Annotated in this window: 41 protein-coding genes and 1 tRNA gene (1 of these 42 only partly in view); 20 read left to right on the top strand and 22 right to left on the bottom strand. The window is 72.7% G+C overall.

The window, feature by feature from the left end; genetic code table 11:
• The 6 genes from BCL65_RS16545 to BCL65_RS16520 all read right to left on the bottom strand — a co-directional run.
• Window positions 1–1,584, bottom strand: a 1,584-nt coding sequence (locus BCL65_RS16545) for a choice-of-anchor G family protein (protein ID WP_165800051.1), incomplete at its 3' end; no start/stop codon positions are given.
• A 255-nt stretch (window positions 1,585–1,839) separates the two neighbouring features.
• Window positions 1,840–3,090, bottom strand: coding sequence for a beta-ketoacyl-[acyl-carrier-protein] synthase family protein (locus BCL65_RS16540; protein ID WP_106269617.1), 1,251 nt, complete (start codon window positions 3,088–3,090; stop codon window positions 1,840–1,842).
• Between the two features lie 109 nt (window positions 3,091–3,199).
• A complete protein-coding gene (locus tag BCL65_RS16535; RefSeq protein WP_106269616.1) occupies window positions 3,200–3,448 on the bottom strand; it encodes an acyl carrier protein in 249 nt (82 codons plus the stop codon).
• A 104-nt stretch (window positions 3,449–3,552) separates the two neighbouring features.
• Window positions 3,553–4,563: a beta-ketoacyl-ACP synthase III gene (locus BCL65_RS16530; RefSeq protein WP_106269615.1), complete on the bottom strand. Its 1,011-nt coding sequence runs from the start codon at window positions 4,561–4,563 to the stop codon at window positions 3,553–3,555.
• The gene (locus tag BCL65_RS16525; protein WP_106269625.1) at window positions 4,560–5,531 is read right to left on the bottom strand and encodes an ACP S-malonyltransferase; all 972 of its coding nucleotides are present in this window, start codon (window positions 5,529–5,531) and stop codon (window positions 4,560–4,562) included. The genes BCL65_RS16530 and BCL65_RS16525 overlap by 4 nt, the downstream gene beginning before the upstream one ends.
• 99 nt (window positions 5,532–5,630) lie before the next feature.
• Entirely contained in the window at window positions 5,631–6,794 is a 1,164-nt protein-coding gene (locus BCL65_RS16520; protein WP_106269614.1) for a PucR family transcriptional regulator, read from the bottom strand.
• Between the two features lie 108 nt (window positions 6,795–6,902).
• On the opposite strand from BCL65_RS16520, the gene BCL65_RS16515 reads away from it, so the two are divergent.
• Entirely contained in the window at window positions 6,903–7,601 is a 699-nt protein-coding gene (locus BCL65_RS16515) for a hypothetical protein (protein ID WP_106269613.1), read from the top strand.
• A gap of 111 nt (window positions 7,602–7,712) precedes the next feature.
• Here the strand turns inward: BCL65_RS16515 and aceE are convergent, their stop codons facing one another.
• Window positions 7,713–10,460 (bottom strand): pyruvate dehydrogenase (acetyl-transferring), homodimeric type, encoded by a 2,748-nt coding sequence (aceE, locus tag BCL65_RS16510; protein ID WP_106269612.1) that lies wholly within the window; start codon window positions 10,458–10,460, stop codon window positions 7,713–7,715.
• A 330-nt stretch (window positions 10,461–10,790) separates the two neighbouring features.
• Here aceE and BCL65_RS16505 point away from each other — a divergent pair, with 330 nt between their 5' ends.
• The 7 genes from BCL65_RS16505 (at window position 10,791) to BCL65_RS16475 (ending at window position 14,746) form a co-directional block, all read left to right on the top strand.
• A complete protein-coding gene (locus BCL65_RS16505) occupies window positions 10,791–11,195 on the top strand; it encodes a DUF3052 domain-containing protein (RefSeq protein WP_106269611.1) in 405 nt (134 codons plus the stop codon).
• Window positions 11,196–11,202: 7 nt separating this feature from the next.
• Window positions 11,203–11,667 carry a peroxiredoxin gene (locus BCL65_RS16500; protein ID WP_106269610.1) on the top strand — a complete coding sequence of 155 codons (465 nt, stop codon included), beginning with the start codon at window positions 11,203–11,205 and terminating at the stop codon, window positions 11,665–11,667.
• 105 nt (window positions 11,668–11,772) lie between these two features.
• Window positions 11,773–11,849 (top strand) — tRNA-Val (locus BCL65_RS16495).
• A 421-nt stretch (window positions 11,850–12,270) separates the two neighbouring features.
• Complete coding sequence (locus BCL65_RS16490) at window positions 12,271–12,552, top strand: dsRBD fold-containing protein (protein WP_106269609.1); 282 nt, start codon at window positions 12,271–12,273, stop codon at window positions 12,550–12,552.
• Between the two features lie 93 nt (window positions 12,553–12,645).
• Window positions 12,646–13,260, top strand: a complete 615-nt coding sequence (locus tag BCL65_RS16485; protein WP_106269608.1) for a hypothetical protein — start codon at window positions 12,646–12,648, stop codon at window positions 13,258–13,260.
• 205 nt (window positions 13,261–13,465) lie between these two features.
• A complete protein-coding gene (locus tag BCL65_RS16480) occupies window positions 13,466–13,945 on the top strand; it encodes a hypothetical protein (protein WP_243401121.1) in 480 nt (159 codons plus the stop codon).
• A gap of 192 nt (window positions 13,946–14,137) precedes the next feature.
• Window positions 14,138–14,746: a CBS domain-containing protein gene (locus BCL65_RS16475; RefSeq protein WP_106269606.1), complete on the top strand. Its 609-nt coding sequence runs from the start codon at window positions 14,138–14,140 to the stop codon at window positions 14,744–14,746.
• Here the strand turns inward: BCL65_RS16475 and BCL65_RS16470 are convergent.
• Entirely contained in the window at window positions 14,736–15,665 is a 930-nt protein-coding gene (locus BCL65_RS16470) for a universal stress protein (protein ID WP_243401122.1), read from the bottom strand. The genes BCL65_RS16475 and BCL65_RS16470 overlap by 11 nt on opposite strands.
• Window positions 15,662–16,060: a GyrI-like domain-containing protein gene (locus BCL65_RS16465; protein ID WP_106269605.1), complete on the bottom strand. Its 399-nt coding sequence runs from the start codon at window positions 16,058–16,060 to the stop codon at window positions 15,662–15,664. The genes BCL65_RS16470 and BCL65_RS16465 overlap by 4 nt, the downstream gene beginning before the upstream one ends.
• Before the next feature lie 285 nt (window positions 16,061–16,345).
• Here BCL65_RS16465 and BCL65_RS16460 point away from each other — a divergent pair, with 285 nt between their 5' ends.
• A complete protein-coding gene (locus tag BCL65_RS16460) occupies window positions 16,346–17,002 on the top strand; it encodes a response regulator (protein WP_106269604.1) in 657 nt (218 codons plus the stop codon).
• 2 nt (window positions 17,003–17,004) lie between these two features.
• Here the strand turns inward: BCL65_RS16460 and BCL65_RS16455 are convergent, their stop codons facing one another.
• A complete protein-coding gene (locus tag BCL65_RS16455; protein WP_165800052.1) occupies window positions 17,005–18,624 on the bottom strand; it encodes a GAF domain-containing sensor histidine kinase in 1,620 nt (539 codons plus the stop codon).
• An 83-nt stretch (window positions 18,625–18,707) separates the two neighbouring features.
• Window positions 18,708–19,613 carry a universal stress protein gene (locus tag BCL65_RS16450; RefSeq protein WP_165800053.1) on the bottom strand — a complete coding sequence of 302 codons (906 nt, stop codon included), beginning with the start codon at window positions 19,611–19,613 and terminating at the stop codon, window positions 18,708–18,710.
• A 247-nt stretch (window positions 19,614–19,860) separates the two neighbouring features.
• On the opposite strand from BCL65_RS16450, the gene BCL65_RS16445 reads away from it, so the two are divergent.
• Window positions 19,861–20,904, top strand: a complete 1,044-nt coding sequence (locus tag BCL65_RS16445; RefSeq protein ID WP_106269601.1) for an alcohol dehydrogenase catalytic domain-containing protein — start codon at window positions 19,861–19,863, stop codon at window positions 20,902–20,904.
• 25 nt (window positions 20,905–20,929) lie between these two features.
• Here the strand turns inward: BCL65_RS16445 and BCL65_RS16440 are convergent, their stop codons facing one another.
• Window positions 20,930–21,886, bottom strand: coding sequence for an Acg family FMN-binding oxidoreductase (locus BCL65_RS16440; RefSeq protein WP_125206570.1), 957 nt, complete (start codon window positions 21,884–21,886; stop codon window positions 20,930–20,932).
• 326 nt (window positions 21,887–22,212) lie between these two features.
• Between BCL65_RS16440 and BCL65_RS16435 the strand changes: the two genes are divergently transcribed.
• Window positions 22,213–23,202, top strand: a complete 990-nt coding sequence (locus tag BCL65_RS16435) for a zinc-dependent alcohol dehydrogenase family protein (protein WP_106269600.1) — start codon at window positions 22,213–22,215, stop codon at window positions 23,200–23,202.
• A gap of 32 nt (window positions 23,203–23,234) precedes the next feature.
• Here the strand turns inward: BCL65_RS16435 and BCL65_RS18480 are convergent, their stop codons facing one another.
• Window positions 23,235–23,333, bottom strand: coding sequence for an SHOCT domain-containing protein (locus BCL65_RS18480; RefSeq protein ID WP_308701020.1), 99 nt, complete (start codon window positions 23,331–23,333; stop codon window positions 23,235–23,237).
• A gap of 212 nt (window positions 23,334–23,545) precedes the next feature.
• On the bottom strand, window positions 23,546–23,989 hold the full coding sequence (locus tag BCL65_RS16425; protein WP_106269598.1) for a DUF6325 family protein: 444 nt from the start codon (window positions 23,987–23,989) through the stop codon (window positions 23,546–23,548).
• Window positions 23,990–24,149: 160 nt separating this feature from the next.
• Between BCL65_RS16425 and BCL65_RS16420 the strand changes: the two genes are divergently transcribed.
• Window positions 24,150–24,941, top strand: a complete 792-nt coding sequence (locus BCL65_RS16420) for an adenylate cyclase (protein ID WP_106269597.1) — start codon at window positions 24,150–24,152, stop codon at window positions 24,939–24,941.
• 14 nt (window positions 24,942–24,955) lie between these two features.
• Here BCL65_RS16420 and BCL65_RS16415 read toward each other — a convergent pair whose 3' ends face one another.
• Complete coding sequence (locus tag BCL65_RS16415; RefSeq protein ID WP_106269596.1) at window positions 24,956–26,578, bottom strand: MFS transporter; 1,623 nt, start codon at window positions 26,576–26,578, stop codon at window positions 24,956–24,958.
• Window positions 26,579–26,749: 171 nt separating this feature from the next.
• Here BCL65_RS16415 and BCL65_RS16410 point away from each other — a divergent pair, with 171 nt between their 5' ends.
• Window positions 26,750–27,379: a hypothetical protein gene (locus tag BCL65_RS16410; RefSeq protein ID WP_106269595.1), complete on the top strand. Its 630-nt coding sequence runs from the start codon at window positions 26,750–26,752 to the stop codon at window positions 27,377–27,379.
• On the opposite strand, the gene BCL65_RS16405 is transcribed toward BCL65_RS16410, so the two are convergent.
• Window positions 27,352–30,018, bottom strand: coding sequence for a LuxR C-terminal-related transcriptional regulator (locus BCL65_RS16405; protein WP_106269594.1), 2,667 nt, complete (start codon window positions 30,016–30,018; stop codon window positions 27,352–27,354). The two genes, BCL65_RS16410 and BCL65_RS16405, sit on opposite strands and share 28 nt — an antisense overlap.
• Window positions 30,019–30,212: 194 nt before the next feature.
• Between BCL65_RS16405 and BCL65_RS16400 the strand changes: the two genes are divergently transcribed.
• Window positions 30,213–31,580 carry a hypothetical protein gene (locus BCL65_RS16400; protein ID WP_106269593.1) on the top strand — a complete coding sequence of 456 codons (1,368 nt, stop codon included), beginning with the start codon at window positions 30,213–30,215 and terminating at the stop codon, window positions 31,578–31,580.
• On the opposite strand, the gene BCL65_RS16395 is transcribed toward BCL65_RS16400, so the two are convergent.
• Window positions 31,558–31,938 carry an SHOCT domain-containing protein gene (locus BCL65_RS16395; RefSeq protein ID WP_243401123.1) on the bottom strand — a complete coding sequence of 127 codons (381 nt, stop codon included), beginning with the start codon at window positions 31,936–31,938 and terminating at the stop codon, window positions 31,558–31,560. The two genes, BCL65_RS16400 and BCL65_RS16395, sit on opposite strands and share 23 nt — an antisense overlap.
• A 208-nt stretch (window positions 31,939–32,146) precedes the next feature.
• Between BCL65_RS16395 and BCL65_RS16390 the strand changes: the two genes are divergently transcribed.
• Complete coding sequence (locus BCL65_RS16390) at window positions 32,147–32,476, top strand: carboxymuconolactone decarboxylase family protein (protein ID WP_243401130.1); 330 nt, start codon at window positions 32,147–32,149, stop codon at window positions 32,474–32,476.
• A 4-nt stretch (window positions 32,477–32,480) separates the two neighbouring features.
• Here BCL65_RS16390 and BCL65_RS16385 read toward each other — a convergent pair whose 3' ends face one another.
• Window positions 32,481–34,727 carry a helix-turn-helix transcriptional regulator gene (locus BCL65_RS16385; RefSeq protein ID WP_243401124.1) on the bottom strand — a complete coding sequence of 749 codons (2,247 nt, stop codon included), beginning with the start codon at window positions 34,725–34,727 and terminating at the stop codon, window positions 32,481–32,483.
• A 265-nt stretch (window positions 34,728–34,992) separates the two neighbouring features.
• On the opposite strand from BCL65_RS16385, the gene BCL65_RS16380 reads away from it, so the two are divergent.
• Complete coding sequence (locus BCL65_RS16380; protein WP_106269589.1) at window positions 34,993–35,517, top strand: flavodoxin family protein; 525 nt, start codon at window positions 34,993–34,995, stop codon at window positions 35,515–35,517.
• A gap of 9 nt (window positions 35,518–35,526) precedes the next feature.
• Here BCL65_RS16380 and BCL65_RS16375 read toward each other — a convergent pair whose 3' ends face one another.
• The 4 genes from BCL65_RS16375 to BCL65_RS16360 all read right to left on the bottom strand — a co-directional run bounded on the left by BCL65_RS16375 (window position 35,527) and on the right by BCL65_RS16360 (window position 40,356).
• Entirely contained in the window at window positions 35,527–36,402 is an 876-nt protein-coding gene (locus BCL65_RS16375; RefSeq protein ID WP_106269588.1) for a universal stress protein, read from the bottom strand.
• Between the two features lie 129 nt (window positions 36,403–36,531).
• Window positions 36,532–38,289 (bottom strand): protein kinase domain-containing protein, encoded by a 1,758-nt coding sequence (locus BCL65_RS16370; protein WP_165800054.1) that lies wholly within the window; start codon window positions 38,287–38,289, stop codon window positions 36,532–36,534.
• A gap of 127 nt (window positions 38,290–38,416) precedes the next feature.
• Window positions 38,417–39,640, bottom strand: a complete 1,224-nt coding sequence (locus BCL65_RS16365; protein WP_106269586.1) for a DUF418 domain-containing protein — start codon at window positions 39,638–39,640, stop codon at window positions 38,417–38,419.
• Window positions 39,637–40,356: an NAD(P)-dependent oxidoreductase gene (locus BCL65_RS16360; RefSeq protein WP_106269585.1), complete on the bottom strand. Its 720-nt coding sequence runs from the start codon at window positions 40,354–40,356 to the stop codon at window positions 39,637–39,639. Before BCL65_RS16360 ends, BCL65_RS16365 begins: the two co-directional genes overlap by 4 nt.
• A gap of 85 nt (window positions 40,357–40,441) precedes the next feature.
• Between BCL65_RS16360 and BCL65_RS16355 the strand changes: the two genes are divergently transcribed.
• From BCL65_RS16355 to BCL65_RS16340, 4 genes are all read left to right on the top strand, one after another.
• Window positions 40,442–41,125 (top strand): TetR/AcrR family transcriptional regulator, encoded by a 684-nt coding sequence (locus BCL65_RS16355; RefSeq protein ID WP_181340745.1) that lies wholly within the window; start codon window positions 40,442–40,444, stop codon window positions 41,123–41,125.
• Between the two features lie 85 nt (window positions 41,126–41,210).
• Window positions 41,211–42,047 carry an ABC transporter ATP-binding protein gene (locus BCL65_RS16350; RefSeq protein WP_207767754.1) on the top strand — a complete coding sequence of 279 codons (837 nt, stop codon included), beginning with the start codon at window positions 41,211–41,213 and terminating at the stop codon, window positions 42,045–42,047.
• Window positions 42,048–42,073: 26 nt separating this feature from the next.
• Entirely contained in the window at window positions 42,074–43,078 is a 1,005-nt protein-coding gene (locus BCL65_RS16345) for an ABC transporter substrate-binding protein (RefSeq protein ID WP_106269583.1), read from the top strand.
• Window positions 43,079–43,081: 3 nt separating this feature from the next.
• Window positions 43,082–44,817 carry the 5' portion of an iron ABC transporter permease gene (locus tag BCL65_RS16340; protein ID WP_106269582.1) on the top strand. The gene runs 385 nt beyond the window's last position, so only the first 1,736 of its 2,121 coding nucleotides appear in the window; the start codon lies at window positions 43,082–43,084; the stop codon falls past the right edge of the window.

The raw sequence follows: 44,817 nt of genomic DNA, 5'->3' as shown, positions 1-44,817 counted from the left end.
GCCGTCGGTGTCGCGGATCTCGACCGTGGCGGTCGAGTCCGGGGTGTAGCCGGTGCCGTCGACGGTGACGGTGTCACCGGGTGCGGCGGTGTCCGGGGTGACCGTCACGGCCAGGTCGAGCACCTCGACGGCGCGCACCGTGGAGGAGGCGAGGTCGACCTGGGCGAGCGGCGTGCCGCCCGGCAGCAGGGTGAGTGTCAACGCCCGCTGCGTGAACGACTCGGTACCCGTGGGGTCGTGCGCCGGGAGCTCGCCAGGCTGCTCCTGGACGTTCGCCACGAGGCTCACGACCGTGTTGAGCGACTCGAGCGCCGGCGACAGGGCCGCCAGTGTCGGGCCGACCACGGCAGTGTTGATGGTGCCGGCCAGCGTGCTGACCAGCCCGGTGTCCTCGTCGAAGAGCACGTCGTTCAGTGGCCCGGCGAGGGCATTGGTGAGGTCTCCGAGCGGGAGGGTCACCGGGAGCCCGGCCAGCGAGATCGTCAGCGACGCGTCGCCAGAGTCCACCGTGCCGTTGACGACGTCCCCGACGGTGCTGTCCAGGCTGATGTCCAGTGCAGTGAGACCGCCGAGGATGCTTCCCTCCGCGGTGAAGGTCAGCGATGCCGACTGCAGCGCGGTCTCGACCGCGTCCACCAGGGCGAGCGTCAGATCGTCGAGCGCGGCGCTGAGACCGGCCGTGATCGCAGCCAGTGCGTCCGCGGACAGCACCTCGGTGTTCGGGTCGAAGTCGTTCAGCGACCCCTCACCACCCAGGATGGTGTCCAGGTCGACGTCGATGGTGCCGGCCCCGACGTTGATGACCACGCCTTCGTCGCCGAAGTCCTCGTCGAGCACGGGCGCCAGGGCCGCCTCGGTGTCCAGGGTGATCGCCGAGTCGACGGTCAGGTTGGAACCGAGCGCTGCCAGCACCGGGTCGAGGACGCCGATCGTCCCGAGCGCGTCCGACAGCAGCCCGTCCGGCCCGACCAGCTCGTCGACCGAACCGTCCACGGCCGGAACGATCTCGTCGTCGACGAGGGTCGCGATGTCGGAGACGGCCGGGCTGTCGATCGCCAGCGTCGCGCCGGCGATCTGGTAGTCACCGACAGGGTCTCCACCACCGGGCCACTCGGCTTGCGAGGACAGCGCGCCGAGCTGGAGGTCGAGCTCGGACAGCACCCCGTCGAGCCCGGCATCCGCGAGCAGCGGCGTGAGTGACACGCTCGCGTCGGACGGGAAGGCGGCGGAGCCCCCTGCCTCGATGGCGCCCTGGTCGCTGACCGCACCGGACGCGGCAGCTGCGCCGTCCACGTCGGCGGCGGCGTACTGGTTGACGGCGCCGAGCTCGATGAGACCGTTCTCCCCGAGCAGCGACAGCCCGCCGCCCAGGTCGACGGCGACGGCGTTGAGCACGTCGGCCGCCAGCGGGTTGGTCTCGAGCTCGCTGCCGGACGGGTACTCGGCGAGGGCACCTTGGACCTCGGCGATGTCGTCCAGGTTGATCCCCGCGGCCTCGCCGCCGAGGAAGGTGCCGAGAGCCTCGCTCTCGTCGGTCGGTACTGCCTGGGCGGGGATGCCGGTCAGCGCCGCAGCGCCGACCACCCCCGCCGCGACGGCGAAGGCCGTCGCTCCCCGGGCATGCCTCGATCGTCTTCTGTGACGTGGAGGTGGTGAGTTCGCCGGTCGTGAACTGGCGTGCTCGTGCTGCTGACGCTGTGCGGCCATGAAGTGCCCCCCTAGGCAATTGCCATCCGCTAGTCGCTTGCGGCAACGACGCTACGTGACGCATCTCACGGCTGCGACCGGGGGAAAACTTCACCCAGGAATTTCACCCGCTCAGGGCGTGACCCGCAGTAATCAGGCGTTGGTGACCGCCAGGGCCACGTTGTGCCCGCCGAACCCGAACGAGTTGTTGATGGCCACGACGTCTCCGTCGGGCAGCGCGGAGGGCGTGTCCCGGACGAGCGGCACCTGGAGCTCCGGGTCGGGATTGGCGACGTTGATCGTCGGCGGGGCGAGCCGCTCGTGGACGGCCTTCACGGTGAACAAGGTCTCGAGCGCACCGGCGCCGCCGAGGAGGTGACCCGTCATGGACTTCGTCGCGGAGAGCTGGACGTGGTCGGCGTCCGAGCCCAGGAGAGTGCGGATCGACCGGGTCTCCGTCAGGTCCCCGACCTTGGTGGAGGTGGCGTGCGCGTTGACGTGGACGACGTCCGGGCCGGTCACGTCGGCGTCGGCGAGCGCCCGGCGCATGGCCGCGACCTGCCCCTTGCCGTCGGGGTCGGGGGAGGTGATGTGGTAGGCGTCGGCCGAGAGGCCCACGCCGGCGAGTCGCGCGTAGACCCGGGCACCGCGAGCAGCCGCGTGCTCGGCGCTCTCCAGCACGACGACGGCCGCGCCCTCGCCGATGACGAACCCGTCGCGGTCGACGTCGTACGGGCGCGACGCGCCGGCCGGGTCGTCGTTGCGCAGGGAGAGGGTGCGGGAGGCGGCGAAGGCCGCGATCGGCATGGGGTGGATGGTGGCCTCGGTGCCACCGCAGACGACGACGTCGGCACGGCCGTTGCGGATCATGTCCATGCCGTAGCCGATGGCCTCGGCACCGGAGGCGCAGGCGGAGACCAGGGCGTGCGCTCCGGCCTGCGCGCCCAGCTCGAGCGAGACGTAGGCGGCCGGCGAGTTCGGCATGAGCATCGGCACCGTCATCGGCAGCACGCGGCGGGCACCGCGCTCCCGGAGCGTGTCCCAGCCGTCCAGGGTGGTCCAGATGCCACCGATGCCGGAGGACACGACGGCGCCGAGCCGTTCGCCGTCGACCTCGGGAGCCCCGGCGTCCTGCCACGCCTCGCGAGCCGCGATCATCGCGTACTGCGTGGACGGGTCCATGCGCTTGATCTCGGGGCGGGGGAGGACCTCGTCCGGCTTGACCTTGATGGTCGCGGCGAACGTGACGGGGATGCCGTACTTCTCCGACCAGTCGTTCTCCATGGTCCGCGCGCCGGACTCGCCGGCCAGGGCGGCCGACCAGGTCGTGGGCACGTCGCCACCGAGCGGGGTGGTGGCGCCGAGGCCGGTGACGACGACCTCGCGCGAGGCAGCTGCGGTCATGGTGAAGCTCCTGAGGTTTCAGTGCGTGTGGTGTGCGGGGACCGCGCGGGCGGGCAGTGGTGCCCGCCCGCGCGGCGACGGCGTGGACCGCCGCTCAGGACTGAGCGGATCAGGCCTGCGCGCCCTCGATGTACTTCACGGCGTCGCCGACGGTCGCGAGGTTCTTGACCTCGTCGTCCGGGATGCGGACGCCGAACTTGTCCTCGGCGTGGGTGACGATCGTCATCATCGACAGCGAGTCGATGTCGAGGTCGTCGGTGAAGGACTTCTCGGCGACGACGGCGTCGGTCGGCAGACCGGTCTCCTCGGCGACGATCTCGGCGAGGCCTTCGAGGATCTCGGAAGCGGTGTGAGCCATGGGGTGCGTATCTCCTTGAACGGGGTACCGGCCGTCCGGCACCGGGTCGGGGTGTGGCGGTGCGATTCTCGCGCACCGCCGGGTTCGGACTCTACGGGGCGTTGCTACGGGAGCACGACCACCTGGGCGGCGTAGACGAGCCCGGCGCCGAACCCGATCTGCAGCGCCAGGTCGCCGGGGCGTGCGCTGCCCTCGGAGAGCAGCCGCTCGGTGGCGAGCGGGATGGACGCCGCCGAGGTGTTGCCGGAGTCGGCGATGTCGCGGGCGACGACCACCGACTCGGGGAGCTTGAGCTGCTTGACCATCTGGTCGATGATCCGCATGTTCGCCTGGTGCGGCACGAACACCTGGATGTCGTCCGGCTCGACGCCCGCCTCCGCCATCGCCTTGGCGGCGATCGGTGCCATCTGGAAGCTGGCCCACTTGAAGACGGTCTGGCCGTCCTGGCGGAGCGTCGGCATGCCGAGCGTGCCGTCGGCCGCGAGCTCCTGCAGCGAGTGGGTCTGGCGGATCGCCTGCGACTTGGAGCCGTCCGAGCCCCAGACGGTCGGGCCGATCCCCGGGGCGTCCGAGGGACCGACGACGGCGGCGCCGGCCCCGTCGCCCAGCAGGAACGAGATCGACCTGTCGGTGGGGTCGATGATGTCGCTGAGCTTCTCCGCCCCGATCACCAGGACGTTGCGGGCGGCACCGGAGCGCACGAGGGCGTCCGCCTGCCCGATGCCGTACGCGTACCCGGCGCAGGCCGCGGAGATGTCGTAGGCCGCGGCCGGCGTCGCGCCGAGCCGGTCGGCCAGCACCGCGGCTGCGGACGGCGTCTGGTGGAAGTAGGTGATCGTCGACAGGATCACCGCGTCGATGTCGGCACCGACCAGGCCGGCGGCGTCCAGCGCCTTGCGGGACGCGGCCTCGGCGAGGTCGAGCACGTCGACGTCGGCCGTGGCGCGCCGTCGCGTGACGATGCCGGTGCGCTGCCGGATCCACTCGTCGGAGGAGTCGATCGGGCCGGCGACGTCGTCGTTGGTGACGGTCTCGGTGCCGCGCTCGGCGGCGACGGCGAGGAGGCGCGAGTACCGGACCGGCTCCGCCTGGCGCAGCGTCTTGCGCGCGTTCATGCCGCCGCGCCGACGGCGGAGTGGCGGGCGATGAGGTCGCGAGCGGCCTCGACGTCGTCGGGCGACTTCACGGCCACCGACTCGACTCCCTTGAGCGCTCGCTTCGCCAGTCCGGTCAGGACTCCGCCGGGTGCCAGCTCGAGGATGCCGGTGACACCGCGCTCCGCCAGCGTCTCCTGGCACCGGTCCCAGCGCACGGGCGCCGTGACCTGTGCCGTGAGCCGGGCGAGGACGTCGGTCGACCGACCATGACCGTGCGCCCCCTCGCCGAGCCCGGAGTAGTCGGCGCCGTCGGCGTTGCTGAGCAGGGCCAGGCGGGGGTCGGTGGCGAGCCAGGTCGTGGCGACCTTCTCGAACGAGGTGCGTGCGGCGTCCATGAACGGCGTGTGGAACGCGCCGGCCACCGGCAGGGGGATCACGCGGGTCCGCGCGGGCGGGTTCTCGGCGAGCGTCGCGAGCCGTTCGTTGTCCCCGGCCGCGACGACCTGCCCGCCGCCGTTGACGTTGGCGGGGAAGAGCCCTGCGGCCTCGATGGCCGCCAGCACCTCGTCCGGGTCGCCCCCGACGACGGCGCTCATCCCGGACGGTGTCGAGGCCGCGGCGTCGGCCATCGCCCGGCCGCGGTGCGACACGAGGCCGACGGCGCCGGCGTCGTCCAGCACGCCGGCGACGGCGGCCGCGGCGAGCTCCCCGACCGAGTGTCCTGCGGTGACGTCGACGACGTCGGTCGTCGGGCGGCCGTCGAGGATCGCTCGCAGGGCGAGCAGCGAGGCCGAGACGATGAGCGGCTGGGCGACGGCGGTGTCACGGATGGTCTCCGCGTCCGAGGTCGTGCCGTGCAGCGTCAGGTCGCAGCCGGCGGCCGCGGAGAACGAGTCGAGCAGGTCGGTGGTTCCGGGCAGCTCCAGCCAGGGGCTGAGCATCCCGGGGGTCTGAGAGCCCTGTCCAGGGCAGACGACGGCGAGCACGTGACCCACGGTGCCACCTGCGACCCGCGCCGGAGCGTGGCGACCCGCACCAACCTCAGGGAAGGCGATTGTGGGAATCCTCAACCGCCGTCGGTCGCGTCAGTCCTCGGGGCCGAGCTGGCCCAGCGCCAGCGCCACCTGCAGGACGAACGACTCGCGGGCGTCGAGGGGGTCCCACCCGGTGATCTCGGAGACCTTCCGGAGCCGGTACCGGACCGTGTTGGGGTGCACGTAGAGCCGGCGGGCCGCCGCCTCGAGGGAGCGACCCGTGCCCAGGTAGGCGGACAGGGTCTCCAGGACCGACCCGGTGGCCTCCTGCAGGGGGCGGTACGCCTGCGCGACCAGGATGCGACGCGCGGTGCGGTCACCGGTGAGCACGCGCTCCGGCAGCAGGTCGTCGGCCAGGACCGGCCGGGGTGCCTGCGGCCAGGCCGGTGCCGCGGCCAGACCCGCCAGGGCGGACCGGGCCGACGACGGCGCCTCGGTGATGTTCGCCACCACCGGCCCGAACACGACCGGTCCGGGCCCGAACCGGCCGATCAGGGAGCTCGCCGCCGTGACCAGGTCACCCTCGCCGCCGAGGACGAGGACGAGCCGGTCGCCGTGGATCCCCACGAGGGTGTCTCCGGCCGCACGCCGGGCGGCGCGCCGCAGGTCCGCCGTGCCGACGTCGTCCAGGCCGGACGTGGCCTCGCCGACGACGACCAGCGCGTGCCCCCGCCCGGTCCAGCCGAGCGCCGAGACGCGCGAGCGCAGGGCGTCGTCCGTGTCGCCGCGCACGATGGCGTCGACCACCAGGGCCTCCAGGCGGGCGTCCCAAGCGCCGCGGACCTCGGCGGCCCGGGCGTACACCTCCGCCGCGGAGAAGGCGACCTCGCGCGAGTAGCGCAGCACCGCCTCGCGCAGCTCGCGCTCGTAGCCGGGGGAGGCGATCTGGTCCGAGTGCGACTCCACGACGTCGACCATCAGGCGCACGAGCTGCAGCGTGTGCTGCAGGGAGATCGAGCGGGTCAGCTCCGGCGGCGCCGCCGCGAACATCTCGCCCACGCCGTGCGGGGTCTGCTTCGGGTCCGCGAACCACGTGACGAACGCGTTGATGCCGGTCTGCGCCACGAGGGCCACGTACGAGCGGTCCTCGGCCGGCAGCTGGCGGTACCAGGCGACCTCCTCGTCGAGGCGGCGCATGGCCGCTGCGGTGAGCAGGCCGAGGCCTTCGCGGACGCGCTGGACGTTCTCGTCGCGCGAGACGGTCGAGGTCGGCATGCCTCGAGGATAGGGCCATCGTTGTGGGGAGTACACAAACTCGTACTGACGGTCGTTCGACGGGTGGCTGGTCCGGCCTCGAGAGCGCTTAGCCGATATGGTCGAGACATGGCTCTCATGCCCCGACTCCGACAGCTCCTCCGCCGACAGCGCTCGACGTCGCGCGTGGGGACGCGGCGGCCGACGGAGACCCGCCGCTTCGGGGACACGGTCCACGAGGACGCGCTGCGGGCGATGCTGCACGACGACCCCAACGACGCCCGCGCGTTCGACGCGCTGGCCGACCTCGTCCGCCGGCGGGCGGTCGAACCCAGCACCGAGGACCCGCTGACCGCGCCGGAGGAGGAGGTCCACCGTCAGGAGGCGGCGGACCTGGCCGTGTGGTCGCTCGCGGAAGAGCTCGCCGGCCATCCCAAGGCCTGGCGTCCGCTCCTGGAGCTGGGTCGGCTCTCTGTGGTCGAGGACCCGGAGGGCGCCTCCCGCCGGTTCGCCACGGCCACCGAGCGTGACCGCACCGGGGGTGCTCTCGCGGAGAGCCTGCAGATCCTGCGAGACGCCGGGATGCCGGTCGAGGCGCTCGGGCTCGGGATCGGCCACTGGCGGGTGCGCGAGCAGACGATCGAGGTGGGCCGCCAGCTCGTGCTCGCCGCGATCGAGGCCGACCGCGTCTTCGAGGCCCGCCAGCACCTGGCCACCCTTGAGGAGCACCCGGACGCGGACTCCGTGGCCTCGGTGCGGCCGGAGCTGACCGCGGCGATCGAGGCTGCGGAGGGCGCGGACGTCACCACCCCCGGATCGCCGGGGTAGCGCGCCTCCCGCCGAGGTAGTGGCTCACGTGCCGAGGTAGTACACCCGGGGACGACGACGGCCCCCGCTCCGAGAGATCGGTGCGGGGGCCGTCGTGGTGCGGCAGGACGGTCAGCTGTCGCCGCCGACCGAGCCGGACGTGCCGGCCGTGACGTCGGTGAGCCGGTACTTCTCGACCGCCTGGGCGACGACCTCCCGAGGCACCTCGCCGCGACGGGCGAGCTGCTGCAGCGTCTTGACGACCATCGACGGACCGTCGATGAGGAAGTAGCGACGGGCCGCGGCGCGGGTGTCCGAGAAGCCGAAGCCGTCGGCACCGAGCACCGCGTAGTCGCCCGGGACCCAGGCCCGGATCTGGTCGGGGACCAGGTGGTCGTAGTCGCTCGACGCCACGAACGGACCGGAGGCGCCGGAGAGCTTCTGCGTCACGTACGGGACGCGCGGCTCGGACGCCGGGTCGATCAGGGCGTCCTTCTCCGCGGCGAGCGCGTCGCGGCGCAGCTCGTTCCAGCTGGTCACCGACCACACGTCGGCCGAGACGCCCCAGTCGTCACGCAGCAGCTGCTGCGCCTCGAGCGCCCACGGCACACCGACGCCGGACGCGAGGAGCTGAGCCTTGGGGCCCTCGCCACCCTCGACCGAGACACGGTGGATGCCGCGCAGGATGCCCTCGACGTCGACGTCGTCCGGCTCGGCGGGCTGGACCATCGGCTCGTTGTACACCGTGAGGTAGTACATGACGTTCTGGTCCCGGCCGTCGGTGCCGTCGCCGTACATCCGCTCGATGCCGTCCCGCACGATGTGCCGGATCTCGTAGCCGTACGCCGGGTCGTACTGCACCATCGCGGTGTTCGTCCCCGCCAGCAGCGGCGAGTGGCCGTCCGCGTGCTGCAGGCCCTCACCGGTCAGGGTGGTGCGTCCCGCCGTCGCGCCGATGATGAACCCGCGCGTCAGCTGGTCGCCGGCAGCCCAGAACTGGTCGCCGGTGCGCTGGAAGCCGAACATCGAGTAGAAGATGTAGAACGGCACCATGTGCTCGCCGTGCGTGGCGTACGAGGTGCCGACCGCCTGGAAGGCGGCCGCGGAACCGGCCTCGTTGATGCCGGTGTGCATGATCTGCCCGGACTCGGACTCCTTGTAGCTCAGCATGAGCTCGCGGTCCACGGCGAGGTAGTTCTGGCCGACGGTGTTGAAGATCTTCGCGCTGGGGAAGATCGCGTCGAGCCCGAACGTGCGTGCCTCGTCGGGGATGATCGGCACGATGCGCGGGCCGAGCTCCTTGTCCTTGATGAGGTCCTTGAGCAGGCGCACGAACGCCATGGTCGAGGCGACCTCCTGCGTGCCCGAGCCCTTCTTCAGCAGCTCGTAGGTCTTCGCCTCGGGCAGCGTGACCGGCTTGGCCTTCGCGCGACGCTCGGGGACGAAACCGCCGAGCTGACGGCGGCGCTCCAGCATGTACTGCACCGCGTCGTCGTCCATGCCCGGGTGGTAGTACGGCGGCAGGTTCGGCTCGGCGTCGATCTGCTCGTCCGACAGGGGGATGTGCAGCGAGTCGCGCAGCACCTTGAGGTCGGTGTTCTTGACCTTCTTCATCTGGTGCGTGGCGTTGCGGCCGGCGAACCCGGAACCCAGCGCGTAGCCCTTGACGGTCTGCGCGAGGATGACGGTCGGCTGGCCGGTGTGCGCCCGCGCCGCGGCGTAGGCGGCGTAGATCTTGCGGTAGTCGTGACCGCCGCGCTTCATGTTCCAGATGTCGTCGTCGGTCATGTTCTCGACGAGAGCCTTGGTCCGCGGGTCGCGGCCGAAGAAGTGCTCGCGGATGAACGCGCCCGACTCGGCCCGGTAGGTCTGGAAGTCGCCGTCCGGCGTGGAGTTCATGAGGTTGACCAGGGCGCGGTCCTTGTCCGCGTTGAGCAGTGCGTCCCACTCGCGGCCCCAGACGACCTTGATGACGTTCCAGCCGGCGCCGCGGAACTGCGCCTCCAGCTCCTGCATGATCTTGCCGTTGCCACGCACCGGGCCGTCGAGGCGCTGCAGGTTGCAGTTGACCACGAACGTCAGGTTGTCGAGGCCCTGGTGCGCAGCGTGCTGGATCAGCCCGCGCGACTCCGGCTCGTCCATCTCGCCGTCGCCGAGGAACGCCCAGACGTCCTGCTGGCTCGTGTCCTTGATCCCGCGGTTGTGCAGGTACTTGTTGGTCCACGCCTGGTAGATGGCCGAGGCCGGGCCGAGGCCCATGGAGACCGTCGGGAACTCCCAGAAGTCCTGCATGAGGCGCGGGTGGGGGTACGAGGGCAGGCCGCCGCCGGGGTGCGACTTCTCCTGGCGGAACCCGTCGAGCTGGTCGGCGCTGAGGCGGCCCTCGAGGAAGGCGCGGGCGTACATGCCGGGCGAGGAGTGGCCCTGGAAGTAGACCTGGTCGCCGCCGCCGGCGTGGTCCTTGCCGCGGAAGAAGTGGTTGAGGCCGACCTCGGTGAGGGTCGCGACGGAGGCGTAGGAGGAGATGTGACCACCGACGGACAGTCCGGGACGCTGTGCGCGGGTCACCATGACCGCGGCGTTCCAACGGTTCCAGGAGCGGTACTTGCGCTCCATGACCTCGTCGCCCGGGAAGTACGGCTCCTCGTGCACGCCGATGGTGTTGACGTACGGGGTCGCCACCGAGGTAGGGATCTGCACGCTGCGCTCACGAGCGCGACGCATCAGGTTGAGCATCACGTAGCGCGCCCGCGGGCCGCCCTTGTCGTCGATCAGCCCGTCCAGGGACTCCACCCACTCCGACGTCTCGGACGGGTCGATGTCCGGTACAGCGCTGAGCAGACCGTCGATCAGCGGTCCGGTCTCGTCGTACGAAGCCACCAGCAACCTCTCTCTTCTGCGGGCTGCCGCCATGGTCCGGCGACCGCTCGTGTCAGGCGTCCCGTACAGGATCGGCCGCGTCGCCGGGGTCGCGACGGCGCGGTCCACCCACGGGTGGTCACTACTCATTGTGTCCTGACTTTCTGCGCCCGGACACCAGGTGGCGGTCAAGAATCCGTGATCTACGTCATGGTGATGTGTCCGGACTCGGTCGAGGACGCCGGCAGGGGCGGTGGACCGGCGCGCATGAGGGCGCCGCGTGCACTACCTTGACGCTCACAGGCGCACCGCCGGGTGCGCCTGACGACGACGGAAGGAACGTAGGTCCACGTGGGACAGCAGGCGGAAAGCCCGGCCGAGCGATTCGGGTTCACCACCGGTCAGGTCGTGCAGGAGTTCGGGTGGGACGACGACGTCGACGAGCCTCTGCGCCAAGCGCTCGAGGGCATGGCCGGCGGCGAGCTCGTGGACGAGGACTACGGGGACGTCATCGACGGGGTCATCGTCTGGTGGCGCAAGGAGGACGGCGACCTGACCGACATGCTCGTCGACGTCCAGACCGCGCTCGACGACGGCGGGCAGGTCTGGCTCCTGACGCGCAAGCCGCGGCGAGAGGGCCACGTGGCTCACGAGGAGATCATGGAGGCCGCGACCACCGCCGGCCTCCACGCGACCAGCACGTTCGCCGCGGGCGACGACTGGTCCGCGACGCGACTGGCGCCGCGCGGTCGGTAGCCTCGGCATGAGCGGATCCGTCCCGCGCGCCGGCGATCCGGCACCGGACTTCACGCTGCCGGACACGCACGGCACGCCGACCCAGCTGGCAGACCTCCGGGGCCAGAGCGTCCTCCTGGTCTTCTTCCCCTTCGCCTTCTCCGGCACGTGCACCGCCGAGCTGAGCGAGCTGCGGGACACCGTCGAGGACTTCGAGGCGGCCGGGGTGCGCCTGCTGGCCGTCTCCACCGATCCGGTCTTCACCCTCAAGGCGTGGCAGGAGATCGAGGGCTTCGGTTTCGACCTGCTCAGCGACTTCTGGCCCCACGGGGCGGCAGCGAGCGCGTTCGGAGTCTTCGACGAGGAGTCCGGGCACGCGTTGCGAGGATCGTTCCTGGTCGACGCCGACGGGATCGTCCGCTGGTCCCTGGTCCGCCCGCGGGGCGCGCGTCGCGAGCTCGACGAGTACCGGGCAGCCCTCGCAGAGATCTGATCGGCTGCCCGTTGCGGGCACGCCTGCCCGCTTCGTCCCGCAGGCCCGCCGCGGGCCGGTATCCTTTCCTGCGCTGCCTGGGCCGCGTTCGCACGCGGCACGCCAGGGCCTGTAGCTCAGTTGGTCAGAGCGCCACGTTTACACCGTGGATGTCGGGGGTTCGAGTCCCTCCGGGCCCACCACCCTGATCTTGCGGCCCGATGACCTGCGCCAGACGTGGATCGCGACGCCATGCAGCGCCACAGCACCTGGCAAGTTGCCGCCTTGGTGCCCCTGCCCCTGCCCCTGCCCGTGCTCGTTCAGGGGACGGACGAAGGAGGGCGCTGAAGAGACGACGTCGGCCCGACTCTGGTGCATGACCGTTCGAGGACGATCGGGACATGCTTCGGCCCCTGCCATCGAGACGGCCTCGACGATGCGATGCGACGCCCTCTGCCGCAGCCTTCGACGGCGGGCGACAGGGCCGTTGGTCACCCACAGGCAGGACGCGCTCCTCCCTGCAGTACGGGCGGACGGCACTGTGCCCGTGCTGCCGCGAGCCGGACGATGGGGGCAAGGAGCCGACGCGCAGGGTCGTCGGCCCGCGCCACGAAGGAGACCGCCATGACGCACACCTGGAAGGCTGAGATCCAGCTCTTCGACGCTGACGACCCGGGGGCGGACGGTGTCGTCACGGCGGCGCACGCCTTCCTGACGACGTCGGCAGGCACGTCGGTCGAGGGACGCGGGTATGCCCGCCGCAGCCCGCGGGACGTCGGCGTGACCGAGATCGGCGAGGAGCTCGCCGTGAGCCGTGCCTTGCGTGACCTGGCCGACCGCCTCCTGAGCGCCACCGAGGACGACATCGCGGAGATCGAGCACCGCGACGTCCAGCTGCGGCGATAGCGCCTCGGAGCGGAGAGGGACGTGAGGCCACGCAGAAGGCAGCGACGTCGGCTCACCACGCTCCTCGTGGCGGTCGGAGCGGTTGGCCTCGGCATGCGCCTCCTGCACGCCCACCGGCACTGGGGTGCCGCCGTCGACGAGATCGCGCGACGCCTGCCTGGCGACGAGTTCGTCCCCGAACCGGCCGACTCCACGACGCTGGGAACCACGGTCGCGGCACCCGCGGCGACGGTCTGGTCGTGGCTCGTCCAGATCGGGCAGGACCGCGGGGGGATGTACAGCTACGACTGGGCCGAGAATCTGGTCGGTCTTGACATCCACAGCACGAACGAGGTGCGACCGCAGTGGCAGCACCTGTCGCCCGGTGACCGGATCGTCGTCGTGCCGGCGGGGTACACCGCCATGCCGGCCGGCTACGCGTTCCGCGTCGCACGGGTCGACCCGCCCCGCACGCTCGTGCTCCGGCAGAGCCCTCCGGAGCACCCTTGGAACGGTGTGTGGTCGTTCCACGTCCATCCTCGACCCGACGGGACCTGTCGGCTCCTGTCCCGCTCCCGTACCGAGGCACCGGACAGCCGCGTGCTGCGCCTCGCCACACGTCTCGGAGAGCCGGTGACCCTGGTGATGACCCGACGCATGCTCCGGGGGATTCGGGTGCGCGCCGAGCGGGCGAGCGCAGGAGACAGAGTTCTGGCTGCAGGCGGCTGACGGAGCCCGACGGAGAGTCTCGTGGTGAACCGCTCGTTCACCTCATCTGCGTGACGCGCGGTGCGTCGTCGTTTTCTAGCATCGACCGTGTGCTCGCCCGAGCACGACAGGCGGAGGTCCCGGATGCGACTCGACGAGTACGCGCGCACGATGCTGCCCGTCTCGCACCGGCCTGCCGACGCGATGGCGCGGCGGTAGGTGCGGCGTGCCGACGGGCGACCCGTACCAGCTCCAGCCCTCCTACCTTTACGGGCTGGTCGTCACCGGTTCCGTCCTCGCCGCAGTCCCCGACGACCTCGGGTTGCTGCGGGTCGCCGCTCTCGTGGTCGGGACTCTCCTCGTCTACTGGTCCGCGGAGACGTACGTCCACGTGATCGCCGCACGGACGCGGCTGCGGCGATCGCTGACCGCGCACGAGCGCCGGGAGATCGCCGTCGCCGGGCTACCGTTGGTGGCGGGGTGCGGGATTCCGGCGCTCGTTCTCCTGTCTGAGTCCGTGCTGCAGGTGGAGACGACGCTCGCGGTGGACGTCGCTCTCGTCGTCAACCTGGGGCTCCTGGTCGGGGTCGGCTGGCGCATGAGCACCGCGAGCGGTCTGACCGGTGCGCGGCGAATGGTCTCGACGTTGCTGGCAGGACTCCTGGGCGTGGCGATGATCGCCCTCAAGCTCTCGCTGCACCACTAGGTGCGATGCTCCGGCAGTGCTGCCGGCCGGTGCCGTCCCCGCCGGAGGTCCCGATGACGGCGCGCGGCGTCGCGCGGGTCCAAGGTCCCGCCCTCGCGGTGCCGGTGGACCCTGTCGCGACCCGGACCGCGCGAGCACGCTGGCCTCAGGACGAGCCCGCCCGGTCGTCCAGGAAGCCACAGGAGGATCGCCGTGCTGGCCGCCGACATCATGACCACCACCGTCGCCACCATCCGGCCGACGGCACGGGTCGAGGACGCGCTGCACGAGCTGGGCGAGCGGGGGATCACCGCGCTCCCCGTCGTCGACGACGACGGACGCCTGGTGGGGATCGTCAGCGAGGAGGACCTGCTGGCGGACGACATCGTCCCGGACCCACGATCGACGCTCCGGCGGGACCGGGAGGCTGCTACCGACGGGCCGGCAGCCGCCCGACGGGTCGCCGACGTCATGACGCGCCTGGTGATCACGGCGAGGCCGAACCAGGACGTCGCGAGGCTCGTCGGCACGATGCTCGCGCGCGGGATCCATTCCGTCCCGATCGTCATGGGCACGCGCGTGGTGGGGATGCTCAGCCGCAGCGACGTGGTCGACGCTCTGGCGCGCAGCGACGAGCGGATCGCGGCCGACGTCACGGGCCTGCTGCGCGGCGCCGGCCTCGAGCAGTGCAGGTGCGTGGTCCTCGGCGGTTCCGTGCGTCTTGCCGGTGGCTCCGCCGCCGACCTCCGGCTGGCGTTGGCGCTCGCACGGACCGTCGCGGGCGTGCGCTCGGTCATGGTGCACCCTGCGGTCAGCTCTTGAGGACCTCGCCGAACCGTTCGAGCACGAGCGGGGCGTGCTGCGGGACGCCGGTCATCGGGACGACCTCGACGGGAGTGCCCCGGTGCCCGAGAACCGCCCGGATCGTGGGGCCGAGGCGCCCCAGGTGCTCGACGTCGCGCCGGTGGCGGGCGAGCAGCAGGACGTCCGCGCGGACCGCGGCGTCGACGAGCGCCTGCGCTGCTCGTCCGGGTACCACCGAGATCTCGACCTCGACGTCGGGAAAGCTGTCACGCCAGTCGGCGACCGTCGACTCGAGCAGGCGCGTGGCATCCAAGACCCACTCACCGGCCAGAGCCCGCTCCTCGTCCACGGCCGCGTAGGCGTCGGGGACTCTCCACACGTGCATGACCTGCAGCAGCGCGTGGCGAGCGGCAGCCAGGGGGAACGCGTAGGACAGCACCTCTCCGGCGGCAGGCTCGAGGCCCACGAGGACGCGATCGCGTGCCGTGGGCTCCCAGTCCTCGTCGACGACGGCCACCGGCACCGAGGCCCGTGCGGCGACGCCGGCCGTGGTCGAACCGCCGAGCACGCGCTCGGTGCCGTGTCGGGTCTCGCGGCCGAGCACGACCAGGCTGCCCCGCGCCCCGGCAGCCGGTATCTCCACGACGCGCCGCCCCTCCCGCAGCACACCGTCCACGGCGAGGTCCGGTGCGAGCGAGCGGGTCTGGTCGACCACCTCGTCGAGAATCCTTCCTGCCACCTCGACGAGTGCGTCGGTCGGGATGCCCATGGACGGCATCGAACCGCCGACGGGCAGTGCTCGGGGCGCGACGTGCACGACCTGCAGGTCGGTCCCGCGACGCCGTGCCTCGTGGATCGCATACTTGATGGCGCCGGTGCTGCGCTGCGTCCCGTCCACGGCGACGACGACGGGTGCTGCGCGGGCTGCGGCGTTCACGGCGCCGCCCCTCCCAGGCCACTCGGCGGTCGAGCAGGCTCGATCTCTGGCCCGGTGACGGCGACGACGACGCGGGTGCGCCAGGTGGCGGGGCGAGGGTCCGAATCAGGCCCCGACTCGTAGAGCTCCCACGACTGTCCCAGCGGATGGAGGCGGACGTCGACGGCACCGTCGACAGGAAATCCGACCTCGACGTCGAAGCTGTCGCCCGGGCGGTCCCGGTATCGACCGTAGGGCGGTCCTGCCGGTTGGACGCCGAGCCGGTCCAGCAGCCCGGCGACACGGGGGATGAGGGTCGCGAACACCTCCGAGAGGTCTTCCGGGCGGGCGATCCGGCGGACACCGACGGTCGCCTGCCCGGGCTGGTCGATCAGCCTGATCTCACTGTCGTCCACCGTCGTGTCCTCTCCGCGTCGACGCTCGCGTCCATCGGGCGGGATCGTCCTGCCGTCGGCGTCCCGATCGGACCGAGACCTCCACCGTGGCAGGCGCAGCAGCCGGACGACAGGGTCGTTGGTCACGTCTGGACGGGACGCAGTTCCCGATGTGGTCCGGTCCGACGCCCCTGCGCCGGGCTCGCCGCTGCGGCGGACGACCGACCCACCGGAGCCGACGAGGTTCGGCCGAGCGGTGACGTCGCACCGATGGTGACCCGGCCGCCACCGGGGTAGAAACGACCCATGGAGCACGTGCGGGTCTACCTCCTCGACGACCACGAGCTGGTGCGCCGTGGCCTGCAGGGACTCTTCGACGCCGAGGAGGGCTTCGAGGTCGTCGGGGGATCGGGCTCGGCGGTCGAGGCGATCCGGGACATCCCGCGGTGCCGGCCGGACGTGGCGCTCCTCGACGTGCGTCTCCAGGACGGCTCCGGCATCGCGGTCTGCCGCGAGCTGCAGGGCTCGATGCCCGAGCTGCGCACGTTGATGCTCACGTCCTACGACGACGACGAGGCGTTGTTCTCGGCGATCATGGCCGGTGCGTCCGGCTACCTGCTCAAGGTGATCACCGGTTCGGACGTGGTCGACGCGGTGCGCCGGGTCGCAGCGGGACAGTCGCTGATCGACCCGGTCCTGACGTCCCGGGTGCTCGAGCGGCTGCGCGCGGGACCTGCGGAGGCGCCCGCCCTGGCCTCGTTGAGCGAGCAGGAGCACAAGGTCCTGGTGCTCATCGCCGAAGGCCTGACGAACCGCCAGATCGGTGGCCAGATGTTCCTGTCGGAGAAGACCGTGAAGAACTACGTCTCGAACGTCCTCACCAAGCTCGGCCTGGAGTCGAGGACGCAGGCCGCGGTCCTGGCGACGAGGCTCCTCGGAACCTCCGACCACGACCGTGGCTGACGCTAGTCCGCGGCGTCTGTGGTTTCCGGGGGACCGGTCGCCATCGGTACCCGCCAGGTCAGCACGCTACCGTGCGGGTCGCGCCGGGTGATCTCGAGCGACCCGCCGCGTTCCGCGGCGCGTTCGGCGAGGTTGACGAGACCGCTGCGAGCGGCGCTGGGGTCGAAGCCGACGCCGTCGTCGGTGACGGTGCAGGTCAGGTCGCCGGGAGCGGCGCAGATCCTCACCTGGACGGAGTGTGCGGCCGCATGCCGTGCGATGTTGGACAGTCCCTCTCGCAGGACCGCGATGACGTGATGGTGCAACGCCTGGTCGACCAGGGTGTCGACCGGGCCGTCGATCTGCAGCACCGGGGTGTGCTCCAGGACGTGGGCATACTCGGAGACGAGGGCCCGGACCTTCGCCCGCAGGGAGTGCTGGCTCCGGTCGGGTGGCTGGAGGTCGATGACCGACTGCCGAACCTCCCGGATCGTCGCGTCGAGGTCGTCGGAGACGGCCTTCAGCAGGTCCTGGACCACGGGTGGCGACTGTCGGGCTGCCGCGGTGAGCTGCAGGCCGAGGGCGAACAGCCGCTGCGTCACGCCGTCGTGCAGGTCGCGTGCGATGCGGTTGCGTTCCGCGAGGACCGCGATCTCCTCCTGCACCGCGCGCGTGTGGCGTCGTTCGAGGACGAGCGACGCATGGCTGGCGAAGCTGGTGACGAACTCCGACTCCTCGCTGAGATTCTGTGCGAACTCGCGCCGCGGGAGCACGATGACGAGCGCTCCGCGGGCGACCATGTCGATCGACAGCCGGGTCATGACGGCCATGCCGTCATCAGGGAGCTCGGCCCACCGTGTCTCGCTGCTCGCCATCGCGAGCATGAGTGCCGGGCGGAGCTCGGCCAGCGTGCGCCGGGGGTCGTGATCCAGGTCGCCGACCGCCGCGCGGACGGCGAACCCACCCGACGTGCCGGGCGTCGCGTCGGGCGCGATCGCGAGCGAGGTCCGCCCGCCCGAGGCCTGCAGCGCGGCCCGGAGAACGACGTCGAGCGCCTCGTCCGTCCCGCCGGCGCGCAGCACGGCCGAGGGCGTGGCCGCCGTCGCCTCGAACCAGCGTGCCCGGCGCTCCGCGATCATCAGGAGCCGTGCGTGGTCGATGGCCAGCCCGGCCAGCCCGGCGAGCGCGCTGACATTGTTCTCGTCGTCCCGGGTGAACACCGGCCCGGTCTTCTTGTCGGTGAGGTACAGGTTGCCGAAGACGCGGCCCCGCACCCTGACCGGTACACCGAGGAACGTCGTCATCGGCGGGTGCCCGGGAGGGAACCCCGCGGACGAGGGGTGGTTCGTCAGGTCGCCGAGGCGCAGCGCCTCCTCATGGGCGATCAGGTGACCGAGCAGGCCTCGGCCGGTGGGCAGGTGATCGATCCCGGTCCGCACCTCGTCGCTGATTCCTTCGGTGACGAACTCGACGAGATGGCGGCGGGAGCGACCGATCACGCCGAGCGCCCCGTAGCGCGCCCCGGACAGGTCGCAGGCTGCGCGCACGACGCCGTGCAGGAGGTCGCGTAGGTCGAACTCGGAGGAGACGCCGCTCACGGCGTGCAGGATGGCGTCCTGCACCTCGGCCGACGCCTTCTCCATCATGCGAGCGTAGGTCGGGCCCGGTCGCCAGGCATGTTCTGGTCCCGCCGAGACGCTCGAGCCGAGGGGACCGCCGCTCGACCTCAGGATGCCCGGTGCCGGCGCGCAGGGACGACCTCGACCGGGCACGGTGCGTGCTGCAGGACGGCCCGGGTGACGGCGCCGAGCACAGCCGCGACCATGCGGGCACCCGGGCCGCCGTGCCCGTGCCTGCCCAGGACCATGAGGTCTGCACCCGCGGAGCGGCGCACCAGGGTGTCGGCCACCTCCGCGTACTCCAGGTGGGTCTCGACGGTCAGCCCGGGGTGCGCTCGGGCGGCCTCCTCGACCAGGCCGTCGATGATGGCGTGCGTCTGCTTCCCCCACTCCTCCTGCACCGACCACTCGTCGACGAGGTAGCTGTAGAACGGGTTCAGACGCCAGCAGTGCAGGACTTCCAGGGTCGCCGAACGCTGGGCGGCGGCGGAGGACGCCTGTGCCAGGACGTGTGCGGAGCCGGGCGATCCGTCGATCGCGGCGACGACCCGGTGCCGTGGCGTCTCCAGGTCGGTCTCGAGCGGCACGCTGACCACCGGGCAGTCCGCGCGGGCGGCGACGCCGAAGGTGGTGCTGCCGGTGAACACCCGCTCGACGAGCGAGAGTGAGCGGTGGCCCAGCACCACCAGCCGGGCTTGGTCGCTCGCGGCGGCGAGCAGATCCACCGCGGGGCCGAGCGCCACCTCGAGCCGTACGCCGACCGCCCCGTCCGAGGCCTCTTCGACGAGGTCGCGGGCATCGACCAGGAGCTGGCGGCCGACGTCGAGCAGCGAGTCTCCCGCGATGAGGGGCAGCATCGGGCCGATCGGCACGACCTCGTGGATCGCGCAGACGAGCGACAGCGAGCAGTGGTCGCGGCGAGCCTGCTGCACCGCGAACTCGAGGGCGCGAGCGGCCTCCGGCGATCCGTCGACGCCGACGACGATCGGCAGGTCCGAGCTGATGTCGGTCATGTGCAGCCCCTGGCATGGTCGTGGTCGGTCTGCTCCCATGATTCTCCTGGTCGGGCGGACGCGGCAGAGCCATGCGCCGCGTCGGGTCCGGGCCGTTGGTCCCCAGCGCCCGCCCACCGGCGTGGCCGGGCGCCCGGTTCCGTGTGACCAAGGGCCCGCCGTACCGGGGCCTTGTGGTCCTGTCGGGCTGCGCGGCGCACGTGCTGGAGTGGGCTTCCGGTGCGTGACGCAGACACAGGAGGCGGTCATGAAGGCGTTGGTCTTCGAAGGTCCAGGGCGACGGACCTGGCGCGAGGTGCCCGACCCGGTCGTGGAAGCCCCGCAGGACGCCGTCGTCCGGATCGACACGGTCACGATCTGCGGCACCGACCTCCACATCCTCAAGGGCGACGTGCCGACCGTCGACCCGGGGCGTGTCCTGGGGCACGAGGCGGTCGGGACGGTGACCGAGGTGGGCTCGGGGCTGAGCACCCTGAAGGTCGGGGACCGCGTGCTCGTGTCGTGCATCACGTCGTGCGGTCGCTGCCAGTACTGCCGCACGGGCCGGTACGGCCAGTGCCTGGGCGGCGGGGGATGGATCCTCGGGCACCGCATCGACGGCACCCAGGCGCAGCTGTGCCGGGTGCCGTTCGCCGAGACGTCGACCCACCTGCTGGACGACGCCGTCTCGGACGAGCAGGCGCTGATGCTCGCCGACATCCTGCCCACCGCGTACGAGGTCGGGGTGCTCGCAGGGAACGTCCGTCCGGGCAACAGCGTCGTCGTCGTGGGCGCCGGCCCGATCGGTCTCGCCGCAGTGCTCACCGCCCGGCTGTTCAGTCCGGCCGTGCTGGCGGTCGTGGATCTCTCGACCGATCGGCAGGCCGTCGCTCTGCGGGCCGGGGCCACCCACGCGCTGGACCCCGGTCGCAGCCTGCTCGACCAGGTCCGGGAGCTCACCGGCGGCCTCGGCGCCGACGTCGCCATCGAGGCCGTCGGTACGCCGGGCACGTTCGAGACCTGCGTCGAGATCGTCCGCCCCGGCGGGCACGTCGCCAACGTCGGCGTGCACGGTGCACCCGCGACCCTGCACCTCGAACGTGACTGGATCCGCGACCTGACCATCACCACCGGCCTCGTGGACACGGCCACCACGCCCGCGCTGCTGAACATGGTCGCCAGCGGTCAGCTCGACGTCGCCACGCTCGTCACCCATCGCTTCGACCTCGGGGCCATCGAGGAGGCGTACGAGGTCTTCTCGGACGCCGGCAGGACCGGTGCCATGAAGGTCGCCCTGTCCGCCGGCGCGTGATCGACGGAACCACGCTCCCGGGCCGTCAGCCGCGGGGAGCCACGGACCCGTCGACGCTCCGACGAAGCGTGTGCCTTGGCGACCTGCCGTAACCGAGACGCATGAGCATCTGCGGATGTGCATCCAGCGAGAGGACCTGCCGCAGATCGTGACGAGTGGTGGGGTTCTCCAGCACGGTCGTCGCGAACGACGCCCGGACGAAGTAGGTGGTGGCCACCAGCAGCAGCCGTTCGAGAGCCTGGCCCGAGGCGATCCAGTCGCGTGGGGAGTCACCTGCGCTCAGGAGCACCGCCATCGTCGACCGTTGCTCGAACCGCGCGTTGCCCGCGCTGGCGAGGAACCGGCGCACCAGTGCACGGTCGTCGAACGTCCAGGGCCCGAGCATCTCCTGCGGGATGCCGTCGGGACGCCCCGGTGCCACCGCCGTCCATGCTTTCTCCTCGGTGCGGGCCACGGCGTCCTCCGCGGCCAGGGCCTCGGCGCGGCGTACCAGGGACATCACCCGCCCGCGCACCGGTTCGGAGGGCTGGATCAGCCGGAGCACCGCTCCTTCCTGGTGCGCGGCGCGCTGGATGACCTCGAGGACGTCGGCGTCCAGCGGCTGGTCGTCGAACGGGCTGCGCGTCGTGACGCGGCGAGTGATCGCCACCGCCAGCTCGAGCTCGTCCACCTCGGGCTCCAGGCCCGGGTGGAGCTCGATCCGGGCGACGGCCCACCGGTCGTCGGGATCGGGGAGCACGGTGACGGCAGGCTCCAGCGACTCGCGCCGGGAGGCCGTCCGGGCGTTGAGCAGGAACGCGCCACAGCTGATGAACAGCTCACGGCCCAGCGGGTCCGAGTGGCGCAGCTGCCGCGACGGGTCGCCGCGCAGCGTGATGCAGTTGCCCCGCACGCTCACCTGCCACGGCTGGGTGTTGTGCACGCTGGGCGCACGCCCGGCCGCCCGGAGGATCCGCTCGATCCGTGCGTCGAGGATCTCCATGGCGGTGTCTCCGTCCGTGCAGCGGACCGTGGGCGGGAAGCAGCTGGTGTGGCGCCACCAGGAGCGGTGGCGCCACCACCACAGGAGACCAGCGGTCGGCCTGGGTGCGATAGGGCAGGACGGCCCCCGCCGACCGGGTCCATCGGCCCCCGGGCTGCCGGGCATGACAAGGGCCGCCCCGTGGGCTCTCCACCCACGGGATCTCGCAGTCGCCACCGTGGGACCTTCGCCTCTGGTCGTCGGCAGGGCACACCGCGAGGGTGACATGGGGGGCACCCACGGTGGCACGGGGCGACGGTCGTGACGGGCACGGGAGGCAGGCGCGGATGAAGGCGTGGACGACGGGCGACGCATCAGGCGCTCTCGTGCGCCGCGACGTCGAGAAGCCGTGGCCTGGACCGGACGAGGTTCTCGTCCGCGTCGAGGCGTGCGGTGCATGCCGCACCGACCTGCACGTCGTGGACCGCGACCTGCCGGTCCACCGCCCGCGCGTCGTCCCGGGCCATCAGGTCGTGGGAACGGTCGAGGTGGCGGGCCCGGCCGTGCGTCGCCTCGTCCCCGGCGACCGCGTCGGCGTCGCCTGGCTGCGAGCCACCTGTGGGGCGTGCCGGTGGTGCCGGGAGGGGCGCGAGAACCTGTGCCCCGACTCCGAGTACACGGGATGGGACGCCGACGGCGGGTTCGCCGAGTACACCACCGTGCCGGAGGCCTACGCGTACCGGCTGCCGCGGAGCCTCGAGCCGGTCACCACCGCGCCGCTGCTGTGCGCCGGCATCATCGGCTTCCGGGCGCTGGCCCGCGCGAACCTGCCACCCGGCGGCCTGCTGGGCATCTACGGGTTCGGCTCGAGCGGGCACGTCACGGCGCAGATCGCCGTGGCCCAGGGTGCGCGCCTGTGGGTGATGACCCGCGGCGAGGGCAACCGAGACCTCGCTCGTCGCACGGGTGCGGAGTTCGTCGGCGGCGGTGCGGACCGCCCACCGGGAAAGGTCGACGCGGCGATCGTCTTCGCGCCGGCCGGTGAGCTGGTGCCCTACGCGCTCCAGGCGACCACGCGTGGTGGCACGGTGGTGCTGGCCGGGATCCACATGAGCGACGTGCCCACGATGGCGTACGAGGAGAACCTGTTCTACGAACGCGACCTCCGCACCGTGACGGCGAACACCCGTGCGGACGGGGCGGCTCTCCTGCGGCTCGCGACCACCCTGGGGATCACCCCGACCGTGACGACCTACACGTTCGAGCACGCCGACCGCGCTCTCGAGGCGCTCCGGTCAGGTGGCGCGTCCGGGTCGCTCGTCGTCGCGACGGGCTGAGGCGCCCGGTGGTCCCCTCCGGCGGCGGGCCGTCAGCCGGCGAGCAACCGCGCCTTCTGCGCGGCGAACTCGGCGTCGGTGAGGACACCGTTGTCACGCAGCTGACCGAGCCGCTCCAGCTGTGCGATCACGTCCGATCCTCCGGCGGCCACCGGTGCGGGGGCCGCCTGCGGTGGTGGTGGGGCGTACTGCGGCTGTGGCGGCGCCGTGTCCTCCTGCGCAGCCCATCGGCCGGCCTGTCGCCGGGACACACGGTTCGACACCGCCGTCGCCGTGCCCGCGACCACTGCTGTGCGAGCCATCCCGCGGATCAGTCCCATCTCGTCCTCCTCCGTAGCGCTGGTCAGGCCGGTCGCGGCGACTCGAGGGCGTCGAGCGCGCTGACGACGTCGTCGGCCGGGATCCGGCCGCTCGCGACGACCTCGGCACCGGCCTCGCGCATGGCCGTCACGAACGGTCCGGCCCAGGTGTTCTCGTAGACGAGCAGGGCGACGGCGTTGCCGGGTGCCACGAGTGCAGCCCCCTCGGCGAGGTCGTCGTCGTCGAGGAGCCCGGATCGTGCGCCCTCAAAGACGACGAGGTCGAGCTCTCCGTCGTCGTCGAGATCGCTGAGGGTGATCCCGACGACGTCTCCGGCGTCCGTCACCTTCGCGACGCGGAGGTCGAGGATCCGGATGATCCCGCGTTCGACCAGGTCCAGCAGCGCCATCAGGCCCTTGCCCTGGAGCTTCGCGCCAGGGAACTCCACGGCGAGGTAGTCGATGGGTCCTACGTCTTGCGCAGTCATCGGTGGTCCTCCAGGTACGACGGTCGGGCGGCTGTGCCCCCGTCCGGGAGCGTCGCACCGTCGAGGGTGGCTGCGCGCCACCCCCCGGGGGGTGGCGCGCAGCCACCCGGTCCCGCGCGAAGATCGGCCCAGGCGTCCCTTCCCGACCACCGGAGCGACCATGGCGACCTCTCCTGCCGTCCCCACATACGACGTGGAGCAGCTCGCCGACCTGCTGGTGCTCCTGCCCGACGTCGACTCCGTCGAGCTCAAGCTGACCGTGCCCGACGACCGCCTGCGCTCGGTCGTCCAGACGCTGGGCATCGACCCGCTCGACGCCGTCGTGCGGCAGGTCGCCTTCGTCGACACGCCGGACCTGCGACTCTCCGAGGGGGGTGTCGTGGTGCGTGCGCGTCGGACGCAGCGCAAGCCGGGGGACGTCACGGTGAAGCTGCGGCCGATGCTGCCGGCGGACGCGCCGCCGGAGCTCCGCGACCACGACGGCTTCAAGGTCGAGCTGGACGCGTCGCCGCAGGGCTACACCTGCTCCTGCTCGCTCACGGCCTCGGTTCCCGACGGCAGGGTCAGGAAGCTCCTGGCCGGTACGCGCACGCTGGACGAGCTGCTGGACGGTACCCAGCGGAAGCTGCTCATCGAGCGGATGCCGGACGGCGTCGGCATGGCTGACCTCACCGTCCTCGGACCGGTGAACCTGCTCAAGTGCCGTTTCACGCCGGCGGGCCACGGACGACGGCTCGTCGCCGAGCTCTGGGTGCTGCCCGACGGTTCCCGGATCCTCGAGCTGTCGACCAAGGCGACACCCGACGCGGCGTTCCAGGTCGCCGCCGAGACCAAGGTGCTCCTCGCGAGCAAGGGCGTCGACCTGGGCGCTCCCCAGGAGACCAAGACACGGTCGGCGCTCGCGGCACTGGTCGCGGAGCGGGACGCCACGGGGGAGCGGCACCGGGCGTAGCGCTCCGGGGCCGGCTAGCGTGCGGTTCGTCGACTCCCGGCCGGCTGGGTCGGCAGGAGTCGGGTCAGCGCGACGGCCACCCCGGCGAGCAGCGCCAGCACGGCGAGGCTCACACGCAGGCCGTCGATCCGTGCCGACGCGTTCGCCTCCATCACGGCGTCGACCTGCTCCTCGGGGAGCCCGGCGTCGGTGAGCCCCGACTCGAGCTGCACGTCGGACAGGAAGGGGACCCCGGCGGCGAGCTGCACCGTGGCGGTCGCCGCGAGCTCGTCGGGCACGGCGGGGTTGTCGTCGATGCCGGCCAGGAAGCTGGTGGTGAGCGCGCCGATCAGCACCGATCCTGCCAGCGCCGTGCCGAGCGACGCGCCGAGGTTGGTCGACGTGTTCTGCAGACCGCCGACCTCACCGCTCAGCCGGTCGGGGACGGCCGAGACCGTGACGGCGCCGAGCTGGGAGGACAGGGCCCCCACGCCGAGGCCCGCGAGCAGCAGGGGCACCGAGACGATCTCCGGACCGGCCCCGATCTCCAGCGCCACGACGAGCGCGAGGATCCCGGCCAGCAGCGCGAGGAGCCCGGCGGTGACCACGCGTCGCGGAGAAGCACGTGGCCACAGCTTCGGGACGGCGATCGCGGCGAGCAGCAGGGTCACGGACAGGGGTAGCAGCCGGACCCCGGTCTCGAACGCGCTGAGCCCCAGGGCGACCGAGAGGTAGAGCGGGATCGTGAAGAACAACCCGGCCTGGAGCAGGAACTGGAAGAGGAACATGACGAGGCCGCCGACCAGACGGGCGTCGTGCAGCAGGGTGACGTCCACGAGCGGCTCCTGGCCACGCCCGACCCGGCGCGCCTGCCACCAGAAGAACACCCGGATCACCAGCAGGCCGGCGATGATCAGCCACAGCGTCGCGGAGAGGCCCCCGATGGCGGGAGCGTCAGGCTTGGCGCGGATCCATCCCCACTCGCTCGACCGGAGCACGCCGAACACGGCCGCCCCGAGGCCCAGGGCCGAGAGCACGACCCCCACCAGGTCGATCCGTGACCGTGCGGCGGGCGCCGCGTCCTGGACCTTGCGCGACAGAGCGAGGATCGCTACGACGACCACCACCTCACCGGCGAACACCCACCGCCAGGTCCAGTACGTGGTCACCGCCCCGCCCACCAAGGGCCCCACCGCGACCGCGATGGCGCCCGCGGAGGCGACGAGCCCGTAGGCACGGGGCCGTCCGTCCGGCGCGAAGTTGGAGGCGACGAGGGCGACGATGGCGGGCATGATGAGCGCGGCACCGAGACCTTCGAGCACCGACCACCCCAGGATCAGCACGCCCAGGTTGGGCGCCAGGGCGGTCGTCAGGGAGCCGGCCCCGTAGACGACGCAGCCGATGGAGAAGGCCCGGCGTCGGCCGATCATCGTGCCGATCTTGCCGCCGGTGATCATCATCGTGGCCATGACCAGCGTGTAGAGGGTGATCGCGGTCTGCACCCCGGTCACGGTGGTTCCCACGTCCTCGGCGACCTGGGCGATCGAGACGTTCATGACCGAGCTGTCCAGCGTCATGAGGAACTGACCTGACCCGAGCGTGAGCAGCACGATCCCCGCGGCCCCGGCCGCACGCGTCGTCGTGGGCTCCGTCGGCATCGCGTCCGTCCTCTCGAGCCCCGATCAGGGGGCTCCTCGACCACCGTGCTCAGAGCCTCCCCCCGGAGGGGGTGGTCGGGCACCATCCGTCGCGGGGTGGTGCGGGCCCACCCGTACCCCGGGCAGCATCGTCGGAGCGGGTGCGTCGCACCGCGGTGAAGGAGGTGTGCCATGGCCGACGGGCCTCATGGAGGTGCGATCGTCGGGCATGTCGATGCCGATCTGCTGGAGTACCTCCTGGTCGTCGTTCCCGCGGTGGAGCGTGTCGCGGACGTCGCTGTGGCCTTGGCGGAGCTGGTACGGTCGGAGACGATCCGGCTGATCGACGTGGTGCTGCTGCACCGAGCCAGGGGCCAGACGGCGGTGGCCGTGAGCGGGGGTCTCGATGCACCGGAGATCGCTCCTCTCGCCAGGAGCGCCGTACGGTCCGTGCGGCTCAGCGCGCACGACGTCGCCCTGGCGGCCGTGGTGGTGGAGCCGGACGTCAGCGCGCTCCTGCTCCTCGTCGAGGACCGGTGGGCGGGGTCGTTGTCGGCCGCGGCGCGCGAGGCCGGAGGCCGACTCCTCTGCGGCGAACGGGTCGGTCGAGACCGGTACGGGGCTGCCGTCGACCGGGCCGTCGACGGCGTCGACCGTCGCTGGATCCCGGACCTGCTGGTCCGCGGCCCCGCGAGCGGTGCGGACCCGGAGCTCGCCGTCGACCCGGCAGCGCAGCTGCACGCCCTCGCCGAGCTCGTGGACCGTGGCGTGCTGACGCTCCAGCAGTACGAGCTTCAGCGCCGCCGCGTGCTCGACGGCTGACCGCGGCGGGGGAGGCTCGCCAGCGTGCGCGCCACGGCGCTTGCCTCGGCGCGCGAACCGCAGTCGAGCTCGCGGTAGATGGTCTTCAGGTGGAACTTCAGCGTGTTCACGGAGATGTACAGCTCGTCGGCGATCTCCCGGAGGGTCAGCCGGCTCGGCAGCATGCGCAGGATCCCGATCTGGCGCTCGGTCAACGCCCTGGCTCGCTCGACGGCCGACGTGACCGACACGGTCGTCCCGTGCGCGGGGATGCGCCGGAGCCGGTCCAGCCAGGTCTGCGGCACGTGCCAGGAGAGTCGCTCGATCGACTCGACGACGTCGGGCCCCTCGGAGGCGACGGTCTGCACCAGCCCGTGCGAGGAAGCCCGGTCCACCGCTCGCAGCAGGTGGGCCTGGGCCGCTGCGGGGCTCGCGCCGGCCCGGCTCAGCAGGAGGTCGCGGACCACCTGGTGCCGGGTGCAGCGAGGCTCGACGTCGCGCAGCACGTCGGGGACCGCTCGGACGTCGCCCTCGGCAAGGAGGATCCACGACGTCGTCACGCCCGCCCAGAACGGGTCCTCGACCTGCAGGCCCCACTGCCGCGCCTCGTCGAGATGCCCTCCAGCGAGCGCGAGGAGCACCCCCGTCCTGGCCAGCCAGGAACGGCCTGCGGGTCCGCTGCACGCGGTCTCCGTGAGGCGGACGGCCTGGCCGAAGGCCCGTCCGGCCGCGTCGAGGTCCCCGCTGCCGAGAGACGAGCTCGCGAGCTCCAGACAGGCCAGGAGCCGGCAGTGCGGCACCGGTGCGCAGTCGGCTGCCGCCAGCCGTCGCAGCATCGGGAGCGCCACGGTCGTGTCGCCGATCTCACGAAGGGCCACGGCCTCGGCGGTCAGCAGCTCGGCACGGAGCACGGTGAGGTTCGACGCGTCGGAGGCGGTCCGTGTCCCGGCGACGAGCCGCAGGGCGTCGACGGGGTGCCCGGCGAGGGCGTCCCCCAGGGCCCGGGTGCCCTCGAGGGCGGCACGGCGCTCCGGGTCCGCGTTGATCGCGAACACCACCTTGCGCACCTCGGTGCTCGAGTCGTCCCACCGTTCCGCGAGGGCGATCTCCCGCGCGACCAGGTTCCAGCCGTACCTGACGACCGGGTCCAGCAGCCACGGGTCGCCGATCGTCGCGAGAGCCGCTCTGGCGAGCCGGGCCCCGTCTCGCCAGTCACCGCGGAGGCCGGCGACGACGGCCCGCAGCATGTCCAGGCGGGCACGAAGGGCCGGGTCGAGGCCGGAGCGGACGTCCGTCCATCGGTCGAGGTCGTCGACGGTCTGGACGAAGAGGTCGGGGTCGACGTGCAGACGGCACCAGGCGAGGTCGACGGCAGCGGCGAGGTCCGAGGTGGTCACCCGCTGGGGCATCGCGGCGAGCGTGTGCCGGATGGTGGCCTGGTGCCCGCTGTCGAAGAGCTGGGGCGCGCAGGCCGCGAGGAGCCGGAGCGCGTCGCGATGGTCGTCGGCGCGGAGCAGGTGATCGAGGGCGACCGTCGGCTGCCCGTCGCCTTCGAACCACCGGGCAGCGGTGCGGTGCAGCTCGCGGAGCCGCCCGGGCGACCGGCGGCGCAGGAGGGCGACGAGCGTCTCCCGGACGGCGGGGTGCAGCTCGTAGGTGCCCGACGGCTCGGCCCGGGTGAGGAAGAGCCCGCGCTCCTCGGCGACCGACAACAGGTCCGGCGCGTCGTCGCGTCCCGTGAGCACACGCGCCAGGCCCGGCCCTGCGTGCTCGACGACCGCGACCGAGACCAGCGCCTCCACCACGTCGGCACGCTCGCCGTGCAGCACCTCGCGCGAGACGTAGTCCTCCAGGTACCGGGCGCCGACGTCCGGATCCGCCGTGCCGAGGGACGAGCGGTCGGTCGCGCGTGCCGCCAGTCCTGCGAGCTGGACGCCGGTGGCCCAGCCTGCGGCATGCCGTGCGGTCTCCTGCAGCAGGCCGGCCGGCATCGTGGGGGCGAGCCGCGAGAGCATCTCGACCGCCTCGTCGTCCGAGAACCTCAGCTCGGGTTGTCCGGCCTCGCCGAGCAGACCTCGCGCCCGGAGCCGGTCGACCGGGAGCGGCGGTGTGCAGCGGCTCGCGATGACCAGGTGCAACCAGGGGGGAAGGTGCTCGACGAACGACGTCAGGGAGGCGGTCAGACGCTGCTGGTCCACGACCTCGAGACCGTCGAGCAGGAGCACGCGCGGACCGTAGGGTCGTGCCTCGAGGTCGTCGAGGAGCACCGACACGGCGTCGAGCAACGTCCGCCGCTGCATCAGCCCAGCCGCGGGCTCCGTGCAGCCGGGCGCGATGCCCTCGAGGGCAGCGAGCACACCCCACCAGAGCTGCACGGGGTCGTGGTCGGACTCGTCGACGGACAACCACCCGTGCGGCAGGTGCGTCCGACCGGCCCAGTCCCGCAGGAGCGACGTCTTGCCGTATCCGGCCGGTGCGACCACCAGGGCGAGCGGGGACTGCACCGCGGCGTCGAACCGCCGGACGAGGTGCGGTCGCGACACCAGGCGCGTCGGGTTGGCACCGGGCCGCAGCTTCGCCTGGCAGACGTGGCCCGGTGTGCCGGCGGACGGGGCAGCACCGACGCCGACCGCTGCTTCGGGCTCGCGCTCACGATCCATCGGGACTCCGCCCACGCTGTTCTGAAAGACTAGCCCGCCGCCGCCGGGACGAGCGGCTGGACCTGCGCCGTGCGTTCACCTGTTCTGGGTGATGTGACGGGTCGACCGCGTCGGTAGCGTCGGGGTGGCCCGAGCCGGAGGTCCCCGACGTCCGGCGAGCACCGTCGGGCGTGCCGAGCCACGAAGGAGCGGTCATGGGACCGACGACCAGCGGGCCACCCATCGTTCCCACCGACGTCGAGGCGCGCCTCGTGGAGCTGGAACGCGAGAACGCCGAGCTTCGTCGACGTCTCCAGCAGGTGCCGGAGCCCGCCGGCGTCGGTCCGCGGACGGACGGGCCGCGGACGACCCACCGGTGGCGCAGCTCGGCAGCCGTCGTCCTCGTCCTGCTGGGCACGCTGCTGGCACCCGTGGGCGTGGTCGCGGCCTGGGCGAAGGCCGAGCTGACGGACACGGACCGGTACGTCGCCACGGTGGCGCCGCTCGCGAGCGACCCGGTCGTGCAGTCGGCCGTGGCCGGCCGGCTGACGGCGGCCGTGATGTCGCGGATCGAGGTCGGCGAGCTGCTCGACGAGGTCGTGGCGGGCCTGGAGGAGGCCGAGGTGGCGCCCCGGGCCGTGACTGCTCTCGGTGCTCTCGAGGCGCCGTTGACGAGTGGTGTCGAGTCCTTCGTGCGCAGCGCTGCCGACCGTGTGGTGACCAGTGAGGCGTTCGTCTCGGCATGGGAGCAGGCGAACCGAGTGGCCCACGCCGAGCTGGTCGCCGTGATGGAGGGTGAAGGCGGCGAGCTGCTCCAGGTGGGCCAGGACGGCCAGCTCACGATCCAGCTCGCGGGCATGATCGAGCTGCTGAAGGAGCGACTCGTCGAGCGCGGGCTCGGTGTCGCGGCGAACATCCCCACCGTGGACGTGAGCTTCACGATCATGCAGACGACGCAGCTCGTCGAGGTCCAGAACCGATATGCGCAGCTCGTCACGGTGGGCACCTGGCTGCCGTGGGTCGCGCTGGGGCTGTTGGCGGCCGGTGTCCTGGTGTCCACGCACCGGATGCGTACCCTCCTGGTCGCCGGACTCGCGCTGACGGCGGCCATGGTGGCGCTCGGCATCGCCCTCGCGATCGCGCGCGGACTGTATCTCCAGGCCCTCAGCGGTGAGGTCCTGCGTCTCGACGCCGCGGAGCTCGTCTTCGACCAGGTCGCGACGTTCCTGCGAGCCACGGTGCGCACCGTCGGCGTGCTCGGGCTGGTCGTCGCGCTGGCGGCGTACCTGGGTGGAGGGAGCGCCTCGGCACGCAGCCTCCGGGCCGGTGCCGCGCGGAGCCTCGGCCGGGTCCGAACCTGGGGGGAGTCGCGGGGCTGGTCGACGGGGCCGGTGGGCCAGTGGGTGGGCGAGCACCGCGGTTTCGCGCGCGGCGTCGTGATCGGGCTCGCCGCGCTGGTCCTGCTGCTGGCGGCGGACCCGACGGCGGGCCTGGTCATCGGCACCGCCGTCGCCGCCGGCATCCTCGTCACGCTCGTGGAACTCGTGGCGCGGGCCCCCGTCAGTCCAGCGCCTTCCGCTTGAGGGCGGCGAACTCCTCGTCGCTGATGACCCCGGCGTCGTAGAGGCCCTTGGCCTCGGTGATCTGCGAGGCGGCCGTGGAGCCCCCGGCGGTGGCGCGGATGTACGCGTCCGTCTCGGCTCGGGCGGCGCTCATCCTGGCCGACTGGCGCTCGGCCATGCCACGGCCGCGGGCGATGAGATAGACCAGCGCGGACAGGAAGGGCACGACGATCAGGGCTACCAGCCACAGCGCCTTCCACCAGCCGCTCAGGTCGCGGTCGCGGAACAGGTCAGCGATGACGTGGAACAGCACGATGAGGTACATGACGAACGCGAACCACCAGAGCATGAGCCAGAACCAGTCCCAGAAGCTGTCCACGGGATCGCCCTCCTTCGCCGCAAGGGGCCGTGACCGTCGCGGCCCTGACCGCAGGTTGCCTCGCGAGCCGCGGTGCGTCGTCATGCAGATCGTGTGAAACGCCGGCGACAGCCGGGGTTCACGCGATCAGGGGGATGCGGCGCGCCCCGATGGTCCGCCTGAATGGAGGTCCAGGTCGACCGTTCGAGGAAGGAGTGCCGTGGACTACATGGATCGACTGCGGCGGTTCGCCGTGGACGGACCGAGCCTCGAGCTCGATCTGGAGCGGGATCCGGAGGCTCTCGGGCCGAGGACGGCGTCCATCGCGCGGCTCGCGGCGCTGGTCGCCGTCGGCGGGGCCGTGCCCACGTACGGCAGCCTCGTCGACGAGGCCGTCAGCGCGGGCGCGACGCCGGCCGAGATCGTCGACGTGCTGACCGCGGTCGTGGCGGTCGTGGGTCTGCCGAGCATCGTCGCCGCCGCGCCGAAGCTGGCGCTGGCGCTCGGGCACGACCTGTTCGGCGTCGACGGATCGAACGAGTCCGGGGCACCACGCTGAGGCTTCACGAGCCCAGCAGGCCCATCGTCACGGCCCGGTCCACCGCCCCGCCGCGCGACGACACCCCGAGCTTGCGATAGATCGACCCGATCTGGGAGCTGGCCGTGTTGCGGGTGACGTAGAGACGCCCTGCGATCTCCTTGATCGTCAGATGTGTCTGCAGGTACGGCAGGAGACGCAGCTCGGCAGGCGTCAGAGGAGCGCCCGTGCTGCCCGTCACCAGAAGGCTGGTCTCCACTCCCACCGAGGCCCGCAGCTCGCGCGCCTCCTCGACCAGCACTCCCAGTGCGGGGCGCCGCAGGATGACGTCGTCCGTCTCTCGCAACAGGTGCCGGACGGCGATCCTGTCGCCTGTCGACCAGCTCGCGCGCGCGAGCCGCAGTCGAACCCGTACCGCGATCGAGGGAAAGGCGTAGGTACAGCTGGCCCGGGCACGCATGCCCTGGACCAGTCGCCGACGAGCCACGTCCACGTCCCCGAGACGGAGCGCGAGGCGTGCCCCGGCCGCGTAGCCGAGCGCGCTCGTCGGGTAGTCGCCCATGCGGTGCTCGCGCACCGTCTCCAGGGCGAGCTTGACGTGCTGGGCGGCGTCGTCCCAGCGGTCGTGGTCCATGTCGAGCTGTGCGAGCAGCGCCGCGCCGTACACGAAGGCGTCCGCGTTCCCCTCGTTCGCCGTGCCGACGGACTCTTCCAGGTGCTGCGTCGCACCCTCGACGTCGCCCACGAGCAGCAGGGCGTCTGCCGCCAGGGTGAGCGCCGTGGTGCGCCACGTGCTCCACGCGGGTTCCGCGGCGAGGGCGAGACGAGCGTCGTCGGCCATCTGCTGCGGCCCGTCGGGGCATCGCAGCGCGCGGTACAGGGCCCGGGCGGAGGTGAACGAGGTCGGCCCGTCAGCGAGCGGACCGTCGTACGACGCGGCGTCGGCCACGGCCGCCCACCGTTCTGCTTCCAGGGAGTGCCCCTCGAAGCCGGCCGTGTACCCGGCGAGCAGTGCGAGCGGCGGGTAGCCGGCGACCTCGTCGTCGCCGAGGGCGCGCAGCCACCGTCCGACGGTGGCGATGCGCCCTGCCTGGAAGCTCGTCATGGCGATCCGTGCGACGAGGCGCACGGATCGGTCCCGATGAGGCGTGGCGAGGAGGTGTTCCACGGCCTGCTCCGGCGACCCGTGCGCCTCCAGCCAGTCGGCCGCGCGCAGCCGGAGCGTGTCGGCTATCTCCGGCTCGGTGTCCATGAGCTCCGTGAGCAGGTACTCCCGGAAGAGCGCGTGGTAGCGGAACAGCTCGCGCCGGCTGTCGAGCGGGACGACGAACGCGTTCGCCGCCTCGAGCCGACGCAGCCGCCGCTGCGACGAGTGCTCCTCGAGCACGGCGTCGCACAGCGGCGCCGACAGCACGTCGAGCACGGCGGTGCGGCGCAGGAAGCGGCGCTCCGCCGGGGGGAGCCGCCGGAACACCTCCCTCTGCAGGTAGTCCGCGATGTAGGGGTCGGCCCCCGTGACGGCCAGGTCCTGCGGGTCGCGGTGCCGTGCGACGAGCGAGGTGAGGTACACGCCGGCGGGCCATCCCTCGGTGCGCTCCGTCACCGTGGCGGCGACCTCGCGAGAGACCGGTGCGCGGGAAGCCTCCCAGACCTGCATGGTCTGGGCGACGTCGAGCACCAGGTCCGTGGCCACGATCTCGACCGCGTCGTCCGCGGCACGCAGCCGGGAGACGTGCGGCTGCTCGGCCCGGCTGGCCGTGACGAGCTGCGACCCGGAGGGTATCCCCGCCGCCACGACGCCGAGGACGTCGTGGCACGCGGGCGACCGGACCTCGTGCAGGTCGTCGATCACGAACAGGATCGGCTCGCGGCCGGCGCGCAGGACCGATGCCAGCCGCGGGGCGGCCCTGCCCAGGAGGGACACGTCCGGTCCTGCCATGTCCGCCACCAGGCCGTCGTGACCCGGTCGGGACAGCGACAGGGCGGAGGCGAGCGCGCGCAGCAGGCTCAGCGGGTCGTCGTCGAGCCGGTCCAGGGACACCCAGACGATGGGCCGCGGGTCGTGCGTCGCCCACTCGGCGAGCAGCGTGGACTTGCCGTACCCGGCCGGCGCCGTCACGCCGACGACCCGACGACCGCTCACCCGCGCCTCGCTGATGAGGGCAGCTCGGCTCACCGTTCCTGGGCGCAGCCGGGGGACGGTGAACTTGCCCTCGTGGAGCGAGCGGTCGAGCTCCGCAGGGCCCCGTGCCGTGCTCGGCTCGTGGCTCACGCTCTCGAGTGTAGGAACGATGTCCCGCCGACGACAGGCGACGGGCCGTTCATCACCCGCGGCGAACTGCGAGCGCCCGCTCCTGGATCGGGACCTTGGGGCCGAGCGCTCGGGACCATCGGCCCTACCTGGTCGGCGCCCCCGCGGCCGATGGTGGAAGCGTGCCGCTGACGTCTGGCCGGCCATCAGGTGGCCCCGTCAGCCAGGTCAGGAGCCCGGCCGTCGGCACCGGCCGAGCGACTCGTCGAGCAAGGAGTCGATCATCATGTCTGCACTCGTGGTCTACGAGTCCGGCTTCGGCAACACTGCCCTCGTGGCACGTTCCGTGGGCGACGGGATTGCCACGTCCATGCCGGTGCGGGTCTCCTCCGTCAGCGACCTCGGGGCCGGCGAGGCGGGTGAGGCGGACCTGGTCGTCATCGGCGGCCCGACGCACGCCTTCGGCATGAGCCGTCCGCAGACCCGGCAGGAGGGGCAGGTGCGGCGCGGTGACGAGCCGTCGGAGACGTCGGGGATCCGGGAGTGGATCGACGCGCTCCCGTCGGACCGTGGCGTCCACCTGTTCGCGACCTTCGACACCCGTGTCGAGGGTGTGCGCCACCTGCCGGGGTCCGCCGCGCACGCCGCCGCGCGGGCGCTGCGGCACGACGGGCACCGCGTCGTGGACCGCGGAACGTCCTTCTACGTCGCCGGGGTCACGGGTCCGCTGGTCCCGCACGAACGAGAACGTGCGCGCGAGTGGGGCGAGCGCCTGGCACGCCGGGCGCAGGAGATGCTGCTGAAGGCCTGACCGCCGCCGTCACTCGTCCGTCACGTGCGGGCGGGTCGTGTGGGTGACGGCGACCACGCACGGGGCGTCGCCCAGCAGCACGTCGGGCACCGACCCCAGCAGCCGGCCGACCACCCGCAGGTGACGGTGACCGCCCAGGACGAGGAGGTCCGACGGCGTCACCTCCTCCAGCAGCGCGGCGACCGGTCCACCGGACCGCGTCGCGAGCCGGCAGTCGACGTCGGGGTACTGCGTGCCCCAGCGGTAGGCGAGGCCGCGCAGGGCGGCCTGGACGTCCTCGTCCCGCGCGGACCCGGCCTCGCGCGCCACTCGCGACGAGGGCGGGACGGCGTGCAGCAGCACGACCGGGCAGCGGCAGCTCTGCGCCTCGGCGAAGGCGAGGTCGAGCATCGCCGTGGGATCGTCGTCGAACCCGACCCCGACGACGACCCGGTTCGGGGGGCCCGCCCGTGCCCGCGTGGGGACGACGGCGACGGGGCCGTGCGCCCGGGAGGCCACCACGGACGACACCGAGCCCAGGAGGTGACGGGTGGCGGCGGCACCTCGACGCCCGACCACCACCAGATCGGCGTCGCGGGAGGAGGCGACGAGCGCCGACGTCGGGCCTCCTTCCGCCGGGACCGCGGTGACCGGTACCGAGCCACGGGTGCGGGCGTCGACGCGGTCCACGGCGCGGCGCAAGACCCGCTGCGACTCGTGCCAGATTTCCTCCGGCCGGTAGGCGGGGACGGGCGTGACCGGCCCGAGCGGCACGGGTTCGGCGTACATGACCTGCAGCGCGGCGTGGTGGCGCTCGGCCGCGGCCAACGCCCAGTCGAACGCGTGATAGCTCTCCGGCGATCCGTCGACGCCGACGACGATCCCGCCTGGCCAGGTCTCGCCCATCGTCCTCAACTCCTTCTGCGGCCAGCACACCACGGTGCGGTGGTCCACCACAGATGCCAACGGCCCCCCGCCAGGTGACGAAGGTCCCTGGCGGTCCGGGGGAGCTCTCTGGACGGGTGGCGCCACCCGTCAGGGAGTCGGCTCGGCGCCACCGTTCGTGTCGTCGCCGCCTGTCGACCCGCCCCCTGCGCCGCCGCCTGCGCCGCCGCCTGCGCCGCCGCCCGTCGAGCCGCCGGGAGCGGTCGGTTCCGCCGTCGGCTCGGGCTCGTCGGTGGGTGCCGGTTCGGGCTCGTCGGTGGGTGCCGGCTCCGGCGTCGAGGTCGGCTCCGCCGTCGGGTCCGGGTCGCTGGTCGGGGTGGCGCTGGGCTCCTCGGAGGGTTCCTCCGTGGGCGACGGCGTGGGCGTGGCGTCGTCCGTGGGTGTCTCGGACGGCGTGGGGGTCGGGTCCGCCGACGGGGTCGAGCGGTCCGGCGGGTCGGCCGGCGGCAGCGGGGCCGTCGTCGTCGGCGACTCGGACGGCGTCGGCGACGACGTCGGTGACGGGCTGTGCGTGACCGGTGCGACCGGTCCCGGGGCGTCGGTGTCGCGCAGGGCCCAGAACGCTGCCCCCGCGACGGCGGCCGCCAGGACGAGCGAGAGGGCGACGACCAGGATCGTGCGACGGCGGTTCGGGGCGTCGTTCTCGGCCTCTTCGGCGAGAGCGGCCTCGTCGGCCGCACCGTCGGCCGCAACGCCCGCTGCGACGGCTGCTGCGGGCACTCCCGTGGGCGGCGTGGGCGGCACGTCGACCGCGCCGAGCTGGCGGGTGCGTTCGATCTCGCCCTCGTCGCCCGTGGCAGCGGCAGCCGCTGCTGCCGCTGCGCCCGCTGCGCCGACGACGGCCGTGCGGTGCGGGTCGTCCGCGGCGATCTGGCCCAGCGTCATCGTCTCGGCGGACCCGGTCGCGTCGGTCGCCGAGGTGGTACCGGCACCCAGCAGCGTCGCGGCCGCCGCGCGCATCGCCTCGGCGGAGTCGAACCGCTGCGCAGGGTCCTTGGCCATCGCCCGCGCCACGAACCGGTCCACCGTGACGGGGACCGCGGCCCGCCGTGCGGAGGGCGCCGGCACGGGTGCCCCGACGTGGGCCCGGAGCACGTCCTCGGGCCGGGGCCGCTCGAACGGCGCGTGCCCGGTGAGCGCGTAGTAGGTGAGCGCCCCGGCCGCGTACAGGTCGCTGCGCGCGTCGAGCGGTCGGCCGCGTGCCTGCTCGGGCGACATGCCCACCACCGAGCCGACGACCCGATCGCCGTCACCGTCGCCGCCACCGGGAGCAGCGAGTCCCAGGTCGAGCAGGCCGACCGTCAGCTCGCCGTCGACGTTCCGGTCGACCACGACGTTGCGCGGGCCGACGTCGCGGTGCACCAGGCCGGCGGCGTGCACCGCCCCGAGGGCGTCGAGCAGCCCGTCCACCAGGACGAGGGCCTCTCGCCACGGCAGGCCGTCGCCGGCCGTCAGCTCGGAGAGCGGCACGCCGGGAAGGCGGCGGGTCAGGAGCCAGGGCACGTTCGCGCCGGCGACCTCGTCCTCCCCGGTGTCGAGCACCTTGACCACACCCGGGTGGTCCACCAGGTCGGACGCCGCGATCTCCCGGGCCATGGCGGCGCGCGCGGCCTCGTCGTCGACCAGGTGCGGGTGGAGGACCTTGACCACGAGCGCCGGCTGGGCGTCCGTGCGGGCGTCCGGGCCGCCGTCGGCACCGGCCTCCGGGGCGATCTCCGTCCGAGACGCCTCGTAGACGGTGTAGGTGCCACCCGTCCCCAGGATGTCGCCCAGGACGTACCGGCCGCCGAGCACCACCCGCCCGTCCGCCGGCCCCCCGGTCGGTCCCGTCGGGGTCGTGTCGCTCATCGTGGCCCGGGCGAGGCGTCGAGGACGGTGTCCGCGCATGCTGGCGCGGACGGTTCGGTGTTCTCGGTCATCTCAGTCATCAGCCCCCACAGGATATGGGGTGAGGGCCGGAGCCGGGGTCCGGAGGTTACGGAGCGGGCCGGCTGACCGGCGTCGCCGACGACGCCGTGCCGCGGTAGGTGAGGACGCGCAGCACCCGCTCCGCCGGTCCGCGGCGATCGTTCCGGGCGAGGCCGACGGCGACGACGACCGTCACCAGCCACGTCGCCACGGCGACGAGCGCTGCCTGCCACTGGTCCAGCACGCCACCCAGACCGAGTCCCCAGGCGCACAGCAGCGGAGCGAAGATCACCGACTGCAGCAGGTAGCTGGTCAGGGAGCGCTGCCCGACGGCGGTCAGTGCGCCGACGACGTGTCCCGGGGTGCCCTCGGTGGTGACGCGCAGCGCCAGCAGGGCGAACAGCGCCGCGTAGCCCAGCGCGGCGAACAGTCCCGTGACCAGGTGCAGCACGACGGGGGTCCACTCGGGCACGTCCCAGGTGCCGAGGTGGACGAGCAGCGACGGCACGGCCCCGAGCCAGCCGACCGCGATGCCGACGACGGCGGTCCGCGTCAGCGCCCGCCGGTGCGCGCCGGGTTCCTCCAGGACCCGCGCGCGAGCACTGGCGATACCGAGGAGCACCGCCACGGGCACCATCAGCCCGAAGACGCCCTGCGTGACCGTCAGAGGCAGCCAGAAGCCGAGGCGCGGCAGGATCGAGGCGAGGTAGGGCGTCACGCCGGCGAGATCCGGGTTGGCGTCACCGGGGACGTCGGAGAGCTCCGGGGGCAGGGCGGCGCCCACCGCGAGGGTGCCGAGGGCGACGAGCAGCACGACGCCGGTCAGGGTCGCGGCCCAGATCAGCAGCGTCCGGGTGGCGCGTCCGAGGAAGAGCCAGACCACGAGGAGTCCGGCCAGGCCGTAGGCGCCCAGCACGTCGCCGAACCACAGCAGGGCCGCGTGGACGGCGCCGAACACGAGGAGCCAGCCGTGGCGTCGTTGCAGCACGCGTCGCACGGCTGGCTCCTCGAGGCCGGCCGCACGCTGCCGCGCGAACGACTGCCAGATGCCGTAGCCGAAGAGGAACGCGAACAGGGGATAGCTGCGTCCGTCGACGGCGACGATCGCCACCGACTGCCAGACGCCGTCGAGCACCGTCGACGGCTCCCGGTGCGCACTGGTCAAGGACGTCTCGGTGCCGTAGAGGAACCAGGGGACGTTCGCCAGCGCGATGAGCAGGAGCATCAGGCCGCGGGCGAGGTCGGGGGCGAGGGCCCGGACGCCGGGCGGGGCGACGTCGGGTGCGGTCATGATGCTCCTTCAACTTCGGTGCCGCCCTGCTGGTGGGCGAGCGCGCTGGGTGTCTCGCGGCCCACGATGGCGGGCGCCTCGTGGATCACGGTGTCGTCGGTGAGGGCGGCGACCATGAACAGCGCGAAGTCCACGCGCCGGGTGAGGTTGCTGGCCAGCACGGGGTCGCCGACGTGCCGGCTCCATACGGGCAGGCCATGGCTCGGGCCCTCCTCGAGGTCGCTGCCGCGCACCACCGTCCACCGGCGGTCGCTGGCGAAGATCCGCCGGCACGCCTCGACCTGGTCGTCGATCTCGACGGCACGCACGGCCTTCGCCAGCCACGCCACGAGGCGCACCGTCGCCAGGAACCGCCGGGTGTAGCGGTCCTGGTCGTCGCGCGCGACGTGCCACCCGCAGGAGAAGACCAGGCGTGCCCCGGGCTCGGCGTGGTCGAGCACCGCCTGCGCCGTGCCGGAGGAGTACTGCTGGACGCCCCACGGTGCCAGGACCGTCAGCACGCCGTCGCACCCGGCGACCGCTCGGCGGATGACGTCCGGGTCGTTCGTGGGGCCAGGCACGATCGTGATCCGGCCGGCGAACCGGTCCAGCTTCGGCACGCTGCGCTCGCGGCAGACGCCCACCACCTCGTACCCACGCTCCAGGGCGTGCTCAACCATGTACTGGCCAAGCTTGCCGGACGCGCCGACGATGCAGACCTTCGTCGTGCTGCTCATGGTGTTCCCCGTCGATCGGTCGAGCCTGGCTTACGGTGTAAGTACCGTAGGCTTACGGTGTAAGCAGAGTCAAGGGGGAGATCGCATGGCAGCACGTCGGCGCGCCGAGGTCGGCAGCTCGCGGCGGTCGCCGCTCGACCGCTCGCGGATCGTGGCCGCAGCCGTGACGCTGGCCGACGCCGAGGGAGTCGCCGGGGTCACCATGCGCGCCGTCGCGGCCGGCCTGGGCGTCGAGGCGATGTCTCTCTACAACCACGTGCGCAACCGGGACGACCTCCTCGACGGCATGGTCGACCTCGTGTTCGCGGAGATCGAGCTGCCCACCGCCGGGGCCGGCTGGTACCAGGCGATGCGCAAACGGGCCGAGTCCGCGCGTGCCGTGCTCCGCCGCCATCCGTGGGCGGTCGGCCTCCTCGACTCCCGGAGCGCCCCGGGCCCGGCGACGCTGCGCCACCACGACGCCGTCCTCGGCGTGCTGCGCGGAGCCGGATTCTCCGTCGCGGGCGCGGCACGCGCCTTCTCGGTCATCGACAGCTACCTCTACGGCTTCGTGCTGCAGGAGGTCAGCCTGCCGTTCCGCAGCAGCGAGGAGCTCGGCGAGGTGGCCGGCGGCATCCTCGGCGGTCTCGACGCCGGCGCCTACCCGCACCTCGTGGAGATCACCACCGAGCACGCACTGCGGCCGGGGTACGACTACGCCGACGAGTTCGACGCCGGCCTCGCGCTGATCCTGGGCGCGCTCGAGCCCGACGAGCGGGGTGAGGGCTGACTCGGCCGTCCCGAGATCCGAGACGATTGCATCCATCCTGTTCCGCAATGGTTAGGTAAGGCTAACCAACAACGCGGAGGTACGGGTGAGCGCCCCGAACGAGGAAGGGCCCTGGTTGCACGCCAGGGACGTGTCCATCACGTACGGCGGCGGTGACGTCGTCCACCAGGCCGAGATCGTCCTCAGCCCCGGCCGGGTGACCGCGCTGGTCGGCCCCAACGGCTCCGGCAAGTCGACGCTCCTGCGCGGGATCGCACGGCTGCAGAGGCTGCGGACGGGCGCGGTCGCGCTGCGGGACGGCCGCGACGCCGGAGACCTCGACGCCCGGTCGTTCGCCCGCGAGGTCGCGATGCTCTCCCAGAGCCGGCCGACGCCGGTGGGCGTCACCGTGCGCGACGCGGTCGAGTTCGGGCGCCACCCTCACCGGTCGCGCTGGCGCGGTCACGACCCGCAGGGCGCCGAGCGCGTCGAGCACGCGCTGCGTCTGACGCGGCTGACCGACCGAGCGTCGGACATGATCGACGAGCTCTCCGGCGGGCAGCTCCAGCGGGTGTGGATCGCCAGCGCGCTGGCGCAGGACACGGACGTCCTGCTCCTCGACGAGCCGACGAACCACCTCGACCTGCGCTACCAGGTCGAGGTGCTCGAGCTGGTCCGCGAGCTCGCCGACGACCACGGCATCGCCGTCGGCGCCGTGCTGCACGACCTCAACCAGGCCGCCGCGCTCGCCGACCGGGTGGTCGTGCTGAGCCGAGGCCGCGTCGTCGCCGACGGTGAACCTGCCCGGGCGATGCGCAGCGAGCTTCTCAGCGAGGTGTTCGAGATCGACGTCGTCGTCGACCACGACACCGACGACCGCGTGCCACGAGTGCACGTACCGCGGCAGCTGCTGCGACGACGGGCCGCGACGGCGAACGCCTGACCGGCCGACACGAAGGAGAGAGACGAATGAGAACTGCTCGTGCACTGGTGGCCGCGCTCGCCGTGGGCCTGACGCTCACAGCCTGCGGGACCACCGACGAAGCAGCCGACGCCCCGTCCGAGGCGGATGCCGCGGAGACGGTCGAGGCGCAACCGGTGACCGTCACCGACGCCCGCGGCCAGGAGGTGACGCTTCCCGACGGCCCCGCCGAGCGTGTCGTGGCCCTGGAGTGGAACCAGGCCGAGATGGTCACGACCCTCGGGGTCGACCTGGTCGGGATGTCCGACCCCGCCGGCTACGAGAGCTGGGTGGGGACCGGCGCCCCGCTCCGCACGGAGCCCGAGGACGTCGGCGTGCGTCAGGAGCCGAGCATCGAGGCCGTCGCGGACCTCGAGCCCGACCTGATCATCGGTGCATCGGGCTCCGTGCCCGAGGAGGCGATGGAGCAGATGGAGCGCATCGCACCCGTCGTGGTGATGGGCAGTGCCGACGTGGCAGACCCGCTCGGCGCGGTGCGGGACGAGTTCACCACCGTCGCGACGCTGCTCGGCAAGGAGACCCAGGCCGAGGAGGTGCTCACCGAGCTCGACCAGACCCTGACGGACAACGCCGAGAAGATCGACGCGGCGGGTCTCGCTGGTGCGCCCGTCGTGCTGACCTCTCCGTACGCCGAGGGTGCCAACCTCACCATCCGGATGCACGGTCCGCGCACGGCTGTCCAGACCGTCGCGGCCGAGATGGGGCTCGCGGCCGCCTGGGAGGACCCGGGCGACGACGCGTTCGGCCTGTCGTACACCGACCTGGAGGGGCTGACGGAGCTCTCGGAGGACACCCGCTTCCTCTACTGGGGGAACGACGGTGACGAGCAGGACGTGGTCGAGGCCGAGATGGCCGGGAACCCGCTCTGGGACGGCCTCCCGTTCGTCGAGGACGGTCAGGTGCACCGCGCGGCCGTGGGGATCTGGGCCTACGGCGGCCCGGCCTCGATGATCGCGTGGAGCGACGACCTCGTGCAGACCCTGGGCGCCTGACCCATGACCCACGACGGCACCACCACCACGCTCGAACGTCCGCCCGCCGCACCCGCCGGTGTGCCCACGTCCCCCGAGCGGAGGCGCGGGGCGCGCTGGGCGGCACCCGCCGCCGTCGGGCTGATCGTGCTGTGGCTGGTGGTGGCCGTCGTGGTGCACCTGACCCAGGGCACGGCCGGCCTCACGCCCGCCGAGCTCTGGCAGGTCCTCACAGGCTCCGGCGACGACCAGGGGAGCCTCGTCGTCGCGCAGTCACGCGTCCCCCGGCTGCTGGCGGCGCTGGTCGTGGGGGCGGCGCTGGGTGCGGCGGGTGCCGCCATGCAGGGCGTCGCCCGCAACCCGCTGGCCTCGCCGGACACCACCGCGGTGAACGCCGGCGCCTATCTCGCGCTGACGGCCGTGGCGGTGGCCGGCGTCCCCCTGGGCGTCCTGTCCGGCGCCGCGGTGGCTTTCGTCGGTGGGCTCGCCGCCGCGGCCACGGTCATCGCGATCTCTGCCGGGTCCAGCGTCTCGGCGATCCGCCTGGTGCTGGCCGGGTCGGCGCTGACGCTCGGCATCTCGGCCGTGACGTCCGTGCTGCTGCTGCTCTTCCCGTGGGAGACCCAGGGGATGTTCGCCTGGGGGGCCGGGTCGCTCGCGCAGAACGGCTCGCGCACCATCATCCTGCTGGCCCCGGTGGTCGTGGTCGGCGTCGCCGTGCTCGTGCTGCTCGGCCGGCGTCTCGACCTCCTGCAGCTGGGGGACGACGCCGCCCGGTCGCTGGGCGTCGCCGTCGGACGGACCCGGCTCGGGCTCGTCGTGGTCTCGGTGCTGCTGGCGACGACGGCGGTGAGCGCCGCCGGGCCGATCGGGTTCGTCGGTCTGTGCGCGCCCGTGCTCGTGCGGCTGCTGTCCCGCACGGTCCCGCCGCTGCGCCGGCACCGGGTGCTGGTCCCCGTCAGCGCCGTCGCCGGGGTCGCCCTGGTGCTGTCCGCCGATGTCTTCGTCCGTGCCGTGTTCGGTGCGGTCTCGGGCGTCACCCTGCCGACCGGGGTGATCACCTCGATCATCGGCGCGGTCTTCCTGGTGGTGCTGGCCCAGCGGATGCGCAGCGGGCTGACCGGTGACGCGCTGGCCTCGCTGCGCGGCGGTGCTCGCAGCCGCCGCGCGTCGCGTGCCGTGCTGGTCGGCGTCGCCGTGGTGCTGGCGGGCGCGCTCATCGCCGGTGTGCTGCTCGGTGACCGCACCGTGCTGCTCGGCGACGTGCAGAACTGGCTGCGGGGGGTGGCCTCGGTGCGCATCGAGATCATCCTCGAGACGCGGGTGCCGCGGGTGCTGGCCGCCCTGCTGGCGGGGATGGCGCTCGCGCTGGCCGGGGCGCTGGTCCAGGCCGTCACCCGTAACCCGCTCGCCGACCCGGGCGTCCTGGGCATCTCGGCGTCGGCGGGGTTGGGTGCGGTCACGACGATCGTGACCTTCTCGACGGTCTCCTTCGCCCAGACGCTGCTCGGCGCGCTCGTCGGCGCCACGGTGGCGACCCTGGCCATCTTCGCCCTGGGGGCGCGCGGGAACGCCGACCAGGGGCGCATGGTGCTGGTCGGGGTGGGGGTCGGAGCCGCTGCGAGCGCCCTGACGACGCTGCTGCTCGTGCGCACCGACCCGTGGAACCAGAACGCGGCGATCACCTGGCTCGGCGGGTCGACCTACGGCGCGATGTTTCCCCAGCTGTTGCCGCTGCTCGTGGTCCTGGTCGTGGCGGG

It is taken from the genome of Isoptericola halotolerans (assembly GCF_003003075.1).
Classification (GTDB): Bacteria; Actinomycetota; Actinomycetes; order Actinomycetales; family Cellulomonadaceae; genus Isoptericola; species Isoptericola halotolerans_A.
Note: the sequence above shows the minus strand (reverse complement) of the source record. Positions and strands in the feature narration are given on the sequence as shown.

Bases quoted from the DNA above. Each gene is read 5' to 3' on its own strand.
- BCL65_RS16540 (WP_106269617.1), bottom strand. From the start codon at position 3,090: ATGACCGCAGCTGCCTCGCGCGAGGTCGTCGTCACCGGCCTCGGCGCC.
- BCL65_RS16535 (WP_106269616.1), bottom strand. From the start codon at position 3,448: ATGGCTCACACCGCTTCCGAGATCCTCGAAGGCCTCGCCGAGATCGTC.
- BCL65_RS16530 (WP_106269615.1), bottom strand. From the start codon at position 4,563: ATGAACGCGCGCAAGACGCTGCGCCAGGCGGAGCCGGTCCGGTACTCG.
- BCL65_RS16520 (WP_106269614.1), bottom strand. From the start codon at position 6,794: ATGCCGACCTCGACCGTCTCGCGCGACGAGAACGTCCAGCGCGTCCGC.
- BCL65_RS16515 (WP_106269613.1), top strand. From the start codon at position 6,903: ATGGCTCTCATGCCCCGACTCCGACAGCTCCTCCGCCGACAGCGCTCG.
- BCL65_RS16500 (WP_106269610.1), top strand. From the start codon at position 11,203: ATGAGCGGATCCGTCCCGCGCGCCGGCGATCCGGCACCGGACTTCACG.
- BCL65_RS16490 (WP_106269609.1), top strand. From the start codon at position 12,271: ATGACGCACACCTGGAAGGCTGAGATCCAGCTCTTCGACGCTGACGAC.
- BCL65_RS16485 (WP_106269608.1), top strand. From the start codon at position 12,646: ATGCGCCTCCTGCACGCCCACCGGCACTGGGGTGCCGCCGTCGACGAG.
- BCL65_RS16460 (WP_106269604.1), top strand. From the start codon at position 16,346: ATGGAGCACGTGCGGGTCTACCTCCTCGACGACCACGAGCTGGTGCGC.
- BCL65_RS16455 (WP_165800052.1), bottom strand. From the start codon at position 18,624: ATGGAGAAGGCGTCGGCCGAGGTGCAGGACGCCATCCTGCACGCCGTG.
- BCL65_RS16450 (WP_165800053.1), bottom strand. From the start codon at position 19,613: ATGACCGACATCAGCTCGGACCTGCCGATCGTCGTCGGCGTCGACGGA.
- BCL65_RS16445 (WP_106269601.1), top strand. From the start codon at position 19,861: ATGAAGGCGTTGGTCTTCGAAGGTCCAGGGCGACGGACCTGGCGCGAG.
- BCL65_RS16440 (WP_125206570.1), bottom strand. From the start codon at position 21,886: ATGGAGATCCTCGACGCACGGATCGAGCGGATCCTCCGGGCGGCCGGG.
- BCL65_RS16435 (WP_106269600.1), top strand. From the start codon at position 22,213: ATGAAGGCGTGGACGACGGGCGACGCATCAGGCGCTCTCGTGCGCCGC.
- BCL65_RS16425 (WP_106269598.1), bottom strand. From the start codon at position 23,989: ATGACTGCGCAAGACGTAGGACCCATCGACTACCTCGCCGTGGAGTTC.
- BCL65_RS16420 (WP_106269597.1), top strand. From the start codon at position 24,150: ATGGCGACCTCTCCTGCCGTCCCCACATACGACGTGGAGCAGCTCGCC.
- BCL65_RS16415 (WP_106269596.1), bottom strand. From the start codon at position 26,578: ATGCCGACGGAGCCCACGACGACGCGTGCGGCCGGGGCCGCGGGGATC.
- BCL65_RS16410 (WP_106269595.1), top strand. From the start codon at position 26,750: ATGGCCGACGGGCCTCATGGAGGTGCGATCGTCGGGCATGTCGATGCC.
- BCL65_RS16405 (WP_106269594.1), bottom strand. From the start codon at position 30,018: ATGGATCGTGAGCGCGAGCCCGAAGCAGCGGTCGGCGTCGGTGCTGCC.
- BCL65_RS16400 (WP_106269593.1), top strand. From the start codon at position 30,213: ATGGGACCGACGACCAGCGGGCCACCCATCGTTCCCACCGACGTCGAG.
- BCL65_RS16390 (WP_243401130.1), top strand. From the start codon at position 32,147: ATGGATCGACTGCGGCGGTTCGCCGTGGACGGACCGAGCCTCGAGCTC.
- BCL65_RS16380 (WP_106269589.1), top strand. From the start codon at position 34,993: ATGTCTGCACTCGTGGTCTACGAGTCCGGCTTCGGCAACACTGCCCTC.
- BCL65_RS16375 (WP_106269588.1), bottom strand. From the start codon at position 36,402: ATGGGCGAGACCTGGCCAGGCGGGATCGTCGTCGGCGTCGACGGATCG.
- BCL65_RS16370 (WP_165800054.1), bottom strand. From the start codon at position 38,289: ATGAGCGACACGACCCCGACGGGACCGACCGGGGGGCCGGCGGACGGG.
- BCL65_RS16365 (WP_106269586.1), bottom strand. From the start codon at position 39,640: ATGACCGCACCCGACGTCGCCCCGCCCGGCGTCCGGGCCCTCGCCCCC.
- BCL65_RS16360 (WP_106269585.1), bottom strand. From the start codon at position 40,356: ATGAGCAGCACGACGAAGGTCTGCATCGTCGGCGCGTCCGGCAAGCTT.
- BCL65_RS16355 (WP_181340745.1), top strand. From the start codon at position 40,442: ATGGCAGCACGTCGGCGCGCCGAGGTCGGCAGCTCGCGGCGGTCGCCG.
- BCL65_RS16345 (WP_106269583.1), top strand. From the start codon at position 42,074: ATGAGAACTGCTCGTGCACTGGTGGCCGCGCTCGCCGTGGGCCTGACG.